The following is a 46,199-nucleotide window of genomic DNA, read 5'->3' as shown; positions in this document are numbered from 1 at the left end:
AAACGCCTTCGCCGCACGCTATTGCGAGTCAAGATGGGATGACCGGACGCTTACCTTGCGTGTGCCACCTTTGGAGGGGGAGAGAAGGAGAGTATCTGTGGCTGCAACTGCAGCAACAGCTCTTTGCCAACGGGTAGTCTTGTCCTGAGTACATGAAGCATAGCTGGTTCATGCTGGTCTTTTGGGCACTGATGTTAGCGACTCTCAGCGCAGTGGATGTTGCACTACGGGATCGCCGAACATACAGCTTGTGCCGGAGACTCGTGTTCACGCCGAACCTAATTGAAACACTTTAGCCTCCTCAATCCCATAAGAAGCCAAGGGTTTTTCTATTCGTCTGCAATATTATTAAACGTGATATTTACTTGCAGCCACCTCGATCGGCTTTAGCGAGAGAGACAAATAGAAAAAAAATTAATAGAGATAATTTTATGTTGAAGAGTGCGGCGGCTAAAAATAAAAAAACTCAATGAAAGTTATAAAAAATTGTAGGTAATATTGACTGCCGCACATTCAAAGTCGCTATTTCCATCACATTCATGCATCAGCCTTCACTATCAGAAACTGCCGCCGCCGGAAAGCCTCCCATGACTTGGGAATACTTCCGAAAAAACGGTATTTCTGTAGTTTCGTGGGCGAAAGAGCATGGATACAGCCCTTGGCTTGTTTATACGATCCTTAAAGGCGGGCGAAAGTGCCTGAGAGGCAAAAGCGCACAAATCGCAAAGGAGCTTGGTTTGAAATAGCCCCTCACGCTAACGGTTACGTACCGACTGCCTGCGTCATCGCAGAAAAAACAAAACCTCGGGCTGACACCCGAGGTTTTGTAACCCCGAGAAGCTAGTCCCAAGGATCCGACAGGTCCAAATTTATCCGCATCAGGGCGGAGGGTCAAGCTTTCTCGTGCACAAATTTGCACAAGTGGATTCCTAAAGAAAGGCTTGACCTATGTGGACCGCATCCGACTTCAGTGTTGGGGAGTTCGCTCGCTCCAAGAACCCTCCCCCATCCCAATCGGGACGAATGACCACAAAGAAGCTCGAAGCTCTGATTCGTGCTGGATACGGGCAAGGACATTTCCAGAGATACAAGCCTCGGCTGCGAGTCACAAAGCGCGACTCGTCTCCCGTCAGCTTTGTGGGCCATCTGCCCTCTCCCGAATTTGCACGACTACATCACTTTCGCGCGATAGCTGAGCGACGGACGATCCAACTTGCCTGTTGGCTCGGCGCTAAGGATGTTCGCGAGCAGTTTCCAATGTGGCCTTGGGAGCATCAGCATCCCTCAGTAGGTCTAGGTGGGATTGAAGATGTTGCCCCAGTCAGGGGTTTGATTGATATCGCTTCCGAAGCGCGGATTCGACATGGAAATTTCCCGGGTACGAGTCTGCCTTACATTGGCACGATAGACGTCCTGACAACATGGAAGCGCCACGACGGTAGTTGGTTGCTTGTCGCATTAGACAACAAGCCCGAGGAAATCGTACTTGAGCCCAACATCCTGTCTCGCATCAAAGAACGCATAGAGCTTGCTCGTCGCTACTGCGTGGAATGTCAGATCAGACATGTGATCGTTCACGCTGAGCAATTTTCTCAGGAGCTAGCAACAAATATTGACGCGCTTGCACCAACTACAACGATGCAATCGCTCATAACTCCACTGTACTGGCAGGTGGTGGAGTCATTAGGTGAGCATGGCTATGCCCATAGCCCTTTAAGCATTCTCAATCGCATTGCCTTGCGCTGCTCTTGCTCTTTTTCCGAACTACAAAAGTATTTCCATTTGGCCTTATGGCGACTTGACGTTGATCATGACCTGACACTTCCGTTCGATCCCGCTGAACCGCTACAAAGAGGAGGCATTGTATTGAGACAGCAACTGCGTAGTGCATGGTTAGGAGCGGACGCATGAGCAACATAAGCCTCTTTGTCTCAATGGACATACTCGACAACGGCCCAGGCTCAGCGGTCCTTACGGGGCCATCTCGTGTTGTAGACGTGGATTTCAGCAAGCCCGATCCACTTGTCTGGCTGATCAACTGCGAGAGGCGACACAGCAGCCAACTTAATCAGAGAAAAGGGTACTACTGCATGCCTTACTGCCGCTCTATTGCGGAAGTCAATGAGTATATTCGCAGCGGGCAGTGCGTGGTGCTCAAAGTTCAGCCCTCCGCTGCTCGATCGCTGAAGGACGCTGATCGGTTGGCCAATTGTACGAAGGTGAAGGCGCGAGCTAAACTGCTCAAGCAGTTTGAGGAACGTGACAAGCGATTCACAGCTATCAGACCACTTGTTTGCTTGACTGATACCAATTTCCCAAGACGGATATCAGAGGCTATGGAAGATGATAGCCTTGCGCATCAAATTGACGAGCGAGCTAAAGAGCTAGGTCATGCGAGTTCAACATTACGCAACTGGATGAACAGATTCTGGTCGGGAGGATGTCAAAAGAACGCACTGCTTGCAGGGTACGACCGCTGTGGCAACCCAGGACAAGCAAAGAAACAGAGCAAGAAACTCGGACGAAGCCCACGCCTATACAAAACAAACCACTGGACCACCAGAGGCTACCCGCTTTCCGAACTAGACAAAAAACTCCTCGGCCATGGATTTTCCTTGATTACAAAGGAGAGAACTCCACGTGATGCGTACTTGCTGACAAGTGCTTCGCATTGGGCTCACCATGAGATTACTCCCACTGGAGAGGTGCGTGCAACTCTATTCTCTAAGGAACATCGACCAAGTTTTGACCAGTTCATGCGCTGGGGGTGCAAGCTCGCAAATAAAACTGCTTGGGAATTGATTATTGGAGACACCAAGTGGAGGCAACAACAAAAGACTACTGGTCGCTCCGAGCGGGATACCGTTATTGCCATTGGGCAACAATCATTTTTCGACGGCACATCCACAGATGTCTACTTGGTGTCCTTTCGAAACCGCCTTCACAAACTCCCTCCATTGACCCGCCTCATCCTCAAAGAAACGCTTACTGGGATGATTTACGGCGTCTACTGCGGCTGGGAACGTCCATCACCGAAAACAGCTCAGTTGGCAATTCTGCACGGAGCACTCAAGGATAAAAGCGCTTGGGCTCGCCGGTTCGGTGTCGAAATCGACAAAGATGCGATTCCAGGTCTGCTGGCACGCAACCACGTGGCGGATAACGGAGAGCTTAAGGCAGAAATAAATACAGAAGCCGAACAACAATTCGGGTTTGGTATTGCCTACACCCCTGCAAGACGTGGCGACCCCAAGGGAAGTGTAGAAACCGAACACAAAAGAATGCATGCCCATCTAGATCACAGACTGCCTGGAACGACGCACGGCAAACCCAGGTCTAGAGGAGAAGCCCATCCAGCGGCTGACGCACTCTGGAACTACGCCGAATACATGAGAGAGTTGATCCAATGGATCGTCAAGCACAACACTGTCGAAGAAGTTCCAGATCTTGCGCCTGACGACATGCTCCTATCAACCCCTCGCATCGCACCAACACGCAAAAATATTTATCAATGGCTGGAGCGAAAGGGACTCAACGTTTCAATAAACGTTGATTACGAAGCGCTTAGAGCGTTCACGCTCCCAGATGTAGAAGCAGTGATCGCTAAGAACGGCATTCGTCTGATTGGAAGCGTTCATGGCCGCAAGATGCGACTTTTCCGACTTCGATACACGAGCCAAGAATTGGCGCAGACTGGCATCCTTAGACAAGTGAAGCTAACAGGCAAAGATATTCTTACCCGCGTGAAGATGGATCCGAACGATCTGTCACAAGCGTGGCTACCAACGCGCACAGGAATGATCAGAGTCATTCACTCTGTCCGCGACCAGTCGATCATCAAGAACTTGACGCTAGATGAATGGGTTTCCTACTGCGAAGAACAAGCCGTGTTGAACGACCTTTCTGCAGCCGACCGAGAGCAGCATCGCGCGGACACCATCCTCCGCCAAAGCGCTATTACGGAATCTGCAAAAGCTGATGTGAAGTCCGCACTGGCCACATTGCAGAAAAAACCATCGCGAGCCGCATTGGTGTCAAACCTGGAGCTCAACCGTAAACACGAAATCGAGCTTCTGCGGATGCAGGATAGAGAGCATGAGCCCGCAATCAACGACGAAGAAACATCCATAGAAATACCCGCTACGCCAGACGCTGCAGATGATGCCATGGCTGCCTTCTGGAGGAACAACAAATGAGCAACGCAGCAGATCATCCAGAGCTGGCTGAAGGCCCAAATCCATTCTTCGATGAAATATCTCCGTTTATTCCATTCAACGAATTACCAAGCAAGCTCAGTCATTTTTCTCTTAAGGGTGTCAATTGGCGAGCAATTCCAACGAGTCACAGAGAGCCTCTGCTAGATCTTGCAGACCGCCAGTTCGCGCCTACCACAGCTGTTATTGAGCCTGCCGCCGGAATCCAGTCCTTGCTTAGGCGCACACTGACCCTCGCTAATCCGCTAAGCCCGTCAAATCGCAAGCTGTGCAATCAGATCGGTGTGCTTGAGTCAGTAGATGCTTTAAAAATGCTTACTCCTGCCCAAGGTGGCGGGATGCTCCTATCGGGCATGACAGCTGCCGGCAAGTCGGCGTTACTTACACGCGCGCTCGAGATCTTTGCCCCACAACAAGTACTCGATCATGGAAATTCTGAAACAGGTGGGTACTATCGGCTACGGCAATGCGTGTATCTGCTTGTCGACCATCCGAGCAACGGCTCACGCGGCGCATTACTCAAGCGCATCTTGCAGTGCCTCGACAGCAAAGTCCAGACAACCTACTACGAGGAACATCGGAGGGTCACCAACCTAGACTCGCTATTGGTGACAGTGTCCAAGCTACTCACTCGCCATCGTGTTGCACTGCTATGTGTCGACGAAAAGCAGGAATCGACATTCGAGGACAGCCCCTGGCGAATGGAATTCGCTCTTTTTTATCTTCAGTTGATGAATTTGGGGATATCTGTTGTTCTCGCGGGTAACCCTTTGGCCTTTGAACACCTCGGCAGCTACAGCCAGCTCATGCGCCGCTTCAGTACTGGAGGAGTTCATTCGCTTTTTCCTGCAGACCCCCGCAGAGACCCTTGGTGGGCACGTGATTTTGTTCGTCACGCGAGGGAATTTTCGATTATCGAAGAATGGACTATTGATGAGCAAAGAAGGTCTCTGTTCGAAAACGAGAACTCAGCTGGCTTGCCGGGCCTCTTTATGGCTTATCACCAAGAGGTTCAAAGGTCAGCCCTCCGCCGCGGCGGCCTTTTCGCAGCGGTCGGAGAACAAGACTATCTCGCAGCTCAAACCTCCCCACGTTTCAAGCATTTGCGCCGAATCGCACTAGCAGCGGCCTCAGAAGAGGCTCGTCTTTCGAGTCAATTCATCGACATTCCGCCAGTAACTAGGCCGATAAAAACACCCAAGAATACAGTCATGCGCAGTCCAACTGACGCCATGAATACAGCGGCCCCAAAAGTAACAATTACCGCGGCAGAGAAGCTCGTCCGTAGCTTCAAAGCTAGGCAAACCAGGCAAACCAATCAGATCTCTCAGCGCCTCAAAGCGCTGAGCAAATTGCCACCCGAGGACGTTAGACGCTTAGGAGTAAGCGAAGATTTAATTGATAGTATGACTAAACAACTGGAAGCTCTCAAATCTGTTGAAAAAAAGAAGCCGGGACGAGCCAACTAGAGGAGTCATGATGCAGCACGATGCTTCAAAATCAGGTCGCTTCACTGCAACCCACAGCCTCTTTTCAATCCATCCAGATGAGACGCTGTATAGCTGGTGTGCTGCAAACCATGCCATGAGCTGTTGCCGCAACTCTGCGGCAACAGCTTCAGAGCTTCTTGGTGCCGCTCATGCTGTTCGACAACATGAGTTCCCGCATTCGCTTGAAAGGTTCACTGCTATCTCAAAAGCAGAGCCAGCTTCCTGCCTTGGGCTTCTCCGCGATCATTCGGTAGCTGGCTTCTACCTACCGTTCCTAAGTGCACAAGCGCAAAAAGAGCTCGCCTATCAAGCACTACACCCACAATCAACGCACTGGATGAGAGCAGTGTTGGGATCATCACGCACCCAACAGGTAACGCATCCACTGAAATGGTGCTGTCGTTGCATGCAGCATGACATAGAGAACATCGGCCGCCCCTTATGGCATACAGTCCACCAATACCCGACAGCTGTAATCTGTACCCAACATAACGAGCCATTGCGTTCGAGCTATCGAAGACGCAAGCAATGGCGTTTGCCTAGTAAAGAGGACGGGATCGCAATTGTGGTCCCAGACGCCTTGAGTCAACTTGCGAGCAATGCTGCTGCATTAGGCAGCCATCTTCAAAGGACTCCATGCATAGACATGCTCTCTTTGCGCCGCTCCGCTATCTGCCGGTTACAGGAAATTGGTGTCATACATTCAGCCAATGGTATGCGGCACGAACGAATCGCTAGATGGTTCTCTTCCACCGGATCTTCCTCTCTAGTGCGGATTGCACAACCCGAGCTAAACGAACTCATTGATGGCAGCCTAATCCCGGGACTGCTTTGGCGAAAAAAAAAGTCGACGGCGATTGCCTGGGTGGTCTTATGGAACGCTCTGGAGTGGAAGTCCCATCATGAGCTCATTCACTCTTTTGCAGATGCGGCTTCGGGTCGCAGTCCGTCCATAAAAGGCCAACTCCCGTTATTTAATGAATTTCCAACAGATTCATTAGTGGCGCCAGAATACGTCCGTGACGCGTTTCAATGCTGCGACAGCTATGCGGACGTCATGGAGCGGTTACGCGTTAGCCGCCGTGATGTTGTTAGATGGTTGGAAGTCGACCCCACACTACGTAACGAGTGGAAATCGCGTCTCCGTAACACTCACCAAGCTGAATGCATTGAACGCATCCGATGCTTCGTACAAAGCGCACCACAAAGCCGGCGAGCTGACATTGAAAATCACTGCAGTGCCGACTACCGCTGGATGCGTGAACATGCGCCCAACCAGCTGGCTGCTTTGATGAAATCGCTGGGCAATCGAAGCTCGTCGCAATTTAGGTTTGAATACTAAACAAAAACCATTTGGGTGGACTTTTTAAAACCTACGATCAGCTTTTCCATAGAGAAAATATGAATTCACTACGTGACTTGCACAACCTTTAATTTCTGCAGTGGACGCTGCAAAGCCAAACTCCCAAACAGGCATGAATGCATCTGAACCGTGCCTTATATGAGCTTCTAATTATCTAGAATTTGGCACAGAAAATATATCAGGAAATCACCACCCATATTAAAACAAACTGATCAATTTATAGAGAAATACAGCTAACAAATCCAAAATTAGCACTGGCGTTTCCAAACATGATTACATACGATTTCCAGGAAGAATATTTCTCACTGTTTCCGCCCCAAGATCCAACACCATCGATTTACGGACTTTGCTCCATGCAAGTTGAATTGTAGTATACGAAAGACCTGAAGCAACTGCAGCTGAATGAAGACTCAAAGGCATTATCAATGCATACGTAGTTCGACTACTGATACCTAAACGAGATGCATACTGCCTAACAACGTTTGAGAAGCATAATTGATAGGAATGAACGCTTGGCAGCGCGTCACCAGAACCTAGAACTCCAGATACTTTTGGACAGATCAACTGCATCACGCGGCGCAGAAGAATTCTGACGGAGAGATATTTGTCACCGTTTTCGAAAACATTCTCCGCAATCAACAAAGGTATATTTATTAACTCCCACACCTGCTTGATCGAAGAGACCTCCCACTCACGACAGATATAATCCACCACTACCTTTTGCGCATCGACCCAAGATGGAAAGTTGGAGATAAACAGCGAAACTTCATCATTCCATACGTTATGGCGAAATGTGTTCACCTGCGTCTCAAAAGCATTGGCAATATTCTTAATCAGCGACCAATGTGCATCCCGCACGTGAATAATTTCACCTTCAAAATTAGTACTATTGCACTTCGGGCACGGTTCACCTGGTAGACGGAAATTCTGTACTGCTCCAATGGCTGTACCACAGCCTTTACACATTGAAAGCAAAGGATTGCCATGAATGTGACAGATAGCAACCTGGGGAATCTGATGAATAACTTTCCAGCTTGCGAAACCGTACGCCTCAGACTCTATACTCGCACAGCATTCACACCAACGAAGATTTTGAACACTCGCAGATCTGACAATGGAATTGTAAGGATTACCGAGAATCAACAATTTTTCGAGAGCATCGGCTTCAGCCATGTTCTGCGAGAGATTCAGATATCCATATAGCGTGTGCTGGCGGAGCAGTTCCTGAGGTGTGAGAATTCCTGCAAAGTATGTTCGGCTAACGTAACCTGCATTCCATCCCATACATAGCGGAAGTTTTATGTTGTGCGGTAAGTTTAGAAAATTTGCGACTGTCTGCCTCTTCGACAGGTGGCTTGAAGAGCGAAGTCTGTGAACAAGCGCAGTGTAAAGATACGTGCCGCTTTTTAAGGTGGCACCAGCCCCGGCCATAGGGTTTTCGAACTCTATTCCAGTCATTCTTCACAAGACATGACGTGGGTCGCCAAATTTTCCAACTATCGCCAACGAAGTGCGAGTGGCAGCACACTCACGTTGCCTCTGAGACAGAAGAGCTTTTTCTTCAACTCTATTCAGTTGCTCCAGCTGCAGGGTTTTGTTTACATCAGTCATGACAGATTCTTTCAGGCCCAGCCGGCGATTGTGCCGCAGATCCCGATCAGCTGATGCCGCATTGAATGCGGTCCGCCGCTTGTCGCACGCGGATAGCCACTTGTCGTCCAGCACCCCTTATTTGCAAAGTATTACTTATGATTCATTTCATGAATTATGGGCATTCGTCACTGCAGCGGCGGGCATCTGGCTTTACCGCGATAGAGCTTTTGGTGGTCATTGCCATCGTGGCGGTTCTCGCGTCGCTGGCAGCACCCAGCTTCAAGGGTTTGATGGAGCGCTGGCGGGTACGCAGCGCTGTGGAAGATCTGCAATCCACGCTCTACTTCGCACGCTCTGAAGCCATTCGGCGTGCAGGGGATGTCGTCATCGTCAAAAAGGCCAATGGCAGTGACTGCACGGCTGCGAGCGCTGATGCGCAATGGGGCTGCGGCTGGCTGGTATTTCCGGATGTCAATCGCGACGGCTCACAAAGCGGTGATGCCGAAACGACGCTCCGGCAGACCAATGCATCTCCCCGCACGGATATTGAAGTGAGTGCTGCGGGCACCACGATGACCGGCAAGATCCGTGTGGATCGGTGGGGGAGTTTCAGCAATAACGGCGCATCTGCGCTCACTTTTCGCGCTTGGCCGCAAGGTTCGAGCAGCAGCAATTCCGCAGCCCAGACCCTATGCATCCAGGCCGGTGGCTTGATCAGGCGGTTGAACTCAGGGACTGCAAGCTGCTCCTGACCCTGCTTTTCCAACCTCGCTCAGCGCATGCAGCGCTTGCGAGTTCAGACACAGAAAGAAGTCCTATGCGCCGGTTGACGAGAATCTCTGCCGCACCCCGCCGCCAACGCGGCATCAGCTTGCTGGAATCGCTGATTGCCCTCGTGGTTGCCGCGCTGGGCATTCTGGGCATCGTGGGCGTGCAGTTGCGCACCCTCAGCGACACGCAGACCAGCGTGCGCCGAGAGCAGGCGATCCGGCTCATTGAGGACCTGAGTGAGCGCATGAAGGTCAATCCCAATGCGATGGCCAACATGAGCAGCTATATCAGCGATTGGGACGATACACCTACCCCCAGCAAAATATGCAGCAACGTTGTTTGCACGGGTGCGGAGCTTGCCGTCTACGATGTATCGCAATGGAAAGCTTTCGTCAGCAGAGCATTGCCGCTGGGGGATGCGAACCTCTTCACGTCTGCAGGCGAAGACGTCGCCGCCAACCGCCGTCAGTTAGGCGTGATGATCCGCTGGCGCGAAAACGAGAGAAAAGGCGCCGACAGTGACTACCGTTCGGCCATCAACGCCGCTGCCGACAGTGGAGCTACTGTGACCTGCGCAGAAGGCTATACCTGCCATCTGCAGTACATCCCCGTCAGCGCCCGCTGCGCGCCCTATAAGGGCACCAGCACAGCTCGTTATTTCTGCCCAGGGACCTGATATGCCTCACAAAACACCTCATGGTTTGCAGATGACGCCCGCAGCCAGCGCCTCTTTCATCGCAACGCGCAGCAGACAAAGCGGCCTCACGCTGGTGGAGCTGATGGTGGGCGTGGCCATTGGGCTGATGGTCGTGGCGGTAGCAGGGGGCGCGCTGATGGTGTCTCGTGGCACTTCGGGCACGGTCAGCGACGCCAGTGCGCTGCAGCAGCAGGCTGGCTACGCCTTTCGCGTGATCGGTCAGCAGCTGCGGCAATCGGGCTCGCTGTATCTCAACCTCAATGCCTCCAAAAATACCAGCACGGACATTGACCGGTATGCGTTGCCAGTGGCTTTCGAGGCCAAGGCCACTTCTTCCACTCCAGGAAGGGCTTTTTCCCCGGCGACCGACACCATCAGCGGTACAAACACCACGCTCAACCTGGGGTACCGGCGTTACAAGGAGCCGGTCTACCCCGTCAACGACACGTCCCCCGCTACGCAGTCGCTGTCACGCGATTGCCAAGGCGGTCCGCAAGATTCGGACACCGCCGACAACAACAGCTTCATGCGCATTTCCAGCGCGTTTGCACTCAACGCCAACAATCTGGTCTGCACCGGCACCACCGGTACGACCCAACCAGTGATTGGCAATGTGGCCAACTTCCGTGTTCGGTATTTGCGAATGACCGATACCGCCAGCGGCGCCCCCAAGATCCAGTATGTCAATGCTGCCGCCGTAGGCACCAACTGGGGGCAGGTCACCGGGGTGGAGGTCTGTCTTGTTCTGTATGGCAACGAACCCATGAACCTGCCCTCGGGCAACGGCAGCGCCACCTATACCGACTGTGATGGAACCACCTCGGTGGACTACACCAGCGCCTCCTCCACCGACATGAGCGGCAGCGCCATTGGAGTGGCCCGTGCCCAACGCATGCACATGGTGTTTCGCAGTGTCTACCAATTGCGCAGCCAGGGGCTGATTGGCAATGTGCTGTAACCCGAACCAAGAGCCCTAAACATGCAAGGCAGATTCTTCATTCGCGACCAACGCCCACCGCTCCGCCAGCAACGCGGCGTGGCCCTGTTCGTCGTCATCATCTTTGTCATGCTGTCGATGCTGCTGGCCCTGTGGTCGGCACGCACCTCCCTGTTTGGAGAAATGATGGTCAGCAATGATGCGGATTACCAGCGCGCCTTCGAGGCCGGACAAGCGCTGCTGCAGGACGCGGAGCTGGATATCCGCAATGAAAATGCCGACGGCTCCGTGTGCAGTGGTACCGGTGATGTCTGCCGCCAAAGCACCGCAGACCAGATTCCATTGGAGGCGCCGTCGGTGGGCAAGCTGCTGGCCACGCTGGACAGCCAAGCCTACAAATGCCGCAATGGCCTGTGCACCAAACGCCAAGGCAACCAGGATTTTTGGAACAACACGGATGCAAGCCGTGGCGTCACCCTGGCACAGATGACCAGCACCCCCACGGGCGGCGCACCCATTGGTGCGCGCTATGGCCAATACACCGGCGCCAAGCTGGGCAATGCCAGCAACCCGGCCAATCCCATCCTCGCAGACCGCAGTGCTGCCAACCGCGGTGGCTGGTACTGGATCGAGGTGCTGCCTTATGACGAGAGCAGCAAGAACTCGAATTTGATCGTCGCCGAAGACAGTGCCGGCAACAGCATGGTGGCCAATAACTTTTTGGCGCTCAATATGATCCCGAATGTCGTCTATCGCATCACCAGCCTGGCTTATGGGCGAAAGCCCAATACGCAGGTGGTCCTGCAGCAGACCTATGCACGCCAACGGCTCAAGGACTGAGCTCACCACTCTGGATCTTCAACGCTTTGACAGCAGGACGCTGGCCTGATGGCCAAGCTGGCTGAAACCAACTATTCGCACTACCGACAGGAGGCGCTGTGGCTTACAACAACACCCCCCAATTCCGCAAACATCTGCTGGCCTTGGCCGCATGCGCTGCACTGGCACCACACAGCAGCTGGGCCCTGGAGCTGGCCAGCGGGCCGCCTGGCACCAAGGAGCCTTATGTGGCTCCCAATATCATCATCTCTATCGATGATTCGGGCAGTATGCAGTACCGGCTGGATCGGGAAAACCAAACGGGAGCCAGCAATACCCAGGTGCCCAATGCCGATGGCTCCTGGCCCGTGTCTGCACGGCGTATCAATGTGCTGAAGTACGCACTCATCGGTAACGGCGGCAGCGGTGGCGTGTTGCGCGATACGTCCCTGCTGCCTGACGGCAAGGTGCGCATGTCCTGGCAGGCCATGTGGAACAACGGCAATGCATCGGGCGCCGACAGTGTCGACAGCACCACGATGAAGACCAATTCGATGCGCGTGCTGAACACCAGCCACCGCGACAACCTGATCAGCTTTATCAATGGACTGAGCGCCGTGAACGGCACGCCATCGCACAAGATGTTCTCGCAGGCCGATGGCTACATGCGGCGACCTCTATCGACCAACAGTCCCTGGGCGTCGGTGCCTGGCACGACGGGATCGCCTTACCTGGCCTGCCGCCGCAGCTACCACATCATCATGACGGACGGACGCTGGAACAGTACCGCCACCAAACCTGCCCAAACGGACAACACGACCAACCTGACCTTGCCGGACGGCACGGTCTACGGCGGCACCACAGCCGCCGACCGCGCCAAGAGTGCTTTGTACCGTGATGCATTTGACTATACGCTGGCGGATTGGGCCTTCTACAGCTGGGCAGTGCCACCGCATACCACGGGCTGGACGGGCACCATGCAGCCCACTTCCGACTACCGCAAAGCGCCCGCCACCGAGACGTTCACCAATGGCAGCACCACCGCCACCTTGGACCGTTATTGGAACCCCCGCTACAACCCTGCCACCTGGCCGCACATGGTGACCTACACCATTGGCTTCAGTGCGCTGTCCTACACCTGGAAGCAGACCTACAACGAGGCCAAGTACAACATCAGCGCTTCGTCCAGCATGGTGCCTTTTGGCTATGACGGCAGCTTCCCCGACCTGGTCAATGGCACCAAGACCTGGCCCGATATGAATAGCGGCGGGGAAGAAGTCCGCGCACTGGATCTGTGGCATTCGGCCATCAACGGCCGGGGCCGCTTCTACGCGGTGCAAAAAGGTGAAGACCTGGAGAAGGCCTTCCGCGAAATCTTTGGCCAGATCAACACGCAGACCGATGCCGATCTGACCTCGTCTGTCAGCAGCGGCTCAAACGCGGCGCGCTACGACGTGGCCACCTTCACAGCAGGCTACCAGCCCGATTCCAGCTGGAAGGGCTATGTGGCGGCCCGAACGGTGAGCAAGAGCGGCACCAGCACACCAGCCTGGGAAAACAAAACGACCGCCGACCTGCTCGATGCGTTGACCGGCGTGACGAACCGCTTGATTCTGGGGTGGAGTGACCAGTGGGTCACCAAGACCAGCACGACATCGGGTGACAAGGGCGGTGTCCAGTTCAAGTGGGCCAGCGACCAGACCTACCTGAGCACCGCACAGAAAGCCAAGATCGGGCTGGCCAGTGCCACGCCCATCGCCACCAGCGGTGAGAGCATTGTGAACTTCATCCGAGGTGATCGCACCTTGGAAGGCTCGGACACCACCGGCTACACCACCGCCAAGCCATTCCGCGAGCGCAAGAGCCGCCAAGGCGATATCATCAACTCCGGCGTCTGGTACACCGGCGCCCCCTCAGGCACCTATGCGCTGCAAGGCTACAGCAGCTTTGTGCAAGCGCAGAAAGACCGCGTCCCCATGGTGTATGTCGGCGGCAATGATGGCATGCTGCATGGCTTCTCCGCGACCGATGGCTCGGAGAAGCTGGCGTACATCCCCAATGGCGCTTTGACATCGCTCAAGAACCTGGCGAGCTCGGGCTATACCCACCAGTACTTTGTCGATGGCTCACCGATGACGGGTGATGTGGAGCTCGGAGGCGTCAGGGAAACCACGCCAGGCAACCAGGCTTACATTGCAGACTGGCGCACCCTGCTGGTGGGCACGATGGGGGCCGGCGGCAAAGGCTACTTTGTGCTGGATGTGACCAATCCCGCAGCCGGCAGCACCTCCAGCGCTCCCAGCTTTACGGCAGCCAATGCCAACACCCTGGTACGCCTGGACCGTACCCGTGGCGTGGCTGACCCTCTGGATTGCACCGCGCTGACCGGAGCGCAACGCACTGCCTGCATTGCCACCGCAGAAGAGGACCGCGACATTGGCCACATCACGGCCAAGCCAGTGATGGATGAAACGGACTTCCTGCGCACCACACAAATCACCCGCATGAACAACGGCCGCTGGGCAGCGGTAATGGGCAATGGCTATAACAGCACCAACCAGCGCCCGGTGCTGCTGATCCAGTACCTGGACAAGGGCCAGGAGCTGGTTCGCATTCCAGTGACAACCGCCACCGCCGGCACCGGCAATGCCAATGACAACGGCCTGTCAGCGCCGCGCTTGATCGACCTGAACGGCGATGGACGCATCGACATCGCCTATGCGGGCGACAACCTTGGCAATATCTGGAAATTCGACCTGACCAGCGATGTTGCCAGCGAATGGAACGTGGCCTTCAGCGGCTCTCCGCTGTTCACCGCGCGTGGTCCCTCGGCCCTCAGTTCCTCCGCCCGCACCAATGTCCAGCCGATCACGGTGGCACCCACGGCGCGCGCCAATGACCGGGTCAAGGAGGTGACCCAGTCCGATGGCACGAAGAAAACCGTACCTGTGGGCGGCATGATGGTCGCCTTTGGCACCGGCCGCAATGTCAGCCGCAATGACCCCAGCGATGTGCTGGTACAAAGCATCTATTCGGTGCTGGACAACACGCGCTACCGGGTAAGAAAAACGGAAGGATCCAGCCAATGGCTGGAAGTGCATCCCGGCAAGCCCTGCACGTCCTCTGCGCCTGCGGAATGTCTGGCAGTGCCGGCACCCGCTGCCTTGGGTACGGGCGTGACCACTGCAGGGCTGGCCAAACGGTCAATCGCCGAGCTCAACATCGCCGGAGGCGTGGGCGGCCGCGTGGACGAAGTGGACACGCTCGACAAGACCACCTGGGGCCCCACCTACAACGGCTGGTACATGGACCTTCCGGCAGTGGGCGAGCGCGCGCTTAAGAACCTGGAGCTCTATGACAACACCAATATCCTGCTTGCCTATACCCAGGTCCCTGCGAAGGGACAGGATGTCGATGTCAACCGGGAGAGCTGTGACTCCACGTCGGTCGATAGTGAGCGCCAGTACCGTACGATGGTCAATATCATGGATGGCAAAAAGCCCAGCATCCAGCTGATCAACCTGGGCAGCAATACCTCGTTCAGTGCCTCGGACAACGGCAATGCGTCCCGTGCGCAGGTGGACAAGGGCTCGCACTCGCAGGTCGCCGCATCGGAGACGCAGATGCTCGATATCAGTACCTGTACCGGTGACCGCTGCATCAACAATATGGAGGCACTGCTGCGCATGCCTGAACAAACCTTGCGCCCCACCTGGCGCCAGCTGCAGTAAGAAGGAACAGCAATGAATCCAAGAACCGTGACGAAGCAACGCGGCTTCACACTGATCGAGTTGATGATCGTGGTCGCCGTGGTGGGCATCCTGACGGCGATCGCGCTGCCCAGCTATAACGAGTACATCCGGCGTGGTCACCGCGCCGACGCGCGTGCCACGCTGCTGCAGGCGGCGCAGTGGATGGAGCGTGCGGCAACTGCCAACGGTACCTACCCAACGAGTTTGCCTACCAGCATGAGCACCATGCCTTCGGGACGCTATGCAATCAGCCTGAACTCCAATGGCTCAACCTTCACATTGACGGCGACCGCTCAAAACGCGCAAGCGAACGACAAGTGCGGCAACTACACGTTGACGAACACCGGCCTGCAGGGCGCCAACGGTAAAACCGAAGGTGCATCGGGTTACGACAGCAGCTGCTGGAGCAAATAAGCGCGCGCGAGACTTCGGCGAGCCCCGCAACAAAAAAGGCTCCGGCAACCCATTGCCGGAGCCTTTTTACCGCCCATCCTCAGGGCAAAACCATCACCCCAGTGCCACCCGCATCTGGTCAATCACCGCCTTGTAATCGGGTTTGCCAAAAATTGCACTACCCGCCACAAAGGTATCGGCCCCCGCATCCGCCACGCGGCGGATATTGGTTTCCTTGATGCCGCCGTCGACTTCCAGGCGGATGTCCTTGCCGCTGGCGTCGATACGCTTGCGGGTGGCTTCGATCTTGCGCAGGGTCGAGTCGATGAAGCTCTGGCCGCCAAAACCGGGGTTGACGCTCATCAGCAGGACCAGGTCGATGTCCTCGATCACCCAGTCCAGCACGTCCAGCGGCATCGCGGGATTGAATACCAGACCGGCCTTGCAGCCCTGTGACTTGATGGCCTGGATGCTGCGGTGCACGTGGGCCGAAGCATCGGGGTGGAAGCTGATATAGTCGGCGCCTGCCTGCGCAAAGGCGGCGGCCAGCTCGTCCACCGGCTGCACCATCAGGTGCACGTCGATCGGCGCCGGCGTGCCGTCAGCCCGGATCGCGTGGGGCTTCAAGGCCGCACAGACCATGGGGCCGAAGGTCAGATTGGGGACGTAGTGGTTGTCCATGACGTCAAAATGTATCCAGTCCGCGCCAGCGGCCAGTACGTTGCGCACTTCATCGCCCAGGCGGGCAAAGTCTGCAGACAGGATCGAGGGGGCAATTCGGTAGGTGGAACTCATCCCTCTATTGTCGCAGTTAGTATTTCTACCTGACTTCAATCCAGTTTCACATGCCAAAGTTCCAGTTTGAGGTGTCGGTGACACCGCAGTACCTGCCTGAGCAGTCCATGCCCGAGGCCGGCGTGTTTCACTTTATCTATAGCATCATCATTAGAAACAGTGGTGATGTGCCTGCGCAGCTGATTGCACGGCACTGGATCATCAAGGATGCGACTGGACTGGTCCAGGAGGTCAAGGGCCTGGGCGTGGTGGGCCACCAGCCGCTGCTCGCACCCGGCGAATCCTTTGAATACCAAAGCCAGTGCCGCCTGGCCACACCCCAGGGCAGCATGGAAGGCAGCTATCTGTGCATCAGCGACGAGGCACACACTTTTGACTGCCCGATCCCGCGCTTCACGCTCGATGCCACCCAGTACCCCGCCCAAGATGACGACCTGGCGCAAGGACGAGTGCTGCACTGATGTTCCGCAAGAAAAAGCAAGACCCGCTGCCACAACTGCTGGCGGGTCTCAACCCCGATGCGCCACTGGCCGAGCGCAACCTCTGGATCATCGAGATCTTCGCCTGGATCCGCGGCCAGCAGAACTCGGTCGATGCAGCCCTTGCCCGCGTCAGCCAGTTGCTGGACGCGATCGATGGCAATGCCGCACTGCGAGAGAAAGTACAGCGCTGGTGGGCCGTGCAGCTGCAGACCATCGACCTGACCGCGCTGCTGGCCGACTTTGGTTTTGCACCCCGCACCGCGTTCTTCAATGAGATGGCCGAGCGCCTGCGCTGGAAACTGCTGCCCTCCACGCCGGAGACGATCGATGCGACCGTGCTGTTTTCGATGGCACTGCACACGCCTTTCGATGCGCAGTGGCTCAAGGCCATGGACAAGCCCTTGCTGGAGCGCATTGCCCAGCTGCTGTCGCCCGGCTTTGTGTCGCTGGAGGTGATGGTCGTCCCCACCCAGATCGCCCAAAGCGATGTGGATGCCGGCAGCATCGCCGGCCTGGAGCATTACGGCAACCGGCTCTCGCCGTGGCAGCACCTGGTGCTCAATGCGATCACCTATTGCGCCGGTCAGATTCTGGCGGCCGGCTTTGCGCCGGAGCTGCGCCTGCGCATGAGCGGCAGTGCCAAGAACACGCAGCCCTTCTACAGCCTCATCAGCGGTGTGGAAGAGCTGCGCCGCGCGATGCTGCACCCCAGCCCCAAGGCGGCGCAGGTGCTCGAAGCCGAAGAAACCGTGCGCCGCAGCCTCGATGAGTGCCGCGCAGCCGTCGCCTCGATCTACGAGCATTTTGAGGACAATGGCGTGTCCGTGGGCGTCGTGTTCCGGCTGCGCCAGCTGCGCATGCGCATCCTGCGCGTGCGCGAGCTGCTCGACTGCCTGCTGTCGGCCAACCCCAAGGTCATCACCGCCAAGCTGCTGGCCCACCTGGTGGCCGTCGGACTGGAGCGCCAGAGCATCCGCGCGCTGATCTCGTCCAACTCGTCCTTGCTGGCCTCCAAGGTGGCCGAGCGCAGCGCCGAGACCGGTGAGCATTACATCACCCGCGACAAGCGCGAATACGCGCAGATGGCGCGCAAGGCGGCCGGAGGCGGCCTGGTGATGGCTTTCACCACCTTGATCAAGTTCTCGTTGCACGCGATTGCCATTTCCGCGTTCTGGGCGGGATTCCTGGCGGGCATCAACTACGCGATCAGCTTTGTGCTGATCCAGCTGCTGCACTTCACCGTCGCCACCAAGCAGCCAGCGATGACCGCGCCGGCGATGGCCGCCAAGCTCAAGGAATCGGGCGATACCGAGGCAGGCATTGCGTCGTTTGTCGACGAGGTCAGCTACCTGGTGCGCTCCCAGGTGGCCGCCGTGCTGGGCAATGTGTTCACCGTCTTCCCCATGGTGCTGCTGCTGACCTGGGGCTGGGCCCGCGCCACCGGCGCGCCCTTTATCGACCAGCATGAGGCCGAGCAGACCTTGAAGTCGCTCAGCCTCTGGGGGCCTTCGGTGTTCTATGCGGCCTTCACCGGGGTGTTGCTGTTCTCCTCCAGCATCATCGCCGGCTGGACCGAGAACTGGTTCGTGCTGCACCACATGGACTCGGCGATTCGCTACAACCCGCGCATCACGCGCTTTCTGGGCAAGGCGCGGGCTGCGCGCTGGGCGGCTTTCATGCGTCGCAATATCTCCGGCTTTGCCTCGAACATTTCGTTGGGGTTCATGCTGGGCCTGATCCCCGTGGTGGCCCAGTTCTTTGGCCTGCCGCTCGATATCCGCCATGTGACCCTGGCCGCCGGCCAGATCGCCGCAGCCGCCACCAGCATGGGCCTGGGCGTGCTGCATTTCCACGGCTTCTGGCTTTGCGTGGCGGCGCTGCCGCTGCTGGGCGGCTTCAACATCCTGGTCAGCTTCTACCTCGCATTCCGCCTGGCCTTGCGCGCGCAAAACGTCAGCAATGTCGAGCGCTCGCACATCTACAAGGCGCTGATCAAGCGGGTGCTGACGCGGCCGCTGAGCTTTTTGCTGCCGCTGCGCCTGAGCCGCCACACCCCACCAGGAGAGCACTGACATGGCTCAGGGCGAGTTCGCGTTGATTGCGCAGTACTTCCAACGCCCGGTGCAGCGGGCCGTGCTTGGCGTCGGCGACGACTGCGCGCTGCTCGCGCCGCAGCCTGGCATGCAGCTGGCCATCTCCAGCGACATGCTGGTGCAGGGCCGCCACTTCTTTGCCGATGTGGACCCGCGCACGCTGGGCCACAAGGCGCTGGCCGTCAACCTCAGCGACCTGGCCGCCAGTGGCGCGCAGCCGCTGGCTTTCACGTTGGCGTTGGCCCTGCCCGCTGTCGATGCGCCCTGGCTGCAAGGCTTCTCGGAAGGCATGTTCGCCCTGGCCGATGCCCATGGCTGCGAGCTGGTCGGCGGCGACACCACCCAGGGCCCGCTGAACATCTGCATCACCGTGTTTGGCGAGGTGCCGGCCGGCCAGGCGCTGCTGCGCAGCGGCGCCCAGCCCGGCGATGACATCTACGTCAGCGGCCACCTGGGCGATGCCCGCCTGGCGCTCGAAGCCTTGCTGGGCCACGTGCAACTGCCGCCCGCCGCCTTGGCCGCTGCCCGCCAGCGGCTGGAGAGCCCCAGCCCGCGCGTCGGCCTGGGCATCGCGCTGCGCGGTATCGCCAGCAGCGCGCTGGACCTGAGCGATGGCCTGGTCGGCGACCTGGGCCATATCCTGCAAGCCAGTGGTGTGGGTGCGCAGCTGCAGGCAGACCAGGTTCTGGCGCGCATGGCGGCGATTGCTGGCGTGCAGGGCAGCGCCCTCAAGCTCCCCGCCGATCTTCAACTGCAGTGCTGCCTGGCGGGTGGCGATGACTACGAGCTGTGCTTTACCGCCGCCGCAGACCGGCGCGACGCCGTAGAACAAGCCAGCCTGGCCGCGCAAACCCCCGTGCAGCGCATTGGCCGCATCACCGCCGAACCAGGCCTGCGCGTGTGCGATGCGCAGGGTCAGGCCATGGCGCAGCGCTGGGCCTCGTTTGACCATTTCGCACCCTGAGCCAGCCAGGTCGGCCGCCCCTGCACAGCAGCGGCCTGCAGGCTTATGATGGCGGGCATGAGCGATACGCCCTTTACCCCTTCCGCGCCCGGCGCCGCCGACCGCAATGCGGCACCGCGACGCGCCCACTGGGCTTTCATGCTGCGCAACCCGCTGCACTGGATGGCGCTGGGCTTTGGCTCCGGCCTGAGCCCCATTGCACCGGGCACGGTGGGCACCCTCTGGGCCTGGGTCGCCTACCTGGTGCTGCAGCTGTGGCTGACACCAGCGGCCATTGGCTGGGTGATTGCGGCCTCCCTGGTGCTGGGCTGGTGGGCCTGCACGGCCACCGCGCGCAACCTGGGCGTGGCCGATCCGGGCGCCATCGTCTGGGACGAGATCATCGCCTTCTGGCTCATTCTGTGGCTGGTCATGCCCACAGGCTTTTGGGGCCAGCTGACGGCCTTTGTGCTGTTCCGTTTCTTCGATGCCGTCAAACCCCAGCCGGTGCGCTGGGCAGACCGCTGCTTCAAAGGCTTTGGCTGGGGCGGCGGATGGGGCATCATCTGGGACGATCTGGTCGCCGCCTTCTGCACCTTGCTTGTCATCGCGATAGGGAGACATCTGCTATGAACGCCACCGCCGCCTTGCTGACCAGGGATGGGCTGCCCATCCCCGAAGCCGTCACCCAGCTGGCCCAGCACCTGGTCCAACGGCGCTGGATGATGGCCACTGCCGAAAGCTGCACCGGCGGCCTGATTGCCGGTGCCTGCACCGAGCGGCCCGGCTCCAGCCAATGGCTGGATTGCGGCTTTGTCACCTACTCCAACCGTGCCAAATCGGCGATGCTGGATGTGCCCGCTGCGCTGATTGCCGCCCACGGCGCGGTCAGCGAACCGGTAGCCCGCGCCATGGCCCAGGGCGCGATTGCCCAGTCACAGGCGCAAGTCAGTGTGGCCGTTACCGGCGTGGCAGGCCCCGATGGCGGCAGCGCCAGCAAACCCGTGGGCACCGTCTGGTTTGGCTGGCAGGTCGCTGGCCAGCTGCACAGCGAAGTGCAGCGTTTTGACGGCGACCGCCACGCCATCCGCCAGGCCACCGTGCAGCATGCGCTGCGCCGCCTGCTGGATCTGGTGCAGGCCGCGCCGGCGCAGTAAGCGCCGTCCGACACCCAAACTTTGACTTCGCCGATGGGGTGGACGGCCGCTCTGCGCGACACTGCAAGCACAGCAATCCGGTTTGCAGCACTCTTCTGACTGACAGCCGATGCGAACAAGAGGAGAACTCAGATGAAACGACTTGCCATCACCACTGCTTCCACCGTTCTGGCGCTGAGCGGCCTGACCGCCTGCTCCAGCAATCCCACCAATGCCCAGATCGGTACCGGCGTCGGCGCCGTAGCCGGTGGTGTGTTGGGTGATGCCGTGTTCGGCTCTACGTTGGGCACCATTGGCGGTGCAGCAGCCGGTGCCTATTTTGGTAACCAGGTGGGCGACAACATGGACGGCAACCGCCGCCGCCGTTAAGCATGCACCGGGCTGGGCCAAGCCCGGCCCCGCCCTGCAGTCATCGCTGGCTTTATGACTGCGAAAGCGACAGCAACAAGGCCAGCACCACGATGGCCGCTATTGCGGCCAGCATGATTTTTACCCAGCTATAGGGTTGCTCACCGGCCAACTGGCCGGTGTAGCCGTTGGCCAGAATCTGGTAGCTCTTGCTGCCATAGGTATAGCCCACCAGCCAGACGGGCACCAGCACATGCTTGAAGCTGCGCCCCTGGTACTGGCGCTGCACCTGCAGATTGCGGTAGGTGTCACCCGGTACCTGGCGCGCGCACAGCGCCTGCACCTGCTGGTCCATATCCCCCTCGTTGATCGTCGCAGCCCGGTTCAGATCGACCTGGTAGCGCTCCACCGTCCAGCCGCGCACAAACTCGGGCGAATAGGGTTTCAGGTCGGTCCGGGTCGGAAAAGGCTCGACCTTCTGCAGCAGCCCCTGGTGCACCCCGACCGTGCCTGCCACCAGCTCATCGTCAAAGAAATGCTGCAGGCTGCCCGATGCCGGCTCCCAGCGCACATGGCGTACCTGGCGCGTGCTGATGTTGCCATTGGCATCGCGGTACTGCTCGGTGGTGTAGTAGTAAAAACCGGCATCGGCCCGCCACTGGGCCTGCACATGGGCATCAAAGGTCCAGTACGGCAGGTAGATGCCTTTGAGCGTATCGGTCAGCGCCGCGTTCTTGAACTTGTTGGGCGCAAACCAGCGGCTGCCATACCATTTGCGGATCAGGTCGCGCACCTGCCCGTCGCTGATCTTGAACGGCAGCAGGCTCTGCGGCGTGATCGCATCATTGCGCTCTTCATGCGCCTGGATCGCAGGGGAGCCGCAAAAGTCGCAGCGTGATGCCACCCGCCCATCGACAAATACCGAAATCGCCCGGCAGTTCTGGCACTGGTACTCGCGCCGCGCCTCGCCCCAGCCGCGCCCGCTGGCGGGGTTGGCCAGCGCAGCTGCCAGGTCTTGCTCCACCACCTCGCCATCCAGCTGCTTTTGCTGGTCGTCCGTCCAAGGCACCACCGTGCCGCAGTAGGGGCATTTGAGCGACTGGGCCTTGGCATTCCATTCCAGATTACCGCCGCATTCGGGGCAGACATGCTTGGCCACCATCGAGGTCGGCGGTGGCGCAAAGGGATCAGGGGCAGGCGTCGGTGAATTCACGGTCCAACTCAGCGTTGGCGCACAGCAGGTCTGCGCCACGGGTTCTCAAAATGGGGACACACATACGCGCATGCACCGGACAAGGCGGCGGTGCATGCGCGAGCAGCGCAGATTTATCCGCGCAGGAATTCGTTCAGCGATTCCTGCGAGATGCGCCAGGCGCTGCCGATCTTGCGGCCCTTGAGCGCGCCCGATTCCAGCTCGGCCACGACGTCCTGCACCGTCACGCCCAGCGCCTGCGCGGCCTGCTCGGGGGTTAGCACCTGCACGCCGCCTGCAGCCGGGGCCGCCGGGGCGGCTTGCGCCGCCTGTGCTGCCGCTGGCGAGAACGGGTCGGCTGCAGCTGCACCCGACGGCTGCTGCATGCCCTTCATCATCTCCTGCGCCATGCCAAAGCCCATCGCCATCGTCGCCGGGATCGTGGCCGCTGCCGCACCTTCGCCGCCATTGGCCATCGCCTGGCCCATCTGGTACTTCACATAGTCGTTGAGGTTGCCGATCGCGCTCATCGACGAGCGCTTGTCGATCGCTTGCTCCACCTCCGGCGGCACCGAGACGTTTTCCAGCAGGAAGCTGGTGATCTCCAGGCCGTACTTTTCAGTCACGGCCGGGTTGATCAGCTGCAGCAGCGCATCGCCCATCTCGGTGTAGCGCTGGGCCACATCGAGCACGGGCACCTGGGCCTTGGCCAGCGCTTCGCTGAAGATGCTGACAATGCGCGAGCGCATCGTGTCGGCAAACTCGTCGAGGCGGAAGTTCTGGTCCGTGCCGGCCACTTCCTTGAGGAACTTGGCCGGCTGCACGATGCGGAAGTCATAGGTGCCGAAGGCGCGCAGGCGCACGACGCCAAAGTCCTTGTCGCGCATCATCACCGGGTTGGAGGTGCCCCACTTGTTGCCGGTAAACAGGCGCGTGTTGATGTAGTACACATCACACTTGAACGGCGAGTTGAAGCCGTATTTCCAGCCGCGCAGGGTCGACAGAATCGGGATGTTCTGCGTCGTCAGCTGGTGGCGGCCGGGGCCGAACAGGTCGGCGAACTGGCCTTCCGAGACAAACTGCACCTGCTGCGATTCGCGCACGATCAGCTGGGCGCCGTTCTTGATTTCCTTGTCCTCATCGGGCCAGCGGTACGACAAGGTATCGCGCGAGTCATCGGTCCACTCGATGATCTCGATCAGTTGCTTGGTGATGATGTTCATGAGGTTCATCGGTGATCCTTGGCCAAAAGAGATGAAAACCAGGCCATTCTAGAGCCACTGTCCGCGTGGAGCGATGACGATCTGCGGCCTGATGGCAAAACAGCCGCAAAAGCGGCTGTTGTCAGAGACTTGTTTTACATCTGGCGGTCAGGCACCGCAGCACTTCTTGTACTTCTTGCCGCTGCCGCAGGAGCAGGGGTCGTTGCGGCCGGGCACTTCGCCCTTGACGATGGTGGCCTGGCGCGGGCCCATGCTCTTCCAGATCTGGCGCAGGTCATACACCGCCCAGATCGCCTCGCCAAAGGTCTCCACGCGCTCCTGGCTGGTGCTGGCGGGGCCGTTTTCGTCATACATGCAGACGGTGGGCGTGCCGGTGTCGTCCTCGGTCAGCGCCACCACCGATTCCAGCGCATCGTTCAGCCAGCGGGCGGCTTCCTTGTCGCGTGGTGCGGCCCACTCATCGGCCCAGTTTTCGACGACGAACATGAAGCCCAGCGCCCAGACCTGGCCAAAGGATGGAATCTCCTGGCCGTCCAGCTCCTGGCGCTCTTCCTCGGGCAGGCTGGCAATCGCGCCGCGCATGTCCATCGCATCGGGCTGGAAGGTGTCGTCATCTTCCAGGCTCTTCACATCGGCGTCGAGCTGGGCGCTCACCTCGTTCCAGCGGATCTGCCACAGCTCCAGAAAGCGGTCCTGCTGGGCCCGGTCCTTGAAGGCCGGCAGCTGCGGCAGTTGGCCGTCGGCATCGCGCTCGATCAGCTCGCCATCACCCACCAGCATCGGCAGGTACTCTTCGACCGGCACCGCGCGGCGCGTGCAGACCAGCGCGGTGAGTGCGCCATCCGCAAACTCCCACTGCGGAATCTCTTCGGCGCGTGTGCGCATGTCTTCCAGGATCTGGTCGATCTCGGTCAACTGGTCGTCATTCAATCCATCGGGGATCTGGGGCTGGGTCATCGGAGCTCTCTCAATAGGGGGCCGCGCAGCTCAAAGCCCTGCGTGCTTGCAATGCCACCGGTGCGCCCTATGATGGGGCTGGTTTTGTAACAACATTGCAATGGCAGACGGCCGCTGCGCCAGGCAGGGCCTGCAGTGTAGCGCCACCACGGCGCCTGTGCTGCAGCCCGGGATTTGCGTGCCAGCCCGGCCGGCCTGACCTGCACCGACTCCCGATGAACCAGCTCCACAAGATTTTTCCCGTCCGCTACACCGTCATGGTGCTGTGCATGCTGTTGCTGCTGGCCGGCATCATTGCGCTGGCACTGCAGGGCAGCCCCTGGTGGTGGCTGGCCGTGCTGGCCGGCGCCGCACTCACGCTGCTGGGTCTGCGCGACCGCCGCCAGACGCGCCACGCCATCCTGCGCAACTACCCGGTCATCGGCCATATGCGCTTTTTCCTGGAATTCATCCGCCCGGAAATGCGTCAGTACTTCATCGAAAGCGACACCGAAGCGCTGCCCTTCTCGCGCGCCCAGCGCTCGCTGGTCTACCAGCGTGCCAAGGGAGACCCGGACAACCGCCCTTTCGGCACCTTGATGGATGTGGGCGCACGCGGCTATGAATGGGTCAACCACTCGATGGCACCCACACGGCTGGACGGCCATGATTTCCGCGTCTGGATTGGTGGCTCGCCCGATGCGCCATCGCAGTCGGTGGCGCCCTGCACCCAGCCCTACCATGCCAGCGTGTTCAACATCTCGGCGATGAGCTTTGGCGCGCTGTCGGCCAATGCCATCCTGGCGCTGAACAAGGGCGCGCAGATTGGCGGCTTTGCCCATGACACCGGCGAAGGCTCGATCAGCCAGCACCACCGCGTGCATGGTGGCGATCTGATCTGGGAAGTCGCCTCAGGCTATTTCGGCTGCCGCAACGATGACGGCAGCTTCAGCGAAGAGCGCTACATCGCCAACGCTACCCAGCCCCAGGTCAAGATGATCGAGCTCAAGCTCAGCCAGGGCGCCAAGCCCGGCCATGGCGGTGTGCTGCCCGGCGCCAAGGTCACCCCCGAGATCGCGGCGGCACGCGGCATACCGGTCGGCATCGACTGCATCTCGCCGGCCCGGCACAGCGCCTTCTCCACGCCCGAGGAGATGATGCATTTCATCGCCCGGCTGCGCACCCTCTCGGGCGGCAAGCCCACCGGCTTCAAGTTCTGCCTGGGCCACCCCTGGGAATGGTTTGCGATTGTCAAGGCCATGCTCAAGACCGGCATCACGCCGGACTTCATCGTCGTCGACGGTGCCGAAGGCGGCACCGGCGCAGCGCCGGTCGAGTTCACCGACCACGTCGGCGTGCCGCTGCAAGAAGGCCTGCTCCTGGTGCACAACACCTTGATCGGTGTGAATCTGCGCGACCGCATCAAGCTGGGCGCAGCCGGCAAGGTCATCACCGCCTTTGACATCACCCGCATGATGGCGCTGGGCGCCGACTGGTGCAATGCCGGCCGGGGCTTCATGATGGCGCTGGGCTGCATCCAGGCCCAGACCTGCCACACCGGCAACTGCCCCACCGGCGTGACCACGCAGGATGCCGTGCGCCAGCAGGCGCTCGTCGTGCCCGACAAGGCCACGCGTGTCGCACAGTTCCACAAAAGCACTTTGCATGCGCTGCAGGAGCTGGTGCAGGCCGCCGGCCTGCGCCACCCCTGCGAGCTCAATGCCCACCACATCGTGCGCCGCATCAGCGACACCGAGGTGCGCCTGCTGTCCAACCTGCTCTTGCAGGTGCGGCCCGGCGCGCTGCTCGACGACCTGGCGCACCAGCATGACGTCTTCCGCACCTACTGGCCGCTGGCCAGCGCCGAGAGCTTCCAGCCGCTGGCGCAGCCCCATGTCAAACCGTCGGCGCCGGCCGACCACCACGACATGGTGCCCCAGGCGGCAGGCGGTCGCTGAACGGGCAGCGATAATGCAAGGTTTTCACTGTTGCTGGAGTGGCCGCTGCGGCGTGCGCCCCGCTTGCGCATGACCGATACCGCTCCCCCCTTACAGCCCCCTGCCGCCGCTGGCGCCCCGTCCGGCGCCCTGCCTGCCGGGCGCGCGGACTATGCCGGCTTTTTGCAGCAGCACCTGGCTAGCCAGACCTTCAATGTGGTGCGCTACGAGCTGCCCGGCGAATCCGTCTGGCTCAAAAAGGCCGGGCCGGCGATTGCGGCCTGGCGCTACCGGACCTTGGGCCTGCTCTCGCGGCTTCTCGATGTGCCGGTGCTGCAGCCCGTCGTCAACCCCGGCGGGCGCACGGCCATTGCCACCGAAGTGCGGCGCCTGCGCGACCTGCATGCGCGCGGCCTGCGCGTGCCGATGGTGCTGGCCGATGCACCCGATGGCTTTCTGATGCGCCACCTGGGCCTGCCTGGCAGCAATACGCCATCGCTCAGCGACGAGATCGAAGCAGCAGCCCGGCAAGCGCCCGCCAGCACCCTGGTGCTGTGGCAGCAGGGCTTTGCGGCCTTGCAGCGCGTGCATGCCAGCGGCACCTGCCTGAGCCAGGCCTTTGCCCGCAACATGGTGCGCTGCCCCGATGGCGTCATTGGCTATATCGATTTCGAGGACGACCCGCTGGCGACCCTGCCTCCTGCACTGTGCATCGTCAAGGATGCGCTGTGCTACGCGCATTCCACCGCGCTGTTCCTGGACAACGCCGGCACCCTGGAGGCCGCCCGTGTTGACTGGCAGGCCTGGCTCGCGCAGACCGAGCCAGCCGTGCGCACAGCGCTCGAGCGCACCGTGCAGCAGATGCGCTGGGTCGGCAAGCTGCCCAACCAGCGCAAGCTGGGGCGCGATACCTTGCGGCTGCGGGCGATGGTCGGCCTGCTGCGCCCGCTGCCTTAAGAGCCTGCTCCAGGCATCTCACAGACGAAAAAATGGCCTGCATCTGCAGGCCATTGTTTTTGGAGCGGGTGGCGATCAGCCCTTGGCGGTCTCCACCACGGGCACCTGTACCGGCGCATTCTCCAGCACCGGCTCATTGTTGAGCACGGCGTTGAGCTTGGTGTAGTCCAGCGCGTTCTCCCAGCGCGAGACCACGACGGTGGCGACGGCATTGCCGATGAAGTTGGTCAGCGAACGGCATTCGGACATGAAGCGGTCCACACCGAGGATCAGTGCCATGCCGGCCACGGGCACTTCCGGCACCACGGCCAGCGTAGCAGCCAGGGTGATGAAGCCCGCGCCGGTCACACCGGCAGCGCCCTTGGAGCTCAGCATCGCCACCAGCAGCAGTGCGATCTGGTGTCCCAGGGTCAGGTGGGTGTCGGTCGCCTGGGCGATGAACAGCGCCGCCAGGGTCATGTAGATGTTGGTGCCGTCGAGGTTGAACGAGTAGCCGGTAGGAACCACCAGGCCCACCACCGACTTGCTGCAACCGGCCTTTTCCATCTTGTGCATCAGCGAAGGCAGCGCCGATTCGGACGACGAGGTGCCCAGCACCAGCAGCAGCTCATCCTTGAGATAACGGATCAGCTTGAGCACCGAGAAGCCGCAGGCACGGGCCACGGCACCCAGAATCACCAGCACGAACAGCAGCGAGGTGATGTAGAAGGTCAGCACCAGCTCGGCCAGGTTCAGCAGCGAGCCCAGACCGAACTTGCCGATCGTGAAGGCCATCGCACCGAAGGCGCCGATGGGGGCGAGCTTCATCACGATGTTGACCAGCTTGAAGACGGGCTTGGTCAGGGATTCGAGCAGGTTGAGCACCGGCTTGCCACTGTCGCCGACCATCGCCAGCGACACGCCAAACAGCACCGCCACCAGCAGCACCTGCAGAATGTTGTCGCCGACAAAGGGGCTGATCAGCGTCTTGGGGATGATGTCCATCACAAAACCGGTCAGGGTCATGTCATGCGACTTGGCCACATAGGTGCTGACTTCCTTCTGGTCCAGATCGGCCACATTGATGTGCATGCCGGCGCCCGGCTGCATCACATTGGCCACGATCAGGCCCACGATCAGGGCCAGGGTCGAGAAGGTCAGAAAGTACACCATCGCCTTGCCGAACACGCGGCCAACCGCGCTCAGGTGCGTCATGTTCGCAATGCCGGTCACGATGGTCAGAAAGATCACCGGTGCGATGATCATCTTGATCAGCTTGATGAAGGCATCGCCAAAGGGCTTCATCGCCGCACCATACTGGGGCTCGAAATGCCCCAACAAGACGCCGATGATGATGGCCACGATCACCTGGAAGTACAAAGTCCGGTAAAAAGGCGGTGCCTGTATGGGCGCCAGGCTGGCGTTGGAATCGATCTGCATGGTGGGGCTCCAAAGATACGCAGCACCAAGTCGGTGCACTGAGGCGCGTTTGTATCCCAGCCCTTACAGATTGCCCATTAGACATTAGTATTAGGCGCCGCCTTCCCAGAGCTAAGGAAAACCCAAACCAAGGGAAACTACCTAGCCCGTTGTTACAACCTCCTCTATGATTGCCCGCCGCTCCCTGCGATCCCTGTGGACCTTCTGCGCCGTGCTGCTGAGCACGGCCGCTGCTGCTGCGGGCGCCTGGCACTGGATGCTGCAGCACAGCCTGGCCGAAGAGAATATGCAGGCCCACCGGCAGCTGGGCCTGTACGCCCAGGCGATGGGCCAGCGGCTGGACCGCTACCGGGTGCTGCCCGATGTGCTGGCGCTCGATGCCGAACTGCGCGAGGCGCTGACCCATCCGCAAAGCCCCGAGCAGGTGCTGCGTCTGAACCAGAAGCTGGAGCAGGCCAATGGCGCCAGCCTGGCCTCCACCCTCACCTTGATCGATGCCCATGGCGTGGCGCTGGCCGCCAGCAACTGGCGCGGCCCCTCCAGCAACGTCGGGGAGGACTACAGCTTTCGCCCCTATGTGCAGCTGGCGCTGGCCCAGGACAAAGGCAGCTTCTACGGCATCGGCATGACCACCGGCGAGGCCGGCTATTTCCTATCGCGCGCCATCACCAGCGATGCCGGCGGCCAGCACCGGGTGCTGGGGCTGATCGCCATCAAGATCGTGCTGCTGGAGCTGGAGCGCGAGTGGATCCAGAACCCCGACATCGTGCTGGCCAGCGATGCCAATGGGGTCGTGTTTCTGGCCAGCAATGACGACTGGCGCTACCGCACGCTCAAGACCATCGATGCCAGCGCGCAGCAGGAGATGGACCGCACCCAGCAGTACCGCAGCCAGCCGCTGCGGCCGCTGCGCCACGCGCAGATCACGCCGCTGGCCGAAGGTGGTGCGCTGGTGCAGTGGCAGGATCCCCCGGTGGGCCGCAAGCTCTGGCAAAGCATGACCTTGCCCGAAACCGGCTGGCAGCTGCACATCCTGCACGATGTGGACATCAGCGAGGCAGCGGCCTGGTGGGCCGCTGCGGCTGCCGGCGGTGGCTGGCTGGCGCTGTCGCTGCTGCTGCTCTATGCGCGCCAGCGCCAGCGCCTGTCTGCGCTGCGCCAGCGCAGCCGCGAAGAGCTCGAGGCACTCCTCAAGCAGCATGCGCAAGAGTTGCGCACCGCGCAGGATGGCATCGTGGCCGCCGCCCACCAGGCCGATGCCGGCCACAGCCAGAGCCTCGAGCACCTGCCCCAGGGCGTGGTGGTCATCGATGCCGCGCTGAACCTGGTGGCCTGGAACTCCCGCTATATGGAGCTGTTCCGGCTGCCGGCGGGCCTGCTGAAAGTGGGCATGCCGGTCGAGGAGCTGTACCGCTACAACGCGCGCCGGGGCCTGCTGGGCTCGGGCGACATTGACGAGGCCATCGAGCGGCGCATGCAGTTTCTGCGCAGCGGCAAGCCCCATGCGCGCGAGAGCGAAAAGGCCGACGGCACCGTGCTGGAGATCCGTGGCAACCCCTTGCCCGATGGCGGCTTTGTGACCAGCTATGCCGACATCACCAGCTACAAGAATGCCGCGCGCGAGCTGCGCTCCCTGGCCGATGCGCTGGAAAAGCGCATTGCCGACCGCACCGAAGACCTGGCCCAGGCCAAGCGCGAAGCCGAACAAGCCAACCGCTACAAATCCAAGTTCGTGGCCGCCGCGGTGCATGACCTGCTGCAGCCGCTGAACGCCGCGCGGGTGTTTGTGTCGCTGCTGCGCCAGCATGTGCAGGGCGACAAGGCCTTGGAGCTGGCCAGCGATGTCGAAGGGGCGCTGGCCTCTCAGGACGATATCCTCAACAGCCTGCTCGACATCGCACGCATGGAATCGGGCCAGCTGGAGGTCCAGCGCCGTGACTTTGACATCCAGCCGATGCTGGCCCAGCTGGGCAGCAGCCTGGGCGTGCTGGCCCAGGGCCATGGCCTGGAGCTGCAGGTCATCCGCTGCCGCGCCAGGGTGCACAGCGACGAGGCGCTGCTGCGCCGCATTGTGCAGAACTTTCTGTCCAACGCCATCCGCTACACGCGACGTGGCCGCATCGTGCTGGGCTGCCGGCGCGTCGGCGGGCATCTGCGCATCGAGGTGCATGACCAGGGCCCCGGCATCCCCGAGAGCCTGCACCGCGAGATCTTTGAAGAATTCCGCCGGCTGGAGACCGGTCGCCAGCATGAGCGCGGTGCCGGCCTGGGTCTGGCCATCGTCGACCGCCTGGGGCGCCTGCTGCAGCACCCGATTGGCCTGCGCTCGAGCTTGGGCCGGGGCTCGGTCTTCTGGGTCGAAGTGCCGCTGAGCCAGGCCGCACTGCCGCAGGCGCTGTCTCACCAGGCCGCCGAAACCACCGCGGCGAGCGGCCAGGCCGCACCGCTGCAAGGCGCCAGCGCCTGGTGCATTGGCCAGGCCGCCATTCAAGGCACCGCGCCGCTGCTGCAACGCTGGGGCTGCCAGGTGGCGCAGCATGCCGATGCCGAGGCGGCGTTGGCGCAGGCCCGGAACGGCCCAACGCCGTGGCCTGCCTTTGTCGTGGTCGATGCGGCGCATGCCAGCCCGGCCACCATACGCGCCTTGCTGGCCTGCGGGCCCAAAACGCCGGGCGTCGTCTGGCTCAGCACCGATGCCGGCCACCAGGACGCCGCCAGCCAACAGGCCAGTGCGTGGGGCTGGGGGGTGCTGACGCAGCCTGCGCGGCCTGCCGCTCTGCGCGCACTGGTCGGCCAGCTGCTGCTACGCCAGCGCTGAGTCGTCGGTGGGCATACCGCCATCCGCCTCCAGGTTGCGCACCAGCACAGCGACTTGGGTGCGGCTGTGGCAGCCGAGCTTTTTCAGGATGGCCGTCACATGCACCTTCACGGTGTGCTCGGTCACGCCCATCTCCTGCGCAATCTGCTTGTTGAGCAGGCCATCGGCCAGGTACAGCAGGGTCTTGAACTGGTGGGGCGTGAGCTGCGCCAGGCGGGCAGCCAGCTCGGCGTCTTCCTGCGACAGCTCGGCAGCCATCGAGGGGAAGACGGTGTCCCCCTCCATCACCGCCTCGATGGCTGCAGTGATGGCATCGGCCGATGCCGCCTTGGAGATAAAACCCGAGGCGCCGAACTGCTGGGCGCGGCGGATGATGCGCGGGTGGTCGTTGGACGAGATGACCACCACCGGCAGCTGCGGGTAGGCACCGCGCACATGCAGCAGCGCCGAGAAACCATGGGTGCCGGGCATCGTCAGGTCAAGCAGCACCAGCTCGATGCCGGGGTGCGCCGCCAAGGCTGCGCTGAGCGAGCTGGCACTGGAGGCTTCCAGCACCTCGAAGGCAGCAAAACGCCCCCGGATCACCTGCACCACGGCAGCGCGAAACAGGGGGTGGTCATCGGCAACAAGCAGAGCGGGAGGGGACATAGGCGATAGTCTGCCATTTGCGTGGACCTGTGCGGCGCCGCCCACCTGAAGTCCCGCTGACCTGCTGTGTTTTCGCGTCAATCCATCGAGATCTTCGCCGCATCGACAATCGATTTCCAGTGCGCCGCATCGCGGGCCAGCAGCGGCTTGAACTCCGCCGGCGTCGAGCCCACGGGGATCAGGCCCATGTCCAGCAGGCGCTTGCTGATCTCGGGCATCCTGACAATGGCGGCCAGCTCGTTGCCCAGCTTGTCCACAATCGGCTGCGGTGTGCTGGCCGGCACAAAGTAGCCAAACCAGCCATTGGCCTCAAAGCCGCTGTAGCCGGCCTCGGCCATCGTCGGCACATCGGGCAGCGCGGGGTGGCGCTGCGAGCCGGTCACCGCCAGGATGCTGACCTTGTCCGATTTGATATGCGGGTAGGCCGCAGCTGCATCGATGAAGGCCGACTCCAGCTGGCCGCCCAGCATGGCCGCCATCTCCGGACCCGAGCCCTGGTACGGCACGTGGACCATGTCGATGCCGGCCTTGAGCTTGAGCTGCTCGCCATGCAGATGCGAGGAGGTGGCATTGCCGTACGAGCCGTAGTTGAGCTTGCCCGGCTGGGCCTTGGCCTTGGCGACGAACTGCTGCAGGCTGGTGATGCCCGCGCTGCGCGGCACGAACACCAGGTCGGCCGACTTGGCCGCCTGCGACACCGGCGCCAGGTCGCTCAACTGGTAAGGCACCTTCTTGTACAACGCTGGGATCTGCACCAGCGCGGTAATGCCCAGCAGCACCGTGTAGCCGTCGGCGGGCGCCTTGGCCACCAGGTCGTTGCCCATCATGCCGCTGGCACCGGGCTTGTTGTCCACAATCACCGGCTGGCCCCAGCGCTGCGACAGCTGGGTGCCCATCAAGCGGGCAATGATGTCGGTGCCGCCCCCTGCCGGGTAGGGCACCACCAGGCGGATGGGCTTGCTGGGGTAGTGGTCGGCGGCCAGGGCGCTGCCGGTGGCAAGCACCAGCGCAGCGCAGGCAGCAGTGGTGAGTACACGGCCCAGGGCCGAGCGGCGGTTTTGCATGGTTTGTCTCCTGTTGCGGGTTGTGCCGCTGGCGCGCTCTGTGGCGTGCGCGGGGCGCTGGTCATCATCAAAGCGTTCGGGCAATGATTTCCTTCATGATCTCGTCGCTGCCGCCGTAGATGCGCCCAATGCGGGCATCGGTCCAGGCCCGGCCAACCTGGTACTCGGTCATGTAGCCGTAGCCGCCGTGCAGCTGCAGGAACTCGTCGAGCAGCTTGTTTTGCAGCGCCGTCGCATTGAGCTTGACCATGGCTGCACGGTCCGGTGTCAGCTCGCGCGTCAGGTGCAGGCGCATGCAGTCGTCGACAAACACGCGCAGCATCGTCGCCTGGGCCTTGGCCTCGGCCAGCTTGAAGCGGGTGTTCTGGAACTCGAACACCGTCTGGCCAAAGGCCTTGCGCTCGCGGGTGTAGTCCACGGTCTTCTGCAAAAAGGCCTCGATCGACATGGCAGCCCGCACCGCCACCACCAGGCGCTCCTGCGCCAGCTCGTGCATCAGGTACTTGAAGCCCAGGTTCTCTTCGCCCAGCAGGTTGTCCACCGGCACGCGCACGTTGTCAAAAAACAGCTCCGAGGTGTCCTGCGCCATCAGGCCGATCTTCTCGAGCTTGCGGCCCTTGGCAAAGCCGGGCGTGCCGTCTTCCACCACGATCAGCGACACGCCCTTGGCCCCCAGCTCGGGCGCCGTCTTGCAGACCACCACGACGATCTCGGCATTGATGCCATTGGTGATGAAGGTCTTGGCGCCATTGATCACATAGTGGTCGCCGTCGCGCCTGGCCGTGGTGCGCACCGATTTGAGGTCGCTGCCCGCGCCGGGCTCGGTCATCGCGATCGCGCCGATCATCTCGCCGGCCGCCATCTTGGGCAGCCAGCGGTCCTTTTGCGCGGTGCTGCCATAGGCATGGATATAGGGCGCGACGATGTCCGAATGCAGCGGAAAGCCCAGGCCACTCGCGCCCGTGCGGGCAATCTCTTCGATCAGCACGGCGGCATGGCCAAAATCGCCCCCGCTGCCATAGGGCTCGGGCAGCATGGTGTTGAGCAGGCCCTCGCGGCCGGCCTTGCGCCAGACCTCCTTGGGGACGATGCCATCGCGCTCCCACTGCGCATGGAAGGGCACGATCTCCTTGTCAAAGAAATGGCGGACGGCATCACGAAACTGCAGATGGTCTTCGCGGAATACGCTGCGTTGGGTCAGGTCTTGCATGGTGGTCAAAGGCTGGGATAGGGAAGAATGAATGGGGGGCATCAGCCCTGGGCGCCGCTGGTACTGCGTAGGCCAAAGCCCGCCTGCGGCGACGCTTTGAACCGGTCCTTGAGCACGCGGCGCAGCAGCTTGCCGGTCTCCAGCCGGGGCAGGCTGGGCTCGAACACCAGGCGCTGGGGCCGCTTGACCTTGGACAGGCTGGCGGCCGCGTGGTCGACGATCGCGCGCGCCATGGCCTCGTCGGGCGCAAAGCCGGGCTTGAGCACCACGACGGCCAGGGTCTGCTCGCCAAAGTCCTCATCGGGCACGCCGACGACGGCCACCTCTTCCACGGCCGCATGCTGGGCCAGCGCGTTCTCGATCTCCTGCGGATAGAGATTGACCCCGCCCGACAGGATCAGGTCGGCACGCCGGTCGCTCAGGAACAGAAAGCCGTCGGCATCGACATGGCCGATGTCGCCATAGGTGGCCCAGCCGCGCGCATCGATGGCCTCGCGCGTCTTGCGCTCGTCATTGAGGTACTGGAAGGCACCGCCGCCTGAGAAATAGACCCGGCCGACCTCGCCCACGCCCAGCTCCTGCCCGTCGTCGCCGACGATATGCAGCTTGCCGCTGATGGCCCGGCCCACCGAGCCTGGCCGTGCACGCCATTCGGCCGAATCGATCAACGTCGTGCCGCAGCCTTCGGAGCCGGCGTAGTACTCCAGCAGGATGTCGCCCCACCAGTCCAGCATGCCCTGCTTGACGGCCACCGGGCAGGGCGCTGCCGCATGGATGGCCACGCGGTGGCTGTCCAGCCGGTAGCGGCGCTTGACCTCGTCGGGCAGCTTGAGCAGGCGCCCCAGCATCGTCGGCACCCACTGGCTGTGGGTGACCTGGTAGCGTTCGATCAGCGCCAGCGCCTGCTCGGGATCGAAGCGGCTCATGATGATGGCCGAGCCGCCGACATCCAGGGTGCGCAGGCTGTAGCGCAGCGGTGCCGCATGGTAGAGCGGCGCGGGCGAGAGGTAGACGGCGTCTTCATCAAACCGCATGCTGCGCATCCATGCAGCTACCTCGGGGTCGCGCTGCGTGCGGTAGGCTGCGGCCAGCAGCGGCTTCTTGATGCCCTTGGGCCGGCCGGTGGTGCCGCTGGAATAGAGCAAATCGCGGCCCAGCGGGCGCGTGGCCAGATCGATCGGCGCGCACTGGGGTACGGCGGCCAGCGCATCGGCCAGGGGCGCCACACCCGGCGTATCGCCATCGACCGAATAGCAGGCCAGCGCCAGGCCCTGCACGGCCTCCTGCGCGGTGGGCCAGGTCTTGCTGGAGACCAGCAGCACCTTGGCACCGCTGTCCTGGGCGATATAGGCCACCTCGGCCGCGGTCAGGTGGGTGCTGATGACGGCGGCGTACAGGCCGGCCAGCCGCGCGGCCAGTACCAGCTGCATGATTTCATAGCGGTTCTCCAGCAGCACCGCAATCGTCTCCTCGGCCCGCAGCCCCTGCTGCGCCAGCCACTGCGCCATCTGCTCGGCGCCCTGCGCGATCTCGCCTGCGGTGTAGCACCGGCCGGTATCGGCCTGCGTCAAAACCACCCGCTCGGGCTGGGCCTGGGCCCAGCTGAAGAAGTTGTGCATCTCCTCGGTCTCCGTGGTGCACAGGGGATCGCTGCACGCAATCACCTGTGTTACATCTTTACTTTAATTTTGAATCACTCGTCTCGAATTTCGAGATTTCACAGACAGTATCTGGCGTTTGCTGCGAAATTTACTGCGGGTAAATACCAGTAGGTATTCGGTTTTTTGAAACCTATCATTAATTTAATGATCCACAAGTCTCATTAAATGATGAAAACACCTGTCATTGTCGATGCCATCCGCAGCCCCATGGCCCGGGCCAAACCCGATGGCGCGCTGGCCGAAGTCCACCCGGTCGACCTGCTCTCCCAGGTGCTGGAGCAGCTGGTAGCCCGCAACCAGCTCGACCCCGCGACCGTCGATGACGTGATCTGCGGCTGCGTCAGCCAGGCGGGCGAGCAGGCCGGCACGCCCGGGCGCCTGGCCTGGCTGGCCGCCGGCCTGCCCACCCATGTGCCCTCGACCACGATTGACCGCAAATGCGGCTCCAGCCAGCAGGCGGTGCACTTTGCCGCCCAGGCCATCATGTCCGGCACGCAGGACATCGTCATCGCCTGCGGTGTCGAATCGATGAGCCGGGTGCCGATGGGCAGCTCACGCATGGGCAAGAACACGACCGGCGCCCGCTTTGACGAGCGCTATGCACCGGGCCTCGTGGGCCAGGGGGTGTCGGCCGACCTGGTGGCCGCCAAATGGGGCCTGTCGCGCAGCGATCTGGATGCCTATGCCGCCCGCTCGCACCAGCGCGCCCATGCCGCCCAAAGCAGCGGCGGCTTTGCGCGCGAGATCGTGCCCATCCGCAGCCCGCTGGGCCTTGTCACTGCTGACGAGACCATCCGCGCCAGCACCACGGCCGAGAAGCTCGCCGGCCTCAAGGCCGTGTTCGAGAGCGAAGAACTCTCGGCCCGCTTTCCGCAGATCCAGTGGAGCACCACGGCCGGCAATGCCTCGCAGATGACCGATGGCGCCAGCGCCATGCTGATCATGAGCGAAGAGCGCGCGCTGCAATTGGGACTGCGCCCACGCGCCCGCTTTGTGGCCTTTGATGTCGTGGGCGACGACCCGCTGTACATGCTGACCGCCCCCATCCCCGCCACCCAGCGCGTGCTGGCCAAGGCGCGCATGCAGCTGGGCGACATTGCGCACTACGAGATCAACGAGGCCTTTGCCTCGGTGCCACTGGCCTGGCAGAAGGAGCTGGGTGCCGATGGCGAGCGCCTGAACCCGCGCGGCGGCGCCATTGCGCTGGGCCACCCGCTGGGCGCCTCCGGCCTGCGGCTGATGACGACGATGCTGCATGCGCTGGAAGACAGCGGTGAGCGCTATGGCCTGCAGTCGATGTGCGAGGCGGGTGGCATGGCCAACGCCACGATTATTGAGGTGCTGCGCTAAGCGCCTCAGAGAGCCGTCACAACGGCTCCATCGGATTGAACCTTTGAACTGACAAGGATTTTTGAGATGCAATTGACCCAAGGAATGACCGCCCTCGTGACCGGCGGCGTATCGGGGCTGGGCGAAGCCAGCGCAGTGGCGCTGCTGGAGCGCGGCCTGAACGTGGTGGCGGTGGATCTGAACGAAGAGCGCGGCGCCGCGATGGAAAAGCAGTACGCCGGCCAGCTTCAATTCATCAAGGCCGATGTGGCCGATGCCGAGCAGATGCAAAAGGCCGTGTCTGCCGCGCAGGCCTGGGGCCAGTTCCGTGCGCTGGTGCATTGCGCCGGCATCGGCGGCCCGGTGCGCCTGATCGAGAAGGACGGCAGCCCCGGCTCGCTGGACAAGTACACGAACATCATCCGTATCAACCAGATCGGTACCTTCAACACCTTGCGCCTGTCGGCCGTGGCGATGGCGCAGAACGAGCCGCTGGAAGGCGAGCGCGGCGCCTGCGTGCTGACCGCCTCGGTCGCAGGCTATGAAGGCCAGATCGGCCAGATCCCCTATGCCTCGTCGAAGGCCGCCGTCATCGGCATGACCATCGTCGCTGCGCGCGATCTGGCCTCCAAGATGATCCGCGTCTGCACCATTGCACCGGGCCTGTTCGACACCCCCATCCTCGCCAAGCTGCCCGAGAACGTGCGCCAATCGCTGGCTGCCTCGGTCCCCAACCCGGCACGCCTGGGCCGCCCGCCCGAGTACGCGATGACGGCGCTGCACATTCTGGAGAACCCGATGCTCAACGGCGAAACCATCCGCCTGGACGGCGCCATCCGCATGCAACCACGCTGAGGCACTAACACAGTCCTTGATACGTCGTTGCACGCCTTGTCGTACTTTTGTACTGCCTGCGGCTTTGCGCCTCGTCGGGGGCGCTCAGCCTCAATCGCAAACCTTCGGTTTGCTGGGCTGTCTTAGCGCCTCAAAACCCCTGCCCTGCAGCACCCTTTGAAAGGTCCCCATGTCTGGCTCTGACACCACCGAACTCCTGGTCGAAACCCGTGGCCCGGTGCTCATCATGCAGCTCAACCGCCCCCAGGCGCGCAATGCCGCCACCTTGGAGATGGCCGAGGCGATGGCCAGTGCGCTCGACGCGCTGGACAGCCGGCCGGACCTCAGGGTAGGCATCATCACCGGCGCGGGCGGCAGCTTTTGCGCCGGCATGGACCTCAAGGGCTTTTTGCAGGGCAAGCGCCCCAGCCTGCCAGGGCGCGGCTTTTGCGGGTTGACGATGCGGCCACCTGCCAAGCCGCTGATCGCGGCGGTGGAAGGCTATGCGCTGGCTGGCGGCTTTGAGGTGGCGCTGGCCTGCGACCTGATCGTGGCCGCACGCAATGCCCAATTTGGCCTGCCCGAAGTCAAGCGGGGCCTGGCTGCATCGGCCGGTGGCCTGCTGCGCCTGCCCAAACGCCTGCCCTACCACGTGGCGCTGGAATGCATCCTCACCGGCGACATGTTCGGCGCCGAGCGATTTGCCCAGCTGGGCCTGGTCAACCGCCTGACCGAGCCCGGCGGCGCACTCGATGCCGCACTGGCGCTGGCGCAGACCATTGCCGCCAATGGCCCGCTGGCCGTGGCCGCGAGCAAGCAGGTGGCCAGCCAGTCCGGCGAATGGCCGCTGGCGGAGATGTTCGAGCGCCAGTCCGCCATCACCGCGCCGGTGTTCAGCTCGCAGGATGCGCGCGAAGGCGCGGCCGCCTTTGCGGAAAAACGCGCACCGGTCTGGAAGGGTGCCTGAACCCCGTCCAGCAACTCTGCGTTGTACAGCCCTTGGACGCGCCACAGAAGCGCGCAGCAGGAGACAAACCCATCCCACGTACCCAGCCTCTTCGCCAGCCCCTGCGGGCCTTGGCGGCTCTGGCGCTGCTCGCCAGCGCGCTCCACGCCCATGCCGAGGCCAGCTGGCCCACGCGCACCATCACCTTGGTGGTGCCCGGCGCCGCCGGCGGGTCGACCGATATTCCCGCACGCCTGCTGGCCCAAAAGCTGGGCCAGCGGCTGGGCCAGCCGGTGATCGTCGACAACAAACCCGGCGCCGGCGGCAGCCTGGGGGCCAGCCTGGTGGCGCGCGCCCAGCCCGACGGCTACACGGTGCTGGTGGGCAACAGCGGCTCCAATGCGATCAACTACACGGCCTATAAAAAGCTCAGCTACCAACCCGGCGACTTTGCCGCGCTGACCGACATGATCTCGTTTGCCAACGTGCTGGTCGTGCCCGCCAAGTCGCCCATCCAGAGCCTGGATGCGCTGGTGGCCGCTGCCAAGGCGCAGCCGGGCAAGCTGTCGTTCTCGTCCGCCGGTGTGGGCCAGACCACGCACCTGATGGGCGAGCTGTTCAAGGAGCGCACCGGCACCGATGTGGTCCACATCCCCTACAAGGGCTCGGCCCCCGGCACGATGGCGATCGTGACCGGCGAGACCCAGTTCATGTTCGACAACATGACCGCCTCGCTGGTCCATATCAAGGACGGCAAGCTGCGCCCGCTGGCTGTCACTGGCGACCAGCGCGAGCCCGATCTGCCCGAGGTGCCGACGATGACCGAGCTGGGCATGCGCAACTTCAACCAGGTCGGTTGGATGGGCTTCTTCGTGCCCGCCAAGACCCCGCCCGAGGTGCAGAAAAAACTGGCCGAGAACCTGCAGGCCGTGCTGCATGACCCCGACATCATGCGCCGCTACCGCGCGCTGGGCGGCCGCCCCGGCGGCATGCCCCAAGCAGACTTTGCCAAGCTGGTGGCCGATGACCAGCAGACCTGGGGCGCGCTGATCCAAAGCCAGCAGCTGCAGCTGGACTGATGCGACCTGCCGATGTTTGACACGCCCACCTCCACCACCTCTCCCCGCCCTGCGCTGCCTTTCTACTGGCCCAAAGGGGTCTCGCGCGATCTGCGCGTGCCGCGCATCAGCCTGGATGACAACCTGAGCGCCTCGGCCCAGCGCTACCCGGACAAGCCCGCCATCATCTACGCGGGTGCCAGCACCAGCTATGCCCAGCTGCTGGCCCAGGTGGAGGCGTTGGCCGGCTTCCTGCAGCAGCGCCTGCAGCTGGCACCGGGCCAGCGCGTGCTGCTGCAAAGCCAGAACTGCCCGCAGTTCGTCATCGCCTGCTATGCGATCTACCGCGCCGGTGGCGTGGTGGTGCCGGTGAGCGCAATGACCACCGCTACCGAGCTGCGCTACTACGCCGACAACAGCGGCGCCCGCCTGGCCATCGCCGCCCAGGAGCTGCTGGCCAGCGTCCGGCCCTGCGTGGATGCGGGCCTGCTCGATGCGGTGCTCGTCCATGCCTACAGCGATGCGCTGCCCACCACCCCGCCGCCCGATGCGCTGCCCGAGGTGGTGACGGCGCCGCGCCAGCCGCTGCCCGCCGGGCCCTACCATGGCTTTGCCGATGCATTGGCGCTGCAGCTGGCACCCGGCCCGCGTGTGGCGCAGGCCGACATGCTGGCCACCATCCCCTATACCTCGGGCACCACCGGCCATCCCAAGGGCTGCATGCACAGCCACCACTCGGTGCTGGCATCGCTCACCGGCTCAAGGCTGTGGCGCGGCTTCAATGACGACCTGGTGTTTCTGTCGGTCGCGCCGATGTTCCACATGCTGGGCACGCAGTACGGCATGAACATGCCCATTGCGGTCGGCGGCACGGTGGTGATGATGCCGCGCTGGGATGCGCTGCTGGCCGCCCGGCTGATCGAGCGCCACCAGGTCACCGCCTGGACGGCGCCGCCCAGCATGGTGATCGACCTGTTCAGCCAGGCCGCTGCCCATGGGCTGGACCTGTCGAGCCTGGCCATGCTGGCCGGTGGCGGCGCGGCCATGCCCGAGGCGGTATCGCAGATGCTGGCCGAGCGCTATGGCCTGCACTACAGCGAAGGCTATGGCCTGACCGAGACCGCCGCCTTTTTGCATGCCAACCCGCCGGGCCACGCCAAGCGCCAGTGTCTGGGCGTGCCTACCCAGGGCGTGCATTCGATGATCGTCGACCCCGAGACACTGCAAGAGCTGCCCGCAGGCGAGGTGGGCGAGCTGGTCTCCAGCGGCGAACAGGTGATGCAGGGCTACTGGCGCAATGACGAGGCCAACCGCGCGGCCTTTTTCGAACGCCATGGCCGACGCTACTTTCGCACCGGCGACCTGGCCTCGGTCGACGAGGACGGCTACTACTTCATGCGCGACCGCTTGAAACGCATGATCAATGCCAACGGCTACAAGGTCTGGCCCGCCGAGGTCGAAAACATGCTCTACAGCCACCCGGCCGTGCTGGAGGCCTGCGTGATCGCCGTGCCCGATGCCAAGCGCGGCGAATCGGTCAAGGCCCTCGTGGTGCTGCGCCCTGGCGCGCAGGCGTCGGAGGACGAGATCATCGGCTGGAGCCGTGAACAGATGGCCGCCTACAAGGTGCCACGCGCGGTGGACTTTCTCGCCGCGCTGCCCAAATCCGCCACCGGCAAGATCCAGTGGCGCGCATTGCAGGAGGCGGCGCTGCAAGCCGCTGCCTCCTCCCCTTCTCTGCATACGGAACACCCATGAGCTCTTTTTCCTTTCGCCACCAGCATGTGTTTGTCGCAGGCGGCAGCAGTGGCATCAACCTGGGCATTGCCAAGGCCTTCGCCCGCGCCGGCGCCCATGTCGTGGTCATGAGCCGCTCGGCCGACAAGGTGGCCCAGGCCGCCGCCGAGCTGGAGGCGCTGGGCGCCCAAGCCCTGGGCCTGAGCGCCGATGTGCGCGACACCGCCGCCGTGCAGGCCGCGCTGGAGCAGGCGCATGCCCGCTTTGGCCCCATTGATGTGCTGGTCTCGGGCGCTGCGGGCAACTTCATTGCGCCGGCCAAGGACCTGTCGCCCAATGGCTTCAAGACGGTTGTCGACATCGACCTCAATGGCAGCTTCCATGTGCTGCGCCTGGCCTACCCGATGCTGCGCAAGCCCGGCGCCAGCGTCATCAACATCTCGGCGCCGCAAGGTGTCAACCCGACGATGTACCAGGTCCATGCCTGCGCGGCCAAGGCCGGCATCGACATGATGACCAAGGTGCTGGCGCTGGAATGGGGCGAGGACGGCATCCGCGTCAACAGCATCTCGCCCGGCCCCATCGGCGATACCGAGGGCATGCGGCGCCTGGCGCCCACGGCCGATGCGCTCGAGCGCGCCGTCTCCACCGTGCCGCTGCTGCGCATGGGCAGCGCCGACGATGTCGCCCACATGGCCCTGTTCCTGTCGTCCGAACTGGCCAGCTATGTGACCGGGGCCATCATCCCGGTCGATGGCGGCGCTGCACTGCGCGGCGGGCGCGACATGCGTGCGTCCTACGTCCCCAGGAGCGCCGCATGAACCAAAGCTACGAACGCATCATTTTTGAGCGCCAGGACGGCGTGGCCACCTTGCGCTTCAACTACCCGGCCAAGCGCAATGCCTTCGACCCGCAGATGCGCGAGGAGATGGCCGAAGTGGTGCGCCTGGTGCAGACCGACGCCAGCCTGCGTGCGCTGGTGCTGACCGGCGTTGGCGACCATTTCTGCTCGGGCGGGGACCTGGGCAATATTGCGGCATCGGGCCTGGACAATGCCGGCTGGCGCGCGCGCCTGTCCAGCCTGCACCACTGGCTCAAGGACCTGATGCTGCTGGACAAGCCGGTGATTGCGGCGGTGGACGGCGCTGCCTATGGCGCGGGCTTCAGCCTGGCACTGGCGGCAGACTTCATCATCGCCTCGGACCGGGCGCGCTTTGCGATGTCCTTCATCCGCGTTGGCGTCGTGCCCGACTGCGCGGCTTTCTACACCTTGCCGCGCGTTGTCGGCGTGCAGCGCGCGCGGGAGCTGATGCTCTCGGGCCGCGAGGTCTCTGCCCAGGAGGCCTTGCAGCTGGGCATTGCCAGCGAGCTGGCCGCCCCCGAGCAGCTGCAGGCGCGTGCCCAGGCGATTGCGCACAGCTTTGTCGGCGCATCGCCGGTGGCGCTGAGTCTGATCAAACGCTCGCTCGCGATGGCCGCCAACGACTTGCCTGCGCTGCTGGAGCAAGAGGCGAACGCCCAGGCGCTGGCGATGGGCACGGCCCAGCACCGCGAAGCCGTGCAGGCCTTTTTGAACAAGCAGCCTGCGCCCTTCCAGTGGCCGGCGCGGACCTGAAAAAACCGGTTTATTCGTTGCTGGCGCTGCCGCGTTTCTTGGGCGGCTCCATCGCGTTGCGGCGGCTCATCCCGGCCCGCCCGGCCTTGCTCCAGTCATAGTGTTCGCCATCGGGCGTGCGGCCGTCTTCAACGGCAGCCACCCCTATCTGCCCAACCATGTCGCGCAGCTCGGACGACATCACCACATGCGCATGGCGCGGATCGGCGCGCAGGCGCTGGCATTGCGCCAGTGCCTCGCTCATCTGCTGGTCGCTGTAGGCCAGGCACTGCGGCTGCCAATCGGGCGGCACGCCCTCGGCATCCTCGGCGTTGTTGCGCAGATAAAAAACCACAATGCCCATCGGCAACTCCCTTTGTCGGTGCCCGGCCAGGCGCAGCCCGGGCAGGGCCGCATTGTCGCACTCTGACGCACAGGACGCCTAGCGGCGCCAAGCCGCGCTGGCATCCCCTGCGTTCACCTGCGCGAGTACGGCCTCGGTATGGGCGCCTGCGGCGCACATCGCCGGCGTGTCATAGGCCTGGCCGTCAAAGCGTGGCGCCGGGGCGGCCTGCAACACGCCGCCCTGCGCGTGGTAGACACCACGCGCCTGCATATGCGGGTGCGCTGCGGCCTCCAGCGGGCTCAGCACGGCGCCAAAGCAGACATCACTGCCCTCGAACACCTGCTGCCAATGCGCACGCGGCTCGGTGATGAACAGCGCCTGCAGGCGCGCACGGCGGCGCGGCCACAGCGCCTTGTCCCACTGCGACTGGGGCGCGGCAAAATCCGGGTCGTCCGCCAGGCCCAGGGTCTGCAGCAGCAGCGCGTAGAACTGCGGCTCGATGCTGCCGATGGTGATGTGCTCGCCATCGGCGCAGACATAGGTCTCATAGAACGGCGCGCTGTCGTGGATGCTCTGGCCGCGCACATCGGCCACAATGCCGCGCTGGCGGGCGCTCAGCGCCAGGTTCAGCATATGGGCCGCGCCATCGACGATGGCCGCATCCACCACGCAGCCCCGGCCGCTGCTGCGCGCCTGGATCACGCCGGCGAGCAGCCCGGTCATCAGGTAGAGCGCGCCGCCGCCGATATCGCCCACCATCGCAAACGATGACACCGGCCGCGCACCGGCCGGGCTGCAGCCCCAGAGCGCGCCAGAGACGGCGGCGTAGTTGTTGTCATGGCCGGCGCGCGGGGCCAACGGGCCGCTCTGGCCCCAGCCGGTCATGCGGCCGTAAACGAGGGCCGGGTTCAGCGCCTGGCACTCGGCCGGGCCCAGGCCCAGGCGCTCCATCACGCCGGGGCGCATGCCTTCGATCAGCACATCGGCATCACGCACCAGCGCCAGCACCAGGGCCTTGCCCTCGGGGCTTTTCAGGTCGGCGAAGACCGAGCGCTTGCCCCGGTTGAGCAGGTTGCCGGTGGGGGATGCGCCTTTTTCCTCGCGCACGATGGAGATCACATCGGCGCCCAGGTCGGCCAGGTGCATCGCGCAGAACGGGCCCGGTCCCAGGCCGCCAATCTCCAGCACCTTGATGCCGTCCAATACTTTCATGCTTGTCTCCTGTGGTTGTTTTTTGCGATGCGCCGCCTGACGCGGCCAGGTCAGGCCCGGCCGGATTAGGCCCAGCCAGCTCAGTCCCGATCAGGACAGGCTGGAGGTGCCGATCAGCCCTTCGAGCGAGCGCACCAGGGTCACCAGGCGCGGGCCGATGTCCGTCTCCAGCTCGCGGCTCTTGGGGTTGTAGGTGGGGACGGAGGCGCCAAACACCCAGCGCTCGCCATC

40 protein-coding genes (1 of these 40 only partly in view) are annotated in these 46,199 nt (G+C 62.2%); 27 read left to right on the top strand and 13 right to left on the bottom strand.

The annotated features are described in order from the left end of the window. Positions 1 to 539 precede the first annotated feature (539 nt). From ACCQ08_RS20490 to ACCQ08_RS20470, 5 genes are all read left to right on the top strand, one after another. Positions 540 to 746: a hypothetical protein gene (locus ACCQ08_RS20490; RefSeq protein ID WP_373450827.1), complete on the top strand. Its 207-nt coding sequence runs from the start codon at positions 540 to 542 to the stop codon at positions 744 to 746. Positions 747 to 1,329: 583 nt separating this feature from the next. Beyond that, positions 1,330 to 1,911: a hypothetical protein gene (locus ACCQ08_RS20485; RefSeq protein ID WP_373450826.1), complete on the top strand. Its 582-nt coding sequence runs from the start codon at positions 1,330 to 1,332 to the stop codon at positions 1,909 to 1,911. After that, positions 1,908 to 4,196, top strand: a complete 2,289-nt coding sequence (locus ACCQ08_RS20480) for a hypothetical protein (protein ID WP_373450825.1) — start codon at positions 1,908 to 1,910, stop codon at positions 4,194 to 4,196. Before ACCQ08_RS20485 ends, ACCQ08_RS20480 begins: the two co-directional genes overlap by 4 nt. After that, complete coding sequence (locus tag ACCQ08_RS20475) at positions 4,193 to 5,683, top strand: TniB family NTP-binding protein (protein WP_373450824.1); 1,491 nt, start codon at positions 4,193 to 4,195, stop codon at positions 5,681 to 5,683. Before ACCQ08_RS20480 ends, ACCQ08_RS20475 begins: the two co-directional genes overlap by 4 nt. Positions 5,684 to 5,690: 7 nt before the next feature. Then, positions 5,691 to 7,046 (top strand): TniQ family protein, encoded by a 1,356-nt coding sequence (locus ACCQ08_RS20470; protein WP_373450823.1) that lies wholly within the window; start codon positions 5,691 to 5,693, stop codon positions 7,044 to 7,046. Between the two features lie 294 nt (positions 7,047 to 7,340). Here ACCQ08_RS20470 and ACCQ08_RS20465 read toward each other — a convergent pair whose 3' ends face one another. Then, positions 7,341 to 8,525 (bottom strand): TniQ family protein, encoded by a 1,185-nt coding sequence (locus ACCQ08_RS20465; protein WP_339521138.1) that lies wholly within the window; start codon positions 8,523 to 8,525, stop codon positions 7,341 to 7,343. Positions 8,526 to 8,815: 290 nt separating this feature from the next. On the opposite strand from ACCQ08_RS20465, the gene ACCQ08_RS20460 reads away from it, so the two are divergent. The 6 genes from ACCQ08_RS20460 to ACCQ08_RS20435 all read left to right on the top strand — a co-directional run bounded on the left by ACCQ08_RS20460 (position 8,816) and on the right by ACCQ08_RS20435 (position 16,050). Next, positions 8,816 to 9,412: a GspH/FimT family pseudopilin gene (locus tag ACCQ08_RS20460; RefSeq protein ID WP_373450822.1), complete on the top strand. Its 597-nt coding sequence runs from the start codon at positions 8,816 to 8,818 to the stop codon at positions 9,410 to 9,412. A gap of 65 nt (positions 9,413 to 9,477) precedes the next feature. After that, the gene (gene pilV / locus ACCQ08_RS20455; RefSeq protein WP_239810485.1) at positions 9,478 to 10,107 is read left to right on the top strand and encodes a type IV pilus modification protein PilV; all 630 of its coding nucleotides are present in this window, start codon (positions 9,478 to 9,480) and stop codon (positions 10,105 to 10,107) included. 31 nt (positions 10,108 to 10,138) lie between these two features. Then, positions 10,139 to 11,086 (top strand): PilW family protein, encoded by a 948-nt coding sequence (locus ACCQ08_RS20450; protein WP_373450821.1) that lies wholly within the window; start codon positions 10,139 to 10,141, stop codon positions 11,084 to 11,086. 21 nt (positions 11,087 to 11,107) lie between these two features. Continuing rightward, complete coding sequence (locus ACCQ08_RS20445) at positions 11,108 to 11,905, top strand: PilX N-terminal domain-containing pilus assembly protein (RefSeq protein ID WP_239810484.1); 798 nt, start codon at positions 11,108 to 11,110, stop codon at positions 11,903 to 11,905. Between the two features lie 98 nt (positions 11,906 to 12,003). Continuing rightward, positions 12,004 to 15,615: a pilus assembly protein gene (locus ACCQ08_RS20440; protein ID WP_373450820.1), complete on the top strand. Its 3,612-nt coding sequence runs from the start codon at positions 12,004 to 12,006 to the stop codon at positions 15,613 to 15,615. Between the two features lie 12 nt (positions 15,616 to 15,627). Beyond that, entirely contained in the window at positions 15,628 to 16,050 is a 423-nt protein-coding gene (locus ACCQ08_RS20435) for a type IV pilin protein (RefSeq protein ID WP_305852708.1), read from the top strand. 93 nt (positions 16,051 to 16,143) lie between these two features. Here the strand turns inward: ACCQ08_RS20435 and rpe are convergent, their stop codons facing one another. Further along, complete coding sequence (rpe, locus tag ACCQ08_RS20430; protein ID WP_312459629.1) at positions 16,144 to 16,824, bottom strand: ribulose-phosphate 3-epimerase; 681 nt, start codon at positions 16,822 to 16,824, stop codon at positions 16,144 to 16,146. A 50-nt stretch (positions 16,825 to 16,874) separates the two neighbouring features. On the opposite strand from rpe, the gene apaG reads away from it, so the two are divergent. The 6 genes from apaG (at position 16,875) to ACCQ08_RS20400 (ending at position 21,868) form a co-directional block, all read left to right on the top strand. Further along, on the top strand, positions 16,875 to 17,285 hold the full coding sequence (gene apaG, locus ACCQ08_RS20425; protein ID WP_239810481.1) for a Co2+/Mg2+ efflux protein ApaG: 411 nt from the start codon (positions 16,875 to 16,877) through the stop codon (positions 17,283 to 17,285). After that, on the top strand, positions 17,285 to 19,378 hold the full coding sequence (locus ACCQ08_RS20420) for a site-specific recombinase (RefSeq protein ID WP_373450819.1): 2,094 nt from the start codon (positions 17,285 to 17,287) through the stop codon (positions 19,376 to 19,378). Before apaG ends, ACCQ08_RS20420 begins: the two co-directional genes overlap by 1 nt. A 1-nt stretch (position 19,379) precedes the next feature. After that, positions 19,380 to 20,363, top strand: coding sequence for a thiamine-phosphate kinase (thiL, locus tag ACCQ08_RS20415; protein WP_373450818.1), 984 nt, complete (start codon positions 19,380 to 19,382; stop codon positions 20,361 to 20,363). Between the two features lie 138 nt (positions 20,364 to 20,501). Beyond that, a complete protein-coding gene (locus ACCQ08_RS20410; RefSeq protein WP_230778748.1) occupies positions 20,502 to 20,975 on the top strand; it encodes a phosphatidylglycerophosphatase A in 474 nt (157 codons plus the stop codon). Next, the gene (locus tag ACCQ08_RS20405) at positions 20,972 to 21,499 is read left to right on the top strand and encodes a CinA family protein (RefSeq protein WP_373450817.1); all 528 of its coding nucleotides are present in this window, start codon (positions 20,972 to 20,974) and stop codon (positions 21,497 to 21,499) included. Before ACCQ08_RS20410 ends, ACCQ08_RS20405 begins: the two co-directional genes overlap by 4 nt. Before the next feature lie 132 nt (positions 21,500 to 21,631). Beyond that, complete coding sequence (locus ACCQ08_RS20400; RefSeq protein WP_373450816.1) at positions 21,632 to 21,868, top strand: glycine zipper domain-containing protein; 237 nt, start codon at positions 21,632 to 21,634, stop codon at positions 21,866 to 21,868. Positions 21,869 to 21,920: 52 nt separating this feature from the next. On the opposite strand, the gene ACCQ08_RS20395 is transcribed toward ACCQ08_RS20400, so the two are convergent. The 3 genes from ACCQ08_RS20395 to ACCQ08_RS20385 all read right to left on the bottom strand — a co-directional run bounded on the left by ACCQ08_RS20395 (position 21,921) and on the right by ACCQ08_RS20385 (position 25,219). Then, complete coding sequence (locus tag ACCQ08_RS20395) at positions 21,921 to 23,009, bottom strand: zinc ribbon domain-containing protein (RefSeq protein ID WP_373450831.1); 1,089 nt, start codon at positions 23,007 to 23,009, stop codon at positions 21,921 to 21,923. A 164-nt stretch (positions 23,010 to 23,173) separates the two neighbouring features. After that, positions 23,174 to 24,271, bottom strand: coding sequence for an SPFH and helix-turn-helix domain-containing protein (locus tag ACCQ08_RS20390; RefSeq protein ID WP_230778516.1), 1,098 nt, complete (start codon positions 24,269 to 24,271; stop codon positions 23,174 to 23,176). Between the two features lie 138 nt (positions 24,272 to 24,409). Then, positions 24,410 to 25,219, bottom strand: coding sequence for a UPF0149 family protein (locus ACCQ08_RS20385; protein ID WP_239810477.1), 810 nt, complete (start codon positions 25,217 to 25,219; stop codon positions 24,410 to 24,412). A 215-nt stretch (positions 25,220 to 25,434) separates the two neighbouring features. Between ACCQ08_RS20385 and ACCQ08_RS20380 the strand changes: the two genes are divergently transcribed. Both ACCQ08_RS20380 and ACCQ08_RS20375 read left to right on the top strand, forming a co-directional pair. Beyond that, a complete protein-coding gene (locus ACCQ08_RS20380; RefSeq protein ID WP_312416806.1) occupies positions 25,435 to 27,156 on the top strand; it encodes an FMN-binding glutamate synthase family protein in 1,722 nt (573 codons plus the stop codon). Positions 27,157 to 27,225: 69 nt separating this feature from the next. Continuing rightward, positions 27,226 to 28,092 carry a hypothetical protein gene (locus ACCQ08_RS20375; RefSeq protein WP_312416803.1) on the top strand — a complete coding sequence of 289 codons (867 nt, stop codon included), beginning with the start codon at positions 27,226 to 27,228 and terminating at the stop codon, positions 28,090 to 28,092. Between the two features lie 75 nt (positions 28,093 to 28,167). Here the strand turns inward: ACCQ08_RS20375 and ACCQ08_RS20370 are convergent, their stop codons facing one another. Beyond that, the gene (locus ACCQ08_RS20370; protein ID WP_373450815.1) at positions 28,168 to 29,511 is read right to left on the bottom strand and encodes a dicarboxylate/amino acid:cation symporter; all 1,344 of its coding nucleotides are present in this window, start codon (positions 29,509 to 29,511) and stop codon (positions 28,168 to 28,170) included. Positions 29,512 to 29,677: 166 nt separating this feature from the next. Here ACCQ08_RS20370 and ACCQ08_RS20365 point away from each other — a divergent pair, with 166 nt between their 5' ends. Further along, positions 29,678 to 32,329: a PAS-domain containing protein gene (locus tag ACCQ08_RS20365; RefSeq protein WP_373450814.1), complete on the top strand. Its 2,652-nt coding sequence runs from the start codon at positions 29,678 to 29,680 to the stop codon at positions 32,327 to 32,329. Here the strand turns inward: ACCQ08_RS20365 and ACCQ08_RS20360 are convergent. The 4 genes from ACCQ08_RS20360 to ACCQ08_RS20345 all read right to left on the bottom strand — a co-directional run bounded on the left by ACCQ08_RS20360 (position 32,315) and on the right by ACCQ08_RS20345 (position 36,870). After that, entirely contained in the window at positions 32,315 to 32,977 is a 663-nt protein-coding gene (locus ACCQ08_RS20360; protein ID WP_312836220.1) for a response regulator transcription factor, read from the bottom strand. The genes ACCQ08_RS20365 and ACCQ08_RS20360 overlap by 15 nt on opposite strands. 77 nt (positions 32,978 to 33,054) lie before the next feature. Continuing rightward, the gene (locus ACCQ08_RS20355) at positions 33,055 to 34,041 is read right to left on the bottom strand and encodes a tripartite tricarboxylate transporter substrate binding protein (RefSeq protein WP_239810472.1); all 987 of its coding nucleotides are present in this window, start codon (positions 34,039 to 34,041) and stop codon (positions 33,055 to 33,057) included. A gap of 67 nt (positions 34,042 to 34,108) precedes the next feature. Beyond that, complete coding sequence (locus ACCQ08_RS20350) at positions 34,109 to 35,251, bottom strand: acyl-CoA dehydrogenase family protein (RefSeq protein WP_369460930.1); 1,143 nt, start codon at positions 35,249 to 35,251, stop codon at positions 34,109 to 34,111. Positions 35,252 to 35,292: 41 nt separating this feature from the next. After that, entirely contained in the window at positions 35,293 to 36,870 is a 1,578-nt protein-coding gene (locus ACCQ08_RS20345) for an AMP-binding protein (RefSeq protein ID WP_373450813.1), read from the bottom strand. Positions 36,871 to 37,080: 210 nt separating this feature from the next. Here ACCQ08_RS20345 and ACCQ08_RS20340 point away from each other — a divergent pair, with 210 nt between their 5' ends. From ACCQ08_RS20340 to ACCQ08_RS20310, 7 genes are all read left to right on the top strand, one after another. Continuing rightward, on the top strand, positions 37,081 to 38,262 hold the full coding sequence (locus tag ACCQ08_RS20340; protein ID WP_313331766.1) for a thiolase family protein: 1,182 nt from the start codon (positions 37,081 to 37,083) through the stop codon (positions 38,260 to 38,262). Between the two features lie 66 nt (positions 38,263 to 38,328). Beyond that, entirely contained in the window at positions 38,329 to 39,096 is a 768-nt protein-coding gene (locus tag ACCQ08_RS20335; protein ID WP_312528715.1) for an SDR family NAD(P)-dependent oxidoreductase, read from the top strand. 169 nt (positions 39,097 to 39,265) lie between these two features. Then, positions 39,266 to 40,042 carry a crotonase/enoyl-CoA hydratase family protein gene (locus ACCQ08_RS20330; RefSeq protein ID WP_312528713.1) on the top strand — a complete coding sequence of 259 codons (777 nt, stop codon included), beginning with the start codon at positions 39,266 to 39,268 and terminating at the stop codon, positions 40,040 to 40,042. A gap of 101 nt (positions 40,043 to 40,143) precedes the next feature. Further along, entirely contained in the window at positions 40,144 to 41,100 is a 957-nt protein-coding gene (locus tag ACCQ08_RS20325; protein WP_373450830.1) for a tripartite tricarboxylate transporter substrate binding protein, read from the top strand. 12 nt (positions 41,101 to 41,112) lie between these two features. Beyond that, the gene (locus tag ACCQ08_RS20320) at positions 41,113 to 42,837 is read left to right on the top strand and encodes a long-chain-fatty-acid--CoA ligase (RefSeq protein WP_373450812.1); all 1,725 of its coding nucleotides are present in this window, start codon (positions 41,113 to 41,115) and stop codon (positions 42,835 to 42,837) included. Then, entirely contained in the window at positions 42,834 to 43,637 is an 804-nt protein-coding gene (locus tag ACCQ08_RS20315; protein ID WP_373450811.1) for an SDR family oxidoreductase, read from the top strand. Before ACCQ08_RS20320 ends, ACCQ08_RS20315 begins: the two co-directional genes overlap by 4 nt. Beyond that, complete coding sequence (locus tag ACCQ08_RS20310; RefSeq protein ID WP_239810464.1) at positions 43,634 to 44,431, top strand: enoyl-CoA hydratase/isomerase family protein; 798 nt, start codon at positions 43,634 to 43,636, stop codon at positions 44,429 to 44,431. The genes ACCQ08_RS20315 and ACCQ08_RS20310 overlap by 4 nt, the downstream gene beginning before the upstream one ends. 10 nt (positions 44,432 to 44,441) lie before the next feature. Here ACCQ08_RS20310 and ACCQ08_RS20305 read toward each other — a convergent pair whose 3' ends face one another. The 3 genes from ACCQ08_RS20305 to ACCQ08_RS20295 form a co-directional block, all read right to left on the bottom strand. Further along, positions 44,442 to 44,774, bottom strand: coding sequence for a hypothetical protein (locus ACCQ08_RS20305; protein WP_239810463.1), 333 nt, complete (start codon positions 44,772 to 44,774; stop codon positions 44,442 to 44,444). A 78-nt stretch (positions 44,775 to 44,852) separates the two neighbouring features. Then, positions 44,853 to 45,968 (bottom strand): CaiB/BaiF CoA-transferase family protein, encoded by a 1,116-nt coding sequence (locus ACCQ08_RS20300; RefSeq protein WP_312528706.1) that lies wholly within the window; start codon positions 45,966 to 45,968, stop codon positions 44,853 to 44,855. Between the two features lie 90 nt (positions 45,969 to 46,058). Then, positions 46,059 to 46,199, bottom strand: the 3' end of a protein-coding gene (locus tag ACCQ08_RS20295; protein ID WP_116926261.1) for an IclR family transcriptional regulator. 642 nt of this gene lie beyond the right edge of the window; 141 of the gene's 783 nt are visible here — the last part of the coding sequence; its start codon lies off the right edge, out of view; its stop codon occupies positions 46,059 to 46,061.

This window comes from Comamonas sp. SY3 (genome assembly GCF_041730275.1).
GTDB classification, from domain to species: Bacteria; Pseudomonadota; Gammaproteobacteria; order Burkholderiales; family Burkholderiaceae_C; genus Comamonas; species Comamonas sediminis.
This window is presented reverse-complemented; position numbering and strand designations above follow the sequence as displayed.

Coding starts and splice junctions, on each gene's coding strand:
- ACCQ08_RS20490 (WP_373450827.1), top strand. CDS start 540: ATGCATCAGCCTTCACTATCAGAAACTGCCGCCGCCGGAAAGCCTCCC.
- ACCQ08_RS20480 (WP_373450825.1), top strand. CDS start 1,908: ATGAGCAACATAAGCCTCTTTGTCTCAATGGACATACTCGACAACGGC.
- ACCQ08_RS20475 (WP_373450824.1), top strand. CDS start 4,193: ATGAGCAACGCAGCAGATCATCCAGAGCTGGCTGAAGGCCCAAATCCA.
- ACCQ08_RS20470 (WP_373450823.1), top strand. CDS start 5,691: ATGATGCAGCACGATGCTTCAAAATCAGGTCGCTTCACTGCAACCCAC.
- ACCQ08_RS20465 (WP_339521138.1), bottom strand. CDS start 8,525: ATGACTGGAATAGAGTTCGAAAACCCTATGGCCGGGGCTGGTGCCACC.
- ACCQ08_RS20460 (WP_373450822.1), top strand. CDS start 8,816: ATGATTCATTTCATGAATTATGGGCATTCGTCACTGCAGCGGCGGGCA.
- pilV (WP_239810485.1), top strand. CDS start 9,478: ATGCGCCGGTTGACGAGAATCTCTGCCGCACCCCGCCGCCAACGCGGC.
- ACCQ08_RS20450 (WP_373450821.1), top strand. CDS start 10,139: ATGACGCCCGCAGCCAGCGCCTCTTTCATCGCAACGCGCAGCAGACAA.
- ACCQ08_RS20445 (WP_239810484.1), top strand. CDS start 11,108: ATGCAAGGCAGATTCTTCATTCGCGACCAACGCCCACCGCTCCGCCAG.
- ACCQ08_RS20435 (WP_305852708.1), top strand. CDS start 15,628: ATGAATCCAAGAACCGTGACGAAGCAACGCGGCTTCACACTGATCGAG.
- rpe (WP_312459629.1), bottom strand. CDS start 16,824: ATGAGTTCCACCTACCGAATTGCCCCCTCGATCCTGTCTGCAGACTTT.
- apaG (WP_239810481.1), top strand. CDS start 16,875: ATGCCAAAGTTCCAGTTTGAGGTGTCGGTGACACCGCAGTACCTGCCT.
- ACCQ08_RS20420 (WP_373450819.1), top strand. CDS start 17,285: ATGTTCCGCAAGAAAAAGCAAGACCCGCTGCCACAACTGCTGGCGGGT.
- thiL (WP_373450818.1), top strand. CDS start 19,380: ATGGCTCAGGGCGAGTTCGCGTTGATTGCGCAGTACTTCCAACGCCCG.
- ACCQ08_RS20410 (WP_230778748.1), top strand. CDS start 20,502: ATGCTGCGCAACCCGCTGCACTGGATGGCGCTGGGCTTTGGCTCCGGC.
- ACCQ08_RS20405 (WP_373450817.1), top strand. CDS start 20,972: ATGAACGCCACCGCCGCCTTGCTGACCAGGGATGGGCTGCCCATCCCC.
- ACCQ08_RS20400 (WP_373450816.1), top strand. CDS start 21,632: ATGAAACGACTTGCCATCACCACTGCTTCCACCGTTCTGGCGCTGAGC.
- ACCQ08_RS20395 (WP_373450831.1), bottom strand. CDS start 23,009: ATGGTGGCCAAGCATGTCTGCCCCGAATGCGGCGGTAATCTGGAATGG.
- ACCQ08_RS20390 (WP_230778516.1), bottom strand. CDS start 24,271: ATGAACCTCATGAACATCATCACCAAGCAACTGATCGAGATCATCGAG.
- ACCQ08_RS20385 (WP_239810477.1), bottom strand. CDS start 25,219: ATGACCCAGCCCCAGATCCCCGATGGATTGAATGACGACCAGTTGACC.
- ACCQ08_RS20380 (WP_312416806.1), top strand. CDS start 25,435: ATGAACCAGCTCCACAAGATTTTTCCCGTCCGCTACACCGTCATGGTG.
- ACCQ08_RS20375 (WP_312416803.1), top strand. CDS start 27,226: ATGACCGATACCGCTCCCCCCTTACAGCCCCCTGCCGCCGCTGGCGCC.
- ACCQ08_RS20370 (WP_373450815.1), bottom strand. CDS start 29,511: ATGCAGATCGATTCCAACGCCAGCCTGGCGCCCATACAGGCACCGCCT.
- ACCQ08_RS20365 (WP_373450814.1), top strand. CDS start 29,678: ATGATTGCCCGCCGCTCCCTGCGATCCCTGTGGACCTTCTGCGCCGTG.
- ACCQ08_RS20360 (WP_312836220.1), bottom strand. CDS start 32,977: ATGTCCCCTCCCGCTCTGCTTGTTGCCGATGACCACCCCCTGTTTCGC.
- ACCQ08_RS20355 (WP_239810472.1), bottom strand. CDS start 34,041: ATGCAAAACCGCCGCTCGGCCCTGGGCCGTGTACTCACCACTGCTGCC.
- ACCQ08_RS20350 (WP_369460930.1), bottom strand. CDS start 35,251: ATGCAAGACCTGACCCAACGCAGCGTATTCCGCGAAGACCATCTGCAG.
- ACCQ08_RS20345 (WP_373450813.1), bottom strand. CDS start 36,870: ATGCACAACTTCTTCAGCTGGGCCCAGGCCCAGCCCGAGCGGGTGGTT.
- ACCQ08_RS20340 (WP_313331766.1), top strand. CDS start 37,081: ATGAAAACACCTGTCATTGTCGATGCCATCCGCAGCCCCATGGCCCGG.
- ACCQ08_RS20335 (WP_312528715.1), top strand. CDS start 38,329: ATGCAATTGACCCAAGGAATGACCGCCCTCGTGACCGGCGGCGTATCG.
- ACCQ08_RS20330 (WP_312528713.1), top strand. CDS start 39,266: ATGTCTGGCTCTGACACCACCGAACTCCTGGTCGAAACCCGTGGCCCG.
- ACCQ08_RS20320 (WP_373450812.1), top strand. CDS start 41,113: ATGTTTGACACGCCCACCTCCACCACCTCTCCCCGCCCTGCGCTGCCT.
- ACCQ08_RS20315 (WP_373450811.1), top strand. CDS start 42,834: ATGAGCTCTTTTTCCTTTCGCCACCAGCATGTGTTTGTCGCAGGCGGC.
- ACCQ08_RS20310 (WP_239810464.1), top strand. CDS start 43,634: ATGAACCAAAGCTACGAACGCATCATTTTTGAGCGCCAGGACGGCGTG.
- ACCQ08_RS20305 (WP_239810463.1), bottom strand. CDS start 44,774: ATGGGCATTGTGGTTTTTTATCTGCGCAACAACGCCGAGGATGCCGAG.
- ACCQ08_RS20300 (WP_312528706.1), bottom strand. CDS start 45,968: ATGAAAGTATTGGACGGCATCAAGGTGCTGGAGATTGGCGGCCTGGGA.